General features: G+C 34.2%; 40 protein-coding genes, 1 other RNA gene and 1 riboswitch. Of the genes, 37 read left to right on the top strand and 4 right to left on the bottom strand.

The genetic code is table 11. The features are described 5' to 3' along the window. The first annotated feature begins 134 nt into the window (after window positions 1–134). From RWR88_RS05055 to tadA, 3 genes are read left to right on the top strand one after another with little or no spacing between them, the layout of a single operon-like run. Window positions 135–620 (top strand): low molecular weight protein-tyrosine-phosphatase, encoded by a 486-nt coding sequence (locus RWR88_RS05055; RefSeq protein WP_314450916.1) that lies wholly within the window; start codon window positions 135–137, stop codon window positions 618–620. Next, window positions 604–1,701: an AI-2E family transporter gene (locus RWR88_RS05050; protein WP_314348863.1), complete on the top strand. Its 1,098-nt coding sequence runs from the start codon at window positions 604–606 to the stop codon at window positions 1,699–1,701. The genes RWR88_RS05055 and RWR88_RS05050 overlap by 17 nt, the downstream gene beginning before the upstream one ends. Before the next feature lies 1 nt (window position 1,702). Further along, window positions 1,703–2,221, top strand: a complete 519-nt coding sequence (gene tadA, locus RWR88_RS05045; RefSeq protein ID WP_314450915.1) for a tRNA adenosine(34) deaminase TadA — start codon at window positions 1,703–1,705, stop codon at window positions 2,219–2,221. 47 nt (window positions 2,222–2,268) lie between these two features. On the opposite strand, the gene RWR88_RS05040 is transcribed toward tadA, so the two are convergent. After that, window positions 2,269–2,907: an SAP domain-containing protein gene (locus RWR88_RS05040; protein WP_314450914.1), complete on the bottom strand. Its 639-nt coding sequence runs from the start codon at window positions 2,905–2,907 to the stop codon at window positions 2,269–2,271. Between the two features lie 220 nt (window positions 2,908–3,127). After that, a riboswitch (TPP riboswitch) is annotated at window positions 3,128–3,218 on the top strand. Between the two features lie 146 nt (window positions 3,219–3,364). Here RWR88_RS05040 and RWR88_RS05035 point away from each other — a divergent pair. The 6 genes from RWR88_RS05035 (at window position 3,365) to recR (ending at window position 9,491) form a co-directional block, all read left to right on the top strand. Further along, window positions 3,365–4,027, top strand: a complete 663-nt coding sequence (locus RWR88_RS05035; RefSeq protein WP_314450913.1) for a TenA family protein — start codon at window positions 3,365–3,367, stop codon at window positions 4,025–4,027. A 383-nt stretch (window positions 4,028–4,410) separates the two neighbouring features. Next, window positions 4,411–4,510: signal recognition particle sRNA small type (gene ffs / locus RWR88_RS05030), an RNA gene on the top strand. Between the two features lie 73 nt (window positions 4,511–4,583). Beyond that, window positions 4,584–6,728 carry a UvrD-helicase domain-containing protein gene (locus RWR88_RS05025; RefSeq protein ID WP_314450912.1) on the top strand — a complete coding sequence of 715 codons (2,145 nt, stop codon included), beginning with the start codon at window positions 4,584–4,586 and terminating at the stop codon, window positions 6,726–6,728. Between the two features lie 100 nt (window positions 6,729–6,828). Continuing rightward, window positions 6,829–8,547: a DNA polymerase III subunit gamma/tau gene (gene dnaX / locus RWR88_RS05020; protein WP_314450911.1), complete on the top strand. Its 1,719-nt coding sequence runs from the start codon at window positions 6,829–6,831 to the stop codon at window positions 8,545–8,547. A gap of 12 nt (window positions 8,548–8,559) precedes the next feature. Beyond that, window positions 8,560–8,877, top strand: coding sequence for a YbaB/EbfC family nucleoid-associated protein (locus RWR88_RS05015; RefSeq protein WP_006703354.1), 318 nt, complete (start codon window positions 8,560–8,562; stop codon window positions 8,875–8,877). A gap of 17 nt (window positions 8,878–8,894) precedes the next feature. Further along, window positions 8,895–9,491, top strand: coding sequence for a recombination mediator RecR (gene recR / locus RWR88_RS05010; RefSeq protein WP_006703355.1), 597 nt, complete (start codon window positions 8,895–8,897; stop codon window positions 9,489–9,491). Between the two features lie 512 nt (window positions 9,492–10,003). Here recR and RWR88_RS05005 read toward each other — a convergent pair. Continuing rightward, entirely contained in the window at window positions 10,004–10,756 is a 753-nt protein-coding gene (locus tag RWR88_RS05005; protein ID WP_314450910.1) for a DeoR/GlpR family DNA-binding transcription regulator, read from the bottom strand. Window positions 10,757–11,180: 424 nt separating this feature from the next. Between RWR88_RS05005 and RWR88_RS05000 the strand changes: the two genes are divergently transcribed. The 20 genes from RWR88_RS05000 to RWR88_RS04905 all read left to right on the top strand — a co-directional run bounded on the left by RWR88_RS05000 (window position 11,181) and on the right by RWR88_RS04905 (window position 30,537). Beyond that, window positions 11,181–12,947 carry an L-fucose isomerase gene (locus RWR88_RS05000; protein ID WP_314450909.1) on the top strand — a complete coding sequence of 589 codons (1,767 nt, stop codon included), beginning with the start codon at window positions 11,181–11,183 and terminating at the stop codon, window positions 12,945–12,947. A 14-nt stretch (window positions 12,948–12,961) separates the two neighbouring features. Continuing rightward, entirely contained in the window at window positions 12,962–13,258 is a 297-nt protein-coding gene (locus tag RWR88_RS04995; RefSeq protein WP_314450908.1) for a PTS sugar transporter subunit IIB, read from the top strand. A 4-nt stretch (window positions 13,259–13,262) separates the two neighbouring features. Further along, window positions 13,263–13,634, top strand: a complete 372-nt coding sequence (locus tag RWR88_RS04990; protein WP_314450907.1) for a PTS lactose/cellobiose transporter subunit IIA — start codon at window positions 13,263–13,265, stop codon at window positions 13,632–13,634. Next, window positions 13,627–15,123 carry a sugar ABC transporter ATP-binding protein gene (locus tag RWR88_RS04985; RefSeq protein WP_314450906.1) on the top strand — a complete coding sequence of 499 codons (1,497 nt, stop codon included), beginning with the start codon at window positions 13,627–13,629 and terminating at the stop codon, window positions 15,121–15,123. The genes RWR88_RS04990 and RWR88_RS04985 overlap by 8 nt, the downstream gene beginning before the upstream one ends. Before the next feature lie 18 nt (window positions 15,124–15,141). Continuing rightward, window positions 15,142–16,125 (top strand): ABC transporter permease, encoded by a 984-nt coding sequence (locus RWR88_RS04980; protein ID WP_314112926.1) that lies wholly within the window; start codon window positions 15,142–15,144, stop codon window positions 16,123–16,125. A gap of 82 nt (window positions 16,126–16,207) precedes the next feature. Then, window positions 16,208–17,287 (top strand): ABC transporter substrate-binding protein, encoded by a 1,080-nt coding sequence (locus tag RWR88_RS04975; RefSeq protein WP_314348876.1) that lies wholly within the window; start codon window positions 16,208–16,210, stop codon window positions 17,285–17,287. Between the two features lie 28 nt (window positions 17,288–17,315). Further along, window positions 17,316–18,806 (top strand): rhamnulokinase family protein, encoded by a 1,491-nt coding sequence (locus RWR88_RS04970; RefSeq protein ID WP_314348877.1) that lies wholly within the window; start codon window positions 17,316–17,318, stop codon window positions 18,804–18,806. Continuing rightward, entirely contained in the window at window positions 18,800–19,222 is a 423-nt protein-coding gene (locus tag RWR88_RS04965) for an RbsD/FucU family protein (RefSeq protein ID WP_227932403.1), read from the top strand. The genes RWR88_RS04970 and RWR88_RS04965 overlap by 7 nt, the downstream gene beginning before the upstream one ends. A 53-nt stretch (window positions 19,223–19,275) precedes the next feature. After that, entirely contained in the window at window positions 19,276–20,427 is a 1,152-nt protein-coding gene (locus RWR88_RS04960; protein ID WP_314450905.1) for an iron-containing alcohol dehydrogenase, read from the top strand. A 331-nt stretch (window positions 20,428–20,758) separates the two neighbouring features. Beyond that, window positions 20,759–21,199, top strand: coding sequence for a PTS N-acetylgalactosamine IIA subunit (locus RWR88_RS04955; protein WP_314450904.1), 441 nt, complete (start codon window positions 20,759–20,761; stop codon window positions 21,197–21,199). Window positions 21,200–21,201: 2 nt separating this feature from the next. Further along, window positions 21,202–21,480, top strand: a complete 279-nt coding sequence (gene yajC, locus RWR88_RS04950; protein WP_314348880.1) for a preprotein translocase subunit YajC — start codon at window positions 21,202–21,204, stop codon at window positions 21,478–21,480. 11 nt (window positions 21,481–21,491) lie between these two features. Continuing rightward, window positions 21,492–21,974: a hypothetical protein gene (locus RWR88_RS04945; RefSeq protein WP_314348881.1), complete on the top strand. Its 483-nt coding sequence runs from the start codon at window positions 21,492–21,494 to the stop codon at window positions 21,972–21,974. A gap of 227 nt (window positions 21,975–22,201) precedes the next feature. Next, window positions 22,202–22,678, top strand: a complete 477-nt coding sequence (gene agaV / locus RWR88_RS04940; RefSeq protein WP_314450903.1) for a PTS N-acetylgalactosamine transporter subunit IIB — start codon at window positions 22,202–22,204, stop codon at window positions 22,676–22,678. 24 nt (window positions 22,679–22,702) lie between these two features. Next, the gene (locus tag RWR88_RS04935) at window positions 22,703–23,512 is read left to right on the top strand and encodes a PTS sugar transporter subunit IIC (RefSeq protein ID WP_314348883.1); all 810 of its coding nucleotides are present in this window, start codon (window positions 22,703–22,705) and stop codon (window positions 23,510–23,512) included. Then, window positions 23,502–24,347, top strand: a complete 846-nt coding sequence (locus RWR88_RS04930; RefSeq protein WP_314348884.1) for a PTS system mannose/fructose/sorbose family transporter subunit IID — start codon at window positions 23,502–23,504, stop codon at window positions 24,345–24,347. Before RWR88_RS04935 ends, RWR88_RS04930 begins: the two co-directional genes overlap by 11 nt. A 121-nt stretch (window positions 24,348–24,468) precedes the next feature. Further along, window positions 24,469–25,923, top strand: coding sequence for an amidase (locus tag RWR88_RS04925; protein WP_314450902.1), 1,455 nt, complete (start codon window positions 24,469–24,471; stop codon window positions 25,921–25,923). A gap of 12 nt (window positions 25,924–25,935) precedes the next feature. Beyond that, on the top strand, window positions 25,936–27,060 hold the full coding sequence (locus tag RWR88_RS04920; protein WP_314450901.1) for an FAD-binding oxidoreductase: 1,125 nt from the start codon (window positions 25,936–25,938) through the stop codon (window positions 27,058–27,060). 81 nt (window positions 27,061–27,141) lie between these two features. Next, window positions 27,142–27,525, top strand: coding sequence for a large conductance mechanosensitive channel protein MscL (mscL, locus tag RWR88_RS04915; protein WP_314348887.1), 384 nt, complete (start codon window positions 27,142–27,144; stop codon window positions 27,523–27,525). 593 nt (window positions 27,526–28,118) lie between these two features. Beyond that, on the top strand, window positions 28,119–29,279 hold the full coding sequence (locus RWR88_RS04910) for a glycerate kinase (protein WP_314450900.1): 1,161 nt from the start codon (window positions 28,119–28,121) through the stop codon (window positions 29,277–29,279). Between the two features lies 1 nt (window position 29,280). Further along, a complete protein-coding gene (locus tag RWR88_RS04905; protein WP_314450899.1) occupies window positions 29,281–30,537 on the top strand; it encodes a GntP family permease in 1,257 nt (418 codons plus the stop codon). Window positions 30,538–30,588: 51 nt separating this feature from the next. On the opposite strand, the gene manA is transcribed toward RWR88_RS04905, so the two are convergent. Together manA and RWR88_RS04895 are read right to left on the bottom strand one after the other, a co-directional pair. Continuing rightward, window positions 30,589–31,539 carry a mannose-6-phosphate isomerase, class I gene (gene manA, locus RWR88_RS04900; RefSeq protein ID WP_314450898.1) on the bottom strand — a complete coding sequence of 317 codons (951 nt, stop codon included), beginning with the start codon at window positions 31,537–31,539 and terminating at the stop codon, window positions 30,589–30,591. Window positions 31,540–31,551: 12 nt separating this feature from the next. Next, a complete protein-coding gene (locus tag RWR88_RS04895) occupies window positions 31,552–32,277 on the bottom strand; it encodes a GntR family transcriptional regulator (RefSeq protein WP_314450897.1) in 726 nt (241 codons plus the stop codon). 159 nt (window positions 32,278–32,436) lie between these two features. Between RWR88_RS04895 and RWR88_RS04890 the strand changes: the two genes are divergently transcribed. From RWR88_RS04890 to RWR88_RS04855, 8 genes are all read left to right on the top strand, one after another. Further along, a complete protein-coding gene (locus RWR88_RS04890) occupies window positions 32,437–33,852 on the top strand; it encodes a glycoside hydrolase family 1 protein (protein WP_314348896.1) in 1,416 nt (471 codons plus the stop codon). Window positions 33,853–33,865: 13 nt separating this feature from the next. Continuing rightward, a complete protein-coding gene (locus RWR88_RS04885) occupies window positions 33,866–35,164 on the top strand; it encodes a PTS sugar transporter subunit IIC (protein WP_314348897.1) in 1,299 nt (432 codons plus the stop codon). A gap of 8 nt (window positions 35,165–35,172) precedes the next feature. Further along, window positions 35,173–35,475 (top strand): PTS sugar transporter subunit IIB, encoded by a 303-nt coding sequence (locus RWR88_RS04880; protein WP_314348898.1) that lies wholly within the window; start codon window positions 35,173–35,175, stop codon window positions 35,473–35,475. Window position 35,476: 1 nt separating this feature from the next. Then, a complete protein-coding gene (locus tag RWR88_RS04875) occupies window positions 35,477–35,785 on the top strand; it encodes a PTS lactose/cellobiose transporter subunit IIA (RefSeq protein WP_314348899.1) in 309 nt (102 codons plus the stop codon). Between the two features lie 139 nt (window positions 35,786–35,924). Next, complete coding sequence (glmU, locus tag RWR88_RS04870; protein WP_314450896.1) at window positions 35,925–37,307, top strand: bifunctional UDP-N-acetylglucosamine diphosphorylase/glucosamine-1-phosphate N-acetyltransferase GlmU; 1,383 nt, start codon at window positions 35,925–35,927, stop codon at window positions 37,305–37,307. A gap of 89 nt (window positions 37,308–37,396) precedes the next feature. Next, the gene (locus RWR88_RS04865; RefSeq protein ID WP_314348904.1) at window positions 37,397–38,377 is read left to right on the top strand and encodes a ribose-phosphate diphosphokinase; all 981 of its coding nucleotides are present in this window, start codon (window positions 37,397–37,399) and stop codon (window positions 38,375–38,377) included. Between the two features lie 66 nt (window positions 38,378–38,443). Next, complete coding sequence (locus RWR88_RS04860; protein WP_314450895.1) at window positions 38,444–39,655, top strand: chloride channel protein; 1,212 nt, start codon at window positions 38,444–38,446, stop codon at window positions 39,653–39,655. A gap of 764 nt (window positions 39,656–40,419) precedes the next feature. Then, window positions 40,420–41,706 (top strand): solute carrier family 23 protein, encoded by a 1,287-nt coding sequence (locus RWR88_RS04855; protein ID WP_314348902.1) that lies wholly within the window; start codon window positions 40,420–40,422, stop codon window positions 41,704–41,706. Window positions 41,707–41,967 lie beyond the last annotated feature (261 nt).

Below are 41,967 nucleotides of genomic sequence, written 5' to 3'. Positions count from 1 at the left end.
TTAGTCAAAATCAGGACGTGCTTTCTTCTATTTTTGAGACTTTTTGCCCAGCCTCGTGCTTTTGTTATAGAATTGAAAAGGACGATTTTTGTAAAATATGATATACTGTCAGAAAGAGAAAAGGAGAGTTGCAGATGAAAGTTGTATTTGTATGTTTAGGCAATATTTGTCGTTCACCGATGGCAGAAGCAGTTTTTAGACAAATGGTGAAAGAGAAAGGTTTGGAACAACAAGTCATTATTGATTCTGCAGCAACAAGTTCTTGGGAACAAGGCAATCCTGTTCACTCTGGTACTAGAAAACAATTAGCCAAAGTAGGAATCTCTACTGAGGGGATGTATTCTAGACAATTATCTTCAGTAGATGCCGATGCAGATTATATTATTGGAATGGATTCGGAAAATATGATGAATATTAAACGAATGATGCAAGGAAAGACTGGTGCAAAAATTGCTTCTTTATTAAGTTTTGTAGGAAGCAATCGAGATATTGCAGATCCATGGTATACAGGAGATTTTGAACAAACGTATCAAGATGTTTGTTTAGGGTGTGAAGCTTTTATGAAAGAAATTCAAGAGAAATTACAGAAAAATGGAGAGAATAATGGAGAAAAATTTTAAACAACAATTAATATTAATTGCAGTTGCGGCGACGTGTTTATTTTTCGTATTAAATATTAGCCATTTATATACAGGAGTGAATGCTTTTTTACGAATGATGTCTCCTATTGTGTTAGGATTATTAATGGCATTCATCTTTAATGTTCCAATGAAACATATGGAAAAACAATTAAAGAAGATTAAAGTTCCTTCTTCTTTAAGACGGAGTATTGCTATTTTAGGAGTACTATTCATTTTTATTGCGATTGTGGTAGCTATTTCATGGATTATTGTTCCAACCTTAGCGAAAACAGTTGTTCAATTAGGAGAAAGTTTTAATTATTTAATGGATTTTGGTGTGAATTGGATACAAAATTCTGGATGGTTACAAGCAGCTGATGTAGAACGAATTACAGGATTTATTAATCAAAGTAATATTGTTTCTAGTGTTGTATCGCTCTTAGGTGGATTTACTTCTAATATTACAGGAATATTCTCTAATGTATTTACGATTTTAATGGCAGTATTTTTAATGTTAAATATTTTAGGAAGTAAAGAGCAATTACAATATTTAATCACTCGATTGTTAAAAGTATGTCTATCTGAAAAAAGGTTTAAACTGGTTCGATATATTGGGGAAATTACGTTAGAAACATATGATAAATTTTTAATGGGACAATTAATCGAATCGATGATTATTGGTTCATTAGTGTTCATTACTTACAGTATATTTCAATTACCTTATGCAGCAATAACAGGTGTATTGGCTGGTGTTTTATCGTTTATTCCATATATTGGTCCATTTTCAGCTTGTATGTTAGGAGCTATTTTCATTTTTACAGTAAGCCCAATTCAAGCGTTAATTTCGATTGGTGTCTTCTATGGATTACAATTAATTGAGGGAAATTTTATTTATCCTCGTGTGGTAGGAAATTCGATTGGATTACCAACTGTGTTAACATTAGCAGCGGCATTGATTGGTGGAAATTTATTTGGAATTCTAGGATTAATTTTCTTTACACCATTGTGTGCAGTCATCTATCATCTTGTAAAAGAATTAGTCATTAAACGAGAAGAAACGTTGAAACTTTTGGATAAATGAGGTGAGAATCATCGAACAAAAGGAAAAAGAAATGTTCATGAAGGAAGCTTTAAAGGAAGCGCAAAAAGCATACGATAAAGAAGAAGTTCCTATTGGTGCAGTTGTAGTGCTAAATGATGAAATTATTGGACGTGGACATAATTTACGAGAAAAAGAACAAGATGCAACTTTGCATGCTGAAATCAAAGCAATTCGGCAAGCGAATCAAGTTCTAGGAAGTTGGCGATTAGAAGATTGCGAATTATTTGTAACATTAGAACCATGCCCGATGTGTAGTGGAGCCATGATTTTGTCACGTTTGAAAAAAGTAACATTTGGAGCTTTTGATCCAAAGGCAGGAACAGCAGGAACATTTATGAATTTATTACAAGATGAACGATTTAATCATCAAGTAGAAGTGGAACATGGCGTGTTAGAAGAAGAGTGTCAGCAAATTTTAAAAGACTTCTTTAAAGGATTAAGAGAACGAAATAAAAGACGAAAAGAACAAAAGAAATTAGAAAACGATGAATGCCTTTAGGATATTCATCGTTTTTTGTTACCTCTCTCTTGTAATGAATGATTCTATTATAGTGAACTGGAATCTGTTTCTTTACGGTATTCCATTACTTTATGTTCATATTCGTTTAAAAGTTCTCTGGAATAAATTTTTTCATTTGTCGAATTTCTAACTTCTTTCCAAAGAATCGATGCAACTTTTAACTTATTTGAATAAAATTTGCTACATTCATCTGAGCAAAAGTCTTTTAGAAACTGATTCCATTGACAAGCTGAGTTATCATATTTTGCATAATCTGATTCACCATAATATATTTTAATCATATCTTGAATCGTGAATGATATGTCTTTATCTCTTTTTACTTTTCTCCATGCTGTTGCCATATTAGCACTAAATTTAAACGGACTAATACCTGTTACAGCTGAAAAATAATCACGAAATTTTTGGTTGAAAGAAAAACCACAATGAAGTAATGGAGTATTCAAAGTAATATCTTCGACTTGTTTTTTGTTTCTTTTGATCACCTTTTTTTCGATTTTATTTCCTAAAAAATATTGATGAATGATATTATTCAATTCTTTCTTCGTACCTCTATACTCTAATCCAAGGGATTTGCAAATTTGTGATAGTTCTTCTCGGTACCAATAATAGAGATTAAATTCTTCAAATGAATGGATATCTTTAAAATCAGGTCTTTTTTCTTCCATAATGGTCTCCTAAAATCATTTACTTATTCATTATTATAAATGTAATGAGTAAAATTGTATATTTTAGCTCATTGAACGATTTGACAAATGACAACTTTTTATTTGGAGAATTTCAAGTGGGAGTAGAATTATGAAGAAGTATTATAAAGGTTTTACAAATTCAAAAATCAAAAACTTTACATTAAATCTCTGTATTGTTATACTGTTTTCGAATGAAATCAGAGAACATTTGGGGTGCCTTTATGGCTGAGATGATACCCATTGAACCTGATGCAGTTCGTACTGTCGAAGGGAAATGATTCGCTAATTATGTCTAATCCATAGGATAGATTAAGGGAAAAGACTTATATTTGAATAATCATCTAATATCCTCTTTTGTTTGCCTTATCATTTAGCAAATGAAAGAGGATTTTTTGTCCTCTAGACAAAATATGGAATAGGAAAGGTATGGTCATATATGGAAACATATGCTTTTAAAACAGGAGATGCTGTGGGAGAATTACTTAAAAACAGTCAGCGAGATTGGAATGCGGCAGTCAATCATCGTTTTGTACAGGAGCTTTTTGAAGGAACAATGGATAATCAAGTCTTAATAAAATATCTGATTCAAGATTATCATTTTTTTGATGCTTTTTTATCGATGTTAGGAGCTTGTGTCGCTCATGCTGATACGCTAGAAGCAAAATTACGATTTGCAAAACAATTAGGCTTTTTAGAAGCAGATGAAGATGGCTATTTTCAAAAAGCATTTAAAGAATTAGGAGTGACAGAAAAAGAATATTTAGGAGTTACGTTACATCCTGTGACAAAAGAGTTTCAAAAGCTAATGTATTCAGCAGTAGATTCATCTGAGTATGCTCAGCTTTTAGTGATGTTAGTCATTGCAGAAGGTTTATATTTAGATTGGGGCTCTAAGGAATTACCTCTTCCAGATCGATATGTTCACCTGGAGTGGATTCATCTTCACCGAGGAGAATTTTTTAAAGAATGGGTTCAGTTTCTCGTTGATGAGTTAAATCGAGTTTGTAAGGATAAAGCAACGATTTCAGCACTTCAAGAACGTTGGAATCATGCGGTAGCTTTAGAATTAGCATTTTTTGAGATTGGGTATGAATGTTAGTTGTTTATAGTACATTAAATAGAATATTGATTTTAATGGGACATTTTTACTTGTGTTTAATAAGATAAAACTGCTAATTTTTCAAGAGTTAGACAGCTTAATTTTTACGTGATATAATATTTTACGAAAATGTAGTGCTCTAGCACAGCAAAGTCTCTAAGGAATGTCAGTTCCCTAGGGGCTTTTTTGTCGGAGTAGGGTTAGCTTTAACTTTTGTTCTTGGTATCTAACCACTTATAAATGTAATGTGTTGTTACTTCTATGATTGAAGTCATTTTTACTTGTGTTTAATTGAGACATTATCACTTACGTTTGATAGCATGGAAAACAAATTTTTTTGAACTATTGCAAAATACAGGGAAATAGAGTATAATAATATCTGCCGTTAGGCCATATGGCAATAGCGAACATATGAATCGAGTCAGGTCCGGAAGGAAGCAGCTATAAGTATCGTTCGTTATGTGCTGTATGTACATAGAAGTAATTACAGGCTGGGGCTAGCGTTCCAGCCTGTTTTTATAAGTAAGTATTTTGAGATAGATGGAGGAGCTCTCTAGTGAAAAATAAAGGGTTCAAAGAAGAAGAAAAGCACTTAGTAGAAGTTCAATCAAAATTTGAAGAAAAAATACAATCTGAAAAACTAAGATTAAAAGATGAAAATTTGGATCAACAACGTCAAGATTTTATTGATTTTTCAATTCACCAATTAGAAAATCAAAAAGAATCTCCTTATTTTGGAAGAATTGATGTTCAATTTGAAGGTGAACCGGAAGTTGAAAAAATGTATATTGGTTCATCAACATTTTTTGATGAAGAAAAGCAAGTGCTAGTATATGATTGGCGTGCGCCAATTGCCAGCTTATTTTATGAAGGAACATTAGGGGATTTAACGTACCAAACACCTTCAGGAATTCAACATGGGCAAGCCTCTTTAAAAAGAGATATTGTCATTAAAAAAGGTAAAATTCAATCGGTCTATGATGTAGAAAATGAAGAATCATTATTAATGGAAACATTAAGTGCACCTACGAATCGTGATGGACATTTAGAAGGAATTACAGCTACGATTCAAAAGGAACAAAATGAAATTATTCGTCATAAACAAAAAGATTGGTTAATTGTTAATGGTTGCGCAGGTAGTGGTAAAACAACCATTTTATTACAACGAATTGCGTATTTGATGTATCAATCAAAAGATCAAAGTCATAATGATATGTTGTTGTTATCACGAAATCAATTATTTGCCAAATATATTTCACACGTTATTCCTAATTTAACTGGTAGTGAATTATATCAACAAACATTAGCGCAACATACAGTAGAATTATTTAAGAAATTTTTCTTAAATAAAACAAGTATGTTAGTACCAACTAAAACGAGAAGAGCGTATTTAACAGATAGTGAGTGGGCAGCTCTTATTGCTGAACAATTGCCTGCTTTATCGGTAGCGAATTTGCATTTCCGTCCGATTTCAATTAAAGGATTTAGAATTTTTGGTGAAAAAGATTATCAAAAAATTATTGAACAAGTAAATCCTAAATTAACATTATATCAACAATTGGTACAAATTCAGGAAGTCTTAGAAAAGAACTTAAAACGTCGTTTGAATCGTTTCTATGTTTCTGAAGTTGCTAAACGTGTATATGAAGAAATGTCATCGATGCAAATTGAAGTATTGATGAAAAATGAAGAATTTAATAGTGAAACAGAATATTATCAAATGCTAGGACAACGAGTATTTGAAAAACAATCATTAGAAGCAGAGCAACAAGTAGAAATGTTTGCATTTGTAAATTTTGCAAAACATTTACAAGACTGGATGCCACTAGCTAAACAACGTAGAGAAGAATTAGGGAAAGTAGATAATGCTCAATTACCTTTAAAAGATACGGGTGAAGGACGTCTTCAAGTAACAGCAGAAGGAGTCAGAGTGTTACTTTACGTAGCAACAATGATTGCTCCAATTCGTGATTATCAAGGATATACTCACTTATTTATTGATGAAGTTCAAGATGTATCATTATTATTTATGGCAGCATTATCCAATTATTATTTCCGTGCGAAATTTACAGTAGTTGGAGATACATTCCAATCATTCTCAACAGCTACAACGATTTTCTCTTTAGAAGAACGTCATCCAGAATTAGTAGCAGCCTTTTTCAAAGAACGTGTATTAGAACATCGTTCATTAGAAATTAGTTACCGTTGTACTGCGCAAATTACTCGTTTTGCCAATGGTATTTTAGGGTGGGAATTAGATAAAAATGTATTCCCACGTACAGGTGAAGAAGTAGGAGTATTTGTTGATGAAGAACCTTCAATTGAACGATTGAAGAAATTAGTCGAAGATACACCTGAATGTTATCATACAAATGCTATTTTCTGCCGTACAATGGATGAAGCAAAAGCTTTACAAAAAGAGTTAGTGGAGTATGATGCTGAATTATTAGAAGATACAAGTGAATCATTAGGTAGTCGATTAGTAGTGACAACGATTGAAGTTGCTAAAGGGCTAGAATTTGACCAAGTCTTTATTTGGCAAGCAACAAAAGATCGCTATGCAACGATGAAAGAACGATTTATGTTCTATACAACTTGTACTCGTGCAAAACATCGCTTGAATATTTTTACGACTCCAGAGGTGACAAGTTTTATTGCAAACTCTAAAGCACCAATGTCTGTTTTTGGAACATTCCGGTAGTCAAATCTCATAAAAAAATGTAAAATAGTAAAGAATAGAAAACATAACCTACAATCGTAGCGTTGTGTTTTCTTAGTATAAAGTCAAAAGGAGAAGACCGATGGCTTATCAAGCGTTATACCGAAAATGGCGACCGCAAAAATTTGAAGATATGGTGGGGCAAACTGCAGTTACGAAAACATTGAAAAATGCGATTATCCATCACAAAACAAGTCACGCGTACTTATTTACAGGTCCAAGAGGAACTGGGAAGACAAGTGCTGCGAAAATTTTTGCTAAAGCAATTAACTGTTTAAATCCTCAAGATGGAGAACCTTGTAATGAATGTTTATTATGTAAAGGCATTACAGAAGGAACGATTGGGGACGTTATTGAAATTGATGCGGCGAGTAATAATGGGGTAGAAGAAATTCGTGATATTCGAGATAAAGCTCGTTATGCTCCAACTCAAGCAACGTATAAAGTTTATATTATCGATGAAGTACATATGTTATCGACAGGAGCATTCAATGCTTTATTAAAAACATTGGAAGAACCTCCCAAAAATGTCATCTTTATACTAGCAACGACTGAACCGCATAAAATTCCAGCAACGATTATTTCACGAACACAGCGATTTGATTTTAGGAGAATAACGAATGATGAAATTATTCAAAGACTTCGTTATATTTTAGAACAAGAAGAGATTGCGTATGAAGAAGAAGCGCTAAGTGTTATTGCTCGTTGTGCTAATGGTGGAATGCGTGATGCATTAAGTTTATTAGATCAAGTCATTTCATTTAGTGATGACAAAGTGAGTTTTGAACAAGCCATTCAAGTTTCTGGAAGTTTAACGGATGATTTAATGATTGAATTTGTTCGCTTATTGACTCAGCAACAAGCGCAAGCAGCATTATTACAATTGCAAGATTTATTATTGCTAGGAAAAGAAGCATCTCGTTTAATTGAAGAATGGCTAGAATTTTCTAGAGATTTATTAGTGGCAAAACAAACCGGAGATATGATTGGTAGAAGTGAAGCTTTTGTGGAGTTTGCAAAAGAAGTCGAAGAAGCCTTTTTATATCGCTTTATGGATGCTTTAAATCAAACGCAACAAGAAATGCGATTTACAACAAAACCAACTATTAGTTTGGAAGTCTTTACGATTAAAATGGCTCAACCAGTAGTAGCAGTAGCTCAGCAAGCAGTACCAGCGAATCAGGAATATGTCTCACAATTGGAACAACAGTTACAAAGTTTACAACAACAGATGTCTCAATTATTACAAGGACAAGGAGTAGAAGCTCCTAAAAGAGTATCAACTCCACAAGCAAAAGCAAGTACATATAAGCCAAATATTGGTGAAGTTTATAAAGTGCTAGATGCTGCAACTCGTAAAGATTTAATTTTTATTCGAGAATTGTGGGGCGATTTATTACAAATGCTTTCGACCACTCAAAGAGCTCTATTGAAAGCAAGCGAACCTGTAGCAGCTAGTCCAAATGGATTTGTGTTAAAATTCGATTATGAAATTTTATGCCAAAGAGCGCAGGAAAGTGTAGAACTTCATGAAGATATTGCTCGTCATTGTCAAACATTAGCGCAGTATCCAGGGAATTTTGTCAGCGTGACAGGAGAACAATGGGTACAAATTCGACAAGATTATTTACGAGATAAGAAAGAAAAACAAGAATCAGAAGGTGTGACTCATGCAACAGAAATGGAAGAGCAACCGACTGATGAAGAAGAAAAAAATGAAGTAGAACAATTAGTTCAAAATACGATTGATTTGTTTGGAGAAGAAATTGTTCATATTTCAGAAGAAACAGAAAACAATTAAGGAGGAATCAACATGCGTGGAATGGGAAATATGCAAGGCATGATGAAACAAATGCAAAAATTACAAAAACAAATGGCACAAGCTCAAGAGGAGTTAAATCAAACAGAATATGTGGGAAGCTCTCAAAGTGACTTAGTACAAGTGACAGTGAATGGAAAACGTCAAGTACTTTCTGTATCGATTAAACCAGAAGCGGTTGATGGAGATGATGTTGAATTATTACAAGACTTAGTATTAATGGCAACAAATCGTGCCTTAGAGCAAGCTGAAAAAGCAAATGAACAAACAATGGGACAATTTACTAGAGGATTAAATATCCCTGGATTTTAATGAGTTGAGGTGAGAGGATGCAATATCCAGAACCAATTGCTCGATTAATGGATAGTTATATGAAACTGCCTGGAATCGGGGCAAAAACAGCAGCTCGTCTTGCTTTTTTCAGTATGGAAATGCCGGAAGAAGAAGTGATGAATTTTGCCAATGCACTTATTAGTTGTAAACGAGATTTAACAATGTGTTCTGTTTGTGGAAATATTACGCAAGAAGATCCTTGTGAGATTTGCCAAGATGCTTCTAGAGATAGAACAAAAATACTAGTTGTTGAAGATAGTCGAGATGTGATGAGTTTAGAGAGAATGAAGGAATATAAAGGTTTGTACCATGTTCTTCATGGTGTTCTGTCTCCAATGGAAGGAACAGGACCTGATGATATTAATGTGGCTTCTCTCATTCAGCGTCTTCAGGATCCTACTGTAGAAGAAGTGATTATTGCTACTAATGCAACTGCAGAAGGTGAAGCAACTGCGATGTATTTATCTCGTTTAATTAAACCAGCTGGAATTAAAGTGACGCGTTTAGCTCATGGTCTTGCAGTTGGTAGTGATATTGAATATGCAGATGAAATGACTTTATTCAAAGCCATTGAAGGACGAAGAGAGCTGTAATTATAAATGAAACAAAATAATATTGTAAGATAGTGAGGACTTGAAACTCGCGTTTCCTCGGATATCTTCATAGTGACGACAATAGCTGTACCGGATTGAGCCAAGGTCTCAATCCTACCGAGCTTCAAAGAGGGCGCTGGGAATAAATTCCTGGCGCCCTCTAATTCACATCGGTTACTTTTCGCTATTGTTGTTATTATAGAATCCGAGGAGGCTTCATTTTCAACTGTGCAGTGTTAATCTGTTTTATTTATTGCGTTCATGAGAAAAAGAAATTGCATTTCGATGGGATGTGGAGCAAGAGATAGTCTTTTTTACTTGAATAGATATAATTTAGAGAACAAAAACGAATAGACTTCCCGTTATAGTAGCAGGTTGATGGCAGAAACTATCTTTGGTGTTTCATCCCTAAGCTACTGTGGGAAGTTTTTTTGTAACTAAAAAATCCTTTTTTGCATTGAAAAAATCAAATACAAAAAAGGTCTAAGAGTTTTAGAACTATTTATTAAATGTTACCAAAGAATTTCGCATTCCTTAGTAACAGTGTCTTGAAATGAATCAACAGGTGCTTCATTTGTAATAATATAGTCAATCACATTGTAATTAGCTAATTTAAAATAGTGACTCGTATTAAACTTTGAGGAATCTGCTAATAATACAGTAAGATCTGCATTCGCAATCATTTGCTGTTTTAGTAAAGCTTGATTATAGTTTGCTTCGTATGAACCAAAACGATCAAGTCCTCTACAACTCATAAAGCAAATATCTGCATGGAAATTATTGATAAAATGGATAGCAAAATCTCCCAGTGCCGAATTTGTTCCATAATCAATATGGCCCCCACAGAAAAATAAAGTAATATTATCATAATTATTTAGTTGCCGTGCTATTTCAAGACCATTTGTAATGACACGTAAATTTTGTAAATTTGCTAAATAAGGAATAAGCATAGCTGCTGTTGAAGAGCTATCAATAAAAATGGACTGATTATCTGTTAAAAAAGTTGAAGCTGTTTCAGCAATATGTTTTTTACCAGAAGTTTCTTCCTGTTTGCGACTTTCATATGTGTATTCCACATTATTGGTTGTAACTAGTCGTACTTCTCCATGAGTTCGAATAATTTTTCCATCTTTTTCTAATTGAATTAAATCTCTTCTTAATGTAGAAGTAGAACAATACATTAGAGCTTCTAATTGTACCGTAGATATCATTTTTCTTTTCGATAAAATATCTAAAATTTTGGTCATCCTTTCGTAAGAAACCATAATTCACCCTCCTGATATAATACACCTTGAACAATTATGAACAATTATGAACAAATTATAGCACAAAGTTTGGCGAAATTTCAATAGCGCTTTCATGTATTGTATACGCTTTCTATTATTGGTATGATGAAATCAAGAAATAGATGATACTATTATGACATTTGATGACCAAGTAGTTTTTAAACGAATGTGTGATATTTGAGATAAGGAGTATAACGAAAAAGAGTTGTACAACAGATTGGAAATATTCTATTCGATTTGATGAGAATACCATCATCGTAACGCCAACAGGTATCAATAAAAACAAAAAGGGGGAAATACTTGAAACAAATGTTTTAAATGATAGGAAGTTATTAAAGTCTGTACTTTTCTAAATTTTTCTAGAAAGGTACTGAGAAAAGGTAAAAACAAGGAGGAAGGAAAAATGATACAACATCCACGTATTGGGATTCGTCCTACGATCGATGGCCGTCGTCAAGGGGTACGCGAATCTTTAGAAGTTCAAACAATGAATATGGCCAAAAGTGTAGCAGCTTTGCTAGAGTCAACATTGAAATATCCAGACGGACAACCAGTTGAATGTGTGATTTCACCATCAACAATTGGACGTGTACCAGAAGCAGCAGCATCACACGAATTATTCAAAAAATCGAATGTATGCGCAACTATTACAGTAACTCCATGTTGGTGTTATGGTAGTGAAACAATGGATATGTCACCAGATATTCCACATGCTATTTGGGGATTCAATGGAACTGAAAGACCAGGAGCTGTATATTTAGCAGCAGTTCTTGCTTCTCATGCTCAAAAAGGAATTCCAGCATTTGGTATTTATGGTAAAGATGTTCAAGAAGCATCTTCTACAGAAATTCCAGAAGATGTAAAAGAAAAACTTTTACGTTATGCAAGAGCAGCATTAGCAACTGGATTAATGAGAGACACAGCTTACTTATCAATGGGTAGTGTTTCAATGGGTATTGGTGGTTCAATCGTAAATCCTGATTTCTTCCAAGAATATTTAGGAATGCGTAATGAATCAGTGGATATGACAGAATTTACTCGTCGTATCGACCGTGGTATTTATGACCATGAAGAATTTGAACGTGCTCTAGCTTGGGTAAAAGAAAATGTTAAAGAAGGTTTTGACCGTAACCGTGAAGATTTAGTATTAAGTCGTGAAGAAAAAGATAAACAATGGGAATTTGTTATCAAAATGTTCATGATTGGACGTGACTTAATGGTTGGTAACCCTCGCTTAGCTGAACTAGGTTTCGAGGAAGAAGCTGTTGGTCACTATGCTTTAGTTGGTGGATTCCAAGGTCAACGTCAATGGACAGACCACTTCCCTAATGGGGACTTTATGGAAACATTCTTAAATACTCAATTTGACTGGAATGGTATCCGTCGTCCTTACATTTTCGCTACAGAAAATGACGCTTTAAATGGTGTATCAATGTTATTCAACTACTTATTAACAAATACACCACAAATTTTTGCAGACGTTCGTACTTACTGGAGTCCAGATGCAGTTGAACGTGTAACAGGACATAAATTAGAAGGTCATGCAGAAAATGGATTCTTACACTTAATTAACTCAGGTTCTTGTACTTTAGATGGAACAGGACAAGCTACTCGTGATGGAGAAGCTGTTATGAAACCATTCTGGGAATTAACACAAGATGAAGTAGATGCAATGCTTGAAAATACTGATTTCCCAGCAGCAAACAGAGAATACTTCCGTGGTGGTGGGTACTCAACTCGCTTCTTAACAAAAGGAAATATGCCTGTAACAATGGTTCGCTTAAACTTACTAAAAGGTGTAGGGCCAGTATTACAAATTGCTGAAGGTTACACATTAGAATTACCAGAAGAAGTTCACCATACATTAGACAATCGTACAGATCCAGGTTGGCCAACAACATGGTTTGCTCCTCGCTTAACAGGAAAAGGCGCATTCAAGTCTGTATACGATGTAATGAACAACTGGGGTGCAAACCACGGTGCAATTTCTTACGGACATATCGGAGCAGATTTAATTACATTAGCTTCTATGTTACGTATTCCAGTAAATATGCACAATGTGGATGAAGAAGATATTTTCAGACCGAAAAATTGGTCACTATTCGGAACAGAAGATTTAGAATCAGCTGATTACCGTGCTTGTCAATTATTAGGTCCAATTCATAAATAAAAGAGGTAACTAGAATGGCAAAGACAATTATTTTAGCCTGCGTTGGCGGATTAACAACAAGTATGTTAGTAGAAAGAATTAATGAAGTAATTTATCGTGACAAATTAGATTATTCATTCTACTCTGTAGGAATTACAGGGGTTGATAATTTAAAAAATGTAGATGTTTTACTATTATCACCACAATTAGCGTATCTTGAAAAAAAAGCTAAAGCTAATCTTGATATTCCAGTTGCAGTTATTTCAGATGAAGATTTTGAAAATATGCGCGGAGAAGAAGTTCTTAAACAAGGTATTGAATTATTAGGATAAGCTTATGAGTGATACTAAAAAAGCAGATACACAACGGTTGATGCAACTCATAGTAAAAAGTAGTAAAGTAACATCTTTAGCGATGCAATCAATGAAGAGTGCTCTTGCAGGTGATTTATCATCTGCAAGAGAATTACTCGATGAAGCAAAAACTAAAGGAGTAGAAGCTCACAATATTCAAACTGAAATGATTCAATTAGAAATTAAAGGAGAAGCAAGTTCTCCAACATTGCTTGCAGTGCATGCACAAGATCATTTTATGAATAGTCACTTACTCTTAGAAATGGTAGGCATCGTCGTTGAACAACAAACACAAATGAAAGCGCTCCAAGAGCGCGTTATAAAACTGGAACAGGTAGGTGAAACGCATGAGTAATCCAGTTATTCTTGAAATGAAGGGAATCGTTAAAAGTTTCGGACCCGTAAAAGCCTTAAAAGGTGTAGACTTTGATTTAAGAGCTGGAGAAGTACACGCCCTAATGGGTGAAAACGGTGCAGGGAAATCCACATTAATGAAAGTACTAACAGGGATTCATAAACCAAACGAAGGTACGATTCACTATAATGGAAAACAAGTGGAATATTCAAAACCAAAAGAAGCGATGGATGATGGTATTGTTATCGTTCACCAAGAATTAAATATGATGAATGACTTAACGGTAGCACAAAATATTTTCATTGGTCGTGAAGAAATTAGTCAAGGTTTATTTATTGATGATAATGCTGCGAATAAAAAGGCAAAAGAATTATTCAACTTGTTAAAACTGGATATTAATCCACAAGAAAAAGTGGGTCATTTAACAGTTGGGAAACAACAAATGGTTGAAATTGCAAAAGCGTTATCGATGGATGCTAAAGTTATCGTATTCGATGAACCAACAGCAGCTTTAACAGAATCAGAAATCAATGAATTATTCGTAATTATTGATGATTTACGTCAAAAAGGTGTTGGAATCACTTATATTTCTCACCGTATGGATGAAATCGCTCGTATTACTGACCGCGTAACGGTTATGCGTGACGGTGAATATGTTGGTACAGTAAATACAAAAGAAACAACTAAAGACGAAATTATTGCGATGATGGTAGGACGTACAATTTATGAAGATCCAAAAGCAGCATCAGCAGTGCCAGAAGATGCACCAGTAGTCTTAGAAGTTGAACATTTAAATGCAGGAAGCACAGTAAAAGATGTAAGTTTTGTATTGAAAAAAGGCGAAATCTTAGGCTTCTCTGGTTTAATGGGGGCTGGTCGTACAGAAGTAGCTCGTTTATTATTCGGTGCGGATAAAAAAGATAGCGGTACCATTAAAATTAATGGTAAAGAGGTTGATATTAAATCTCCTCAAGATGCTATCCGAGAAGGAATTGGATACTTATCAGAAGACCGTAAACGTTATGGATGTGTTGTTGATATGACAATTGCAAACAATACAGTAATGACAAACTTAGATAAGTATATACATGGTGGTTTAATTAATGATGCGGAAATTGTTTCAGCAAGTGATGTATTTGTAAAATCACTAAGAACAAAAACACCATCCTCAAAACAACTAGTTCGTAACTTGTCAGGTGGTAACCAACAAAAAGTGGTTATTGCAAAATGGTTAGAACAAAATAGTGATATTTTAATCTTTGATGAACCAACTCGAGGAATCGACGTAGGTGCGAAAAGTGAAATTTATACATTAATGAATGAGCTAGTTGCTCAAGGAAAATCAATCATTATGATTTCTTCAGAATTAACAGAAATACTACGTATGAGTGACCGTATTGTTGTTATGTGTGAAGGACGTAAAACAGGAGAACTTGACATTAGTCAAGCAACACAAGAACGTATCTTAGCATTAGCTACAGATCGATAATTGAAGAGGGGTATAAATATGGAAGAGAGAAACTCCATCTGGACTAAACTAGTAAAAACAGTTGGGCTACAAAAATTAATCGCAATAATCGCATTGATTGTTATTTTCGCATTTTTTGCAATCTCAAGTGAATCATTCCGTTCATTTGATACAGCAGTGAGCATCTTAGATGCATCTTATTACATTGGGTTTTTAGCTATTGGGGTAACATTCGTTATTATTACTGGTGGTATTGACTTATCTATCGGTACTGTAATGATGTGTGCTGCTATTACTGGTGGTGTGCTCCATACAAAAATGGGTTGGCCTTTATGGTTAGCACTTTTAGCAATTTTAGTGATTGGAGGTGTATTCGGATTATTCAACGGAGTATTAATTGCGAAATTTGGTTTACCACCATTCATTGCAACACTTGGTACAATGATGATTTCACGTGGTTTAAGTTCAATCGTATCTAATGTACAAAGTATTACTTTCCCATTACGTGGAACAGGTGAAGGTTGGTATAAAGATTTATTCAGAACGCAAGATAATCTTCCAACAGGGTTGATTGTACTGATTGTTGTAGCACTTTTAGCAGCAGTTGTATTAAATAAAACAAAAGTTGGTCGTTATATTTTCGCAATTGGTTCTAACAAAGAAGCAACAAGACTTTCTGGTGTTAATGTTATCAAATGGGAAGGAACAGCTTATGTTATCAGTGGATTATTAGCAGGTTTAGCTGGTATCGCATATGCAGCAACATACTCAACAATTCTTCCTGGTACTGGTAACGGTATGGAACTTGATGCAATCGCAGGGGTAGTAGTTGGTGGTACTTCATTAGCCGGTGGTGTTGGTTCAGTAATTGGTACAATTATTGGGGTATTCATCATGTCAGTATTGAAGATTGGTTTACCATATATCGACTTACAACCACACTATCAATTATTCATCACAGGATTTGTAGTAATTGTTGCGGTTTACTCTGATATCTTAATCCGTCAAAACAAAAAGAAATAAGTTTTAAAGAGTCAAATGTAGTGAATGTTTTAAAATTTTAGTAATAATCCAAAATTAGGATAATTAAAAGGAGAGAAATCTTATGAAAAAATCATTGAAATTTGCAATTGCCACTTTTGCTTGTGCATCTGCAATCTTAGCAGGCTGTTCATCAAAATCAAGTGATGGAGGTAGCGGAGGCTCTAAAGGTGGAGATTTTAAAGTAGAAGTAATTGCGAAAGGTTTCCAACATGACTTTTGGAAAGCAGTTAATAAAGGTGCTTCAAAAGCAGCAGATGAATTAGGTGCTAAAATTACATTCGTAGGACCTCAAAACGAAACAGCGATTGCTGAACAATTAGAACAATTAAACAACGCAATCAACAAAAATCCAAAAGCTATTGCATTAGCAGCTTTAGATACAGAAGCAGAATTAGATGCAATTAAACAAGCTCAAAGCAAAAATATTCCAATTATCGGGTTTGACTCAGGGGTACCTGGTGCACCAGAAGGAGCTATTAAAGCAACAGCTTCAACTGACAACCACGCTGCTGGGGGAAATGCTGCAGAAAACTTATTCAAATTATTAGAAAGCAAAGTTGGAGATAAAAAAGCTCGTATTGGGGTTGTATCTCAAGAAGTAAACTCTCTATCAATCACTCAAAGAACAAGTGGTTTCATTGATAAAATGGTTGAATTATTAGAGAAAAAAGGTATTAAAACAGCTGTAGTTGGACATGACAAATTCAAAAACAATGTTGCAGAAGCAGACGCTAAAGTAGTTATTGAAGTTCGTGTTCCTGCACAAGTAGACGATGCTGCTGGTAAAACAGAAGCTTCAACAGTATTAGAAAAAGAAGATACTATTGCAATTTATGGTTCAAATGAATTTGCTGCTAAAGCAATCATCAACGCAAACGGTGGTTTCAAAGAATCTAAATTAGGTAAAGATAAAATCTTAGCTGTTGGTTTTGACTCAGGTGCTTTACAACAAGATGCTATCCGTAAAGGTGTCTTTGTAGGTTCAGTTACTCAAGACCCAGTTCAAATTGGTTACCAAGCTGTTAAATTAGCAATTGCTTCAGCTAAAGGTGAAACAGTTAAAGACGTAGATACAGGTTCTAAATGGTATGATGCTTCAAATATCGATAAAGAAGATATCAAAGCATTATTATATGAATAAAATTTAAAAAGAGTATGGAGGAAAAAGCATGAGCTTAATGAAAGTGTTAGCCATTGATTTAGGTGCAAGTTCAGGGCGTGTCATGCAAGCCGTTTATAATGGTAGCTCCCTCCAGTTATCAGAGGTTCATCGGTTCAAAAATGAGCCGGTGAATCTTAACGATGGATTGTATTGGAATTTGTTACACTTATTTGGTGAAATCAAACAAGGAATTAAAAAAGCTTCAAATGATTCTATTCCGATTCGTTCCATTTCTGTTGATACATGGGGAGTGGACTATGCATATTTAGATCACAATGGAGATTTGCTCTATCAACCACATTGTTACAGAGATAATCGAATGGGGCGCTATGAGGAATCGTTTTATCAATTAATTTCTAAAAATGAATTGTTTAAGAAAACAGGTGTTCAACCTGCAACGTATAATACAATCTTGCAAATTTATTCAGATTTACAAGAAAAACCACAGCTAAAAGAAGTCGTACAAAGAGTTTTGTTTATCCCAGATTTAATTAATTACTTATTAGCGGGTGTTCTTGCAAATGAATATACAATTGCAAGTACGAGTGGGTTGTTAGATGTATTCACACAAGAATTTTCAGAAGAAATTTTTGAAAAGCTAGGAATTCCAACCAAATGGTTCTCATCACCAGTTAAAAATGGATCTGTATTAAGAGATTTATCGCCAAGAATTGTTCAAGAGTTAAAAGTTGAACCATTTAAAGTAATTGCAGGAGCTGGACATGATACAGCAGCAGCAGTTTTAGCAATTCCTTATGAAAACGAAAAAGGTACTGTATTTATTTCATGTGGTACTTGGTCTTTAGTAGGAATTGAATCTGATAAACCTGTTATTACAGATGAAGCATTTGAATCAGGTTTAACAAATGAAGGATGCTTTGATGGTAAATATAGATTACTTCAAAATACAACTGGCATGTGGATTATCCAAGAATTACAACGTGACTGGAGAAGTCAAGGTGAAGAAGTAAGCTTTGCGGAAATGGTACAATTAGCTGAAAAAGTAACGGATAATCAAACATGGATTTATCCAAACGATCCAGTATTTGCTTCACCAGGAGATATGGAAAGTAAAATTAAAGAGTTTTGTAAAGTAACAGGACAAGCTGTTCCTAAAACAAAAGGACATATTGTAAGAATTGTAATTGAAAGTTTAGCATTAACTTATCTAGAAACAATTGAACAATTAGAAGACTTAACAAAACAAAAAATGACAACCGTACAAATGGTAGGTGGAGGAATCCAAAATAAACTATTGTGTCAAATTACTGCTAACTTCACAAATCGTCTTGTTATTACAGGACCGGTAGAAGCTAGTGCGTTAGGAAATATCCTTTCACAATTATTGACACTAGAAGTGATTCATTCACGTCAAGAAGCACAAAATCTTATTAAAGCTTCAGAAGTTGTGACTCGATATGAGCCACAACCGGTTGAACAGTTTGTTAACATTCAACAAAAATTCAAACAAATTAAGAAAGGAATTTCATCATGTTAAAACAAATTCCTAAAATTTTGAGTCCTGATTTAGTGGCATATTTAATGGAAATGGGTCATGGTGATGAGCTGGTAATCGCGGATGCGAATTTTCCAGCTCACCGCATTGGACAACGTGTTGTGCGCATGGACGGACATGGAGTTCCAGTAGCATTAGAAGCAATTCTAAAATTATTACCATTAGACACATATAGTTCATACCAAGCAGGACTTATGCAAGTAGTACCGGGAGATACAACAGTTCCAGTAATTTGGGACGAATATAAAAAAATATTAGAAGAAAGTCATCCAGGTGCAGCAATTAAAGAATTTGAACGTTTTGAATTTTATGATCAAGCTGAAAAAGCTTATCTAGTCATTCAAACGGGAGAAAGTGCCTTATATGGCAATATCATTCTTAAAAAAGGTGTTTTATAAACACTAAATAAACTACAAAAAATTAATGAAACAAATTTAAGGGGAGAAACATTATGTCAACATTTTATGTACCAGCAATTAACTTAATCGGAAGAGGAGTAGTAAACGAAATTGGTTCTTATGTAAAAGATCTAGGGTATAATAAAGCTTTATTAGTAACGGATAAATTTATCGAATCAAGTGAAATTCTTCCTAAAGTTACAAAACCTTTAGATGAAGCAGGAATTGAATATGTTGTATTCTCAGATGTAGAACCTAACCCAACTTGTAAAAACGTAACAGATGGTGTTAGCGCATTAAAAGAAAACAACTGTGACTTCATTATTAGTTTAGGTGGTGGATCTCCACAAGATGCTGCAAGCTGTATTTCAGTTATCGCAACAAATGGTGGAAAACCTCAAGATTATGAAGGATTACACAAATCAGCTAAAAAAGGTTTACCAGTAGTAGCTATTAACACTACAGCAGGTACTTCAGCAGAAATTACAATTAACTACGTTATCACTGACGAAGAACGTAAAGTTAAAATGGTAATGGTTGATAAAAATAGTTTAGCATTAATCTCAGTTAACGACCCAGAATTAATGGTTTCTAAACCAGCTCCATTAACTGCAGCAACAGGTATGGATGCTTTAACTCACGCTGTTGAAGCATTAGTAACACCAGGTGCTTATGGAGTAACTAAAAAATTATCAATTGGTGCAATTGAATTAATTAAAGAATACTTACCACGTGCTGTAAAAGATGGTCACGATATCGAAGCTCGTGAAGGAATGGTAAATGCTATCTTCTTAGGTGGTATGTCATTCAACAACGCAGGTTTAGGTTATGTTCACTCAATGGCTCACCAATTAGGAGCTGTTTACAAATTACCACATGGTGTATGTTGTGCAATGTTATTACCAGTTATTGAACGTGAAAATGCAAAACGTGTTCCTGCAGCATTCCGTGATGTAGCTAAAGCTTTAGGATTAGATCCAGCAGGTAAATCAGATGAAGAATGTGCAGCTTATGCTATTAAAGAAATTGAAACATTATCTGAAACTGTAGGTATTCCTAAGAAATTAACTGAATTAGGAATTGAAGAAAAAGACTTTGATTTCGAATATCTATCTAAGAATGCGTTAATCGATGCTTGTGCACCTGGTAACCCATTCATGCCAACATTAGAAGAAACAATTGCTTTCTATAAAGAATTATTCTAATGATTAATAAGTTTTAAATTTTAATGTCCCTTTATAGGGGCATTTTTTAGTACACAAAAATCCCGTCAGATTTTGAGTCTGACGGGATTTTATCATGTGTTTGTAGTTATTCATCAATTTTGTAGTAGAAAGGTTCAACTTGTTCAGTAAATTGATGGCCCCCCATAAACAATCTCTTTCAATTTGAGAAGGATCCTTAAAGTTTTGATATTGTGGAGAATCAGGAACAAAAGAAAGTTTAGAATAGATTTTGAAAACGGTTAAACTTTCTCTTGTATTTTCTTAAAACCTAGACTAGTATATAAGTATACAAATATTAGGAGGTAAAATTATGATAGGATTAATTTTAACAGGACATGGGGAGTATGCAGTTGGTGTAGGTCACGCATTAGAAATGATTGCAGGAAAGCAAGAAGCATTTAAAGTAGTACCATTTCGTGAAAGTGAACCAATGGAAACATTGGAAAATAACTTAAGATTAGCTATGGAAGAATTGCAAGGAAGTACAGAAGGAATTGTTGTGTATGCAGATTTATTGGGAGGTAGTCCGTTTAAAGCAGCAATGGTAGCCTCAGTAGATTTTAAAGATGTTGAAGTAGTTGTAGGAACTAATTTACCAATGTTAATTGAAATTGCGATGTTCCGTGAATTTGCAAGTGATGCAAAAGCGGTTGTAACACAAAGTTTAAATGCGGGTAAAGAAGGCATTCAACATGTGGTATTTCCAGCAAAAGTAGAACAAATAATTGAAGATGATGAGGATGGAATTTAAGAATGGAAACAGGTCAAATTATTTTAGGAAGTTCAATTACATTTATTGTTTTTATAGGGGCTATTTTAGGAATCTATTATTTCTTTTCAAGAAAAAATATGAAACATCAGCAACAGTATTTTGAAAGATTGCACGCTGAATTGCAAGTGGGAAAACGTGTACTGGCAGCAAATGGAATTTATGGAACAGTGAAAAAGATTGAGAACGATCAAATTGAACTAGAAATTGCTAAAGGATTAGTGATTACGGTTTCTCGATATAGTATTTCTGAGATTTTATAAGTGGTGAAAAAATGAAGAAAATATTTGGAGAGTTTTATCAAGATTCAGATCATAAAGAATATTTTTATCTACCAATGTTAAAGTCTATTTATCATATTCCAAAAGAAGATTTGGCCCGTTTTAATGCATTTAGACAACGGTTAGTAATCGCTATTGCTTTGGGAGCTATCGTATATAGTTTTTTTCCTGAAAATGTTATATTAAGTTGTTTTTCAGCAGTATTATTTTATGGATTATCTACGATTGCTTATTTTAAAAGTGTTTTACCAAAATATTTCGTAAGAAAACAAATATCAATCGAGGAAATTGAATCGAAAGTTTCTGTTAGAGAAGTTTCTTCAAGTATGAAATTTTTATGGATTAGTACGATTGGGATTGGAATTATTATTTGTAGTTTTTTCATTGGAAATGATCTTTTGAATAGGGTAATTGTTATCTTGTTTGGGATTGTTGTAACAATCAGTGGTACGTATTCCGTATTTGCTAGGAAGTAAATAGGTTATAAATTCAGTAAAAAGCAAGAACATTTCTATAAGACTATTATAGTTTTATAGAAGTGTTTTTTTATGTATTAAATGATATAGGCAAAAAAGAAATATAAAACTATTATATTATTTTTGGACAGAACAAAAAAATGACAAAAATAAGCAAGAAAACCTTTTCAATTTGAAGGGTAATGAGTTATAATGATGCTGACATCTTATAGAAAGGGGAAAAAAGGATGCCAAATATTTTGTTAACTAGAATTGACAATCGATTGATCCATGGACAAGTGGCAACACAGTGGACATCTTTTATTGGGGCAAATTTATTATTAGTTGCTAATGATAAAGTTGCAGGAGATCCGATGCGTCAAGGCCTAATGGACATGGCTGCTCCATCTGGTGCTCAAACTCGTTATTTCACGATTGAAAAAACGATTAATATCATCGGTAAAGCAGCTGACCGTCAGTTGATTTTCATTATTTGTGAAAATCCTCAAGACGTTTTAAGACTAGTGGAAGGAGGAGTACCAATTAAGAAAGTTAACATCGGTAACATGCATATGGCGGAAGGTAAACGTCAAGTTGCTGGTGTGATTGCAGTGGATGATGCAGATGTAGCTGCATTTAAGAAATTGCAAGAGCTAGGAGTTGAACTTGAAATTCAAAAAGTTCCAACTGAAGGCAAAGAAGATATTTCGAAATTATTTAATTAATTTATTATAAAGGAGTCAATGAAAATGCAAGCAAGTTTTATTCAAATTTTATTAGTATTCCTAGTAACGTTTGTAGCTGCGATTGACCAATTTAGCTTCTTAGAATCTCTTTACCAACCAATCGTAATGGGACCTGTTATCGGAGCTATTTTAGGTGATTTGCAAACTGGTTTGATCGTTGGGGGTACTTATCAATTAATGACAATCGGTAACATGCCAGTTGGGGGAGCTCAACCACCTAATGCAGTTATCGGAGGAATTATGGCTACTGTATTAGCAGTAAGCTTGAAATTAGAACCAACAGCTGCAGTTGCTGCTGCTGTACCATTCGCTTTATTAGGTCAATATGGAGTAACATTAATATTTGCATTAATGTCACCAATGATGGCTGTTGCAGATGGATATGCACATGATGCAAATCCAAAAGGTATTGAACGATTAAACTATTTAGCAATGGCAGCTTTAGGGGCTGTATTCGGTCTTGTAGTAGTATTATTCTTTATCGGTGGACAAAGTATCGGGGATGCAGTTACAAAATCAATTCCTGAATGGTTCATGGGTGGTTTAAGTGCTGCTGGTGGAATGATGCGTTTTGTAGGGTTTGCAATCTTACTTAAAGTAATGGTTTCTAAAGAACTATGGGGATTCTATTTCTTAGGTTTTGCATTAGCTAACATCGTTTCTGCAAGTGCAAGCTTAGCAGGTTCTGCATTAGTATTATTAGCATTCATCGGTTTTGCAATTGCGTACTGGGATTTCCAAATCCAAACAAAATTCAAATCTGCTGGTGCAACAGTTGTAAATTATGATGGAGGTGAAGAAGATGGCATATAATATTCCAGATTCTTATAAAGTGCAAACACCTGCTCCTAAGTTAGATGAAGCAACACTAAACAAAATGGCATGGCGTTCAATCTTTTTACAATCTTCTTTCAACTATGAACGTATGCAAGCAGCGGGTTGGTTATATGGTATTTTACCAGGTTTAGAAAAAATCCATACTGATAAAGATGACTTAGCAGCATCTATGTCACATAACTTAGAATTCTTTAATACTCACCCATTTTTAGTAACATTTGTTATGGGGATTGTATTATCACTAGAACAAAATAAAGCAGATATCCAAACAATTCGTGCAGTACGTGTTGCTGCGATGGGACCTTTAGGTGGTATCGGGGATGCATTATTCTGGTTCACTTTAGTACCAATCGTTGCTGGTATTTCTTCTGACTTTGCGTTAAAAGGTAGTATTGCAGGTCCATTATTATTCCTAGCAGTATTTAATGCAGCTCAATTTGCGATTCGTTATTGGTTAATGCACTGGTCTTATAATTTAGGAACTGATGCGATTGGAATTTTTACAGCAAATGCTAAAGAATTCACTCGTGCAGCCTCTATTTTAGGAGTATTTGTTGTAGGGGCATTAACAAGCTTATACGGTGGAACTAAATTAGGTATTGAAATTGCAAATGGTGAAAAACCAATCGTGATTCAAACAATCTTAGATGGTGTATTACCAAAATTAATTCCATTAGCAATTACTTTATTCTTATACTATTTATTAGCTAAGAAAAAACGTACTCCATTATTCTGTATCGGACTATTATTAGTTTTAGGTATTGGATTAGCATTTGTAGGACATGTTTTAGGAGTTAAATTCTGGGGCTAATTATTGAAATGAAAAAAGCTAGGCGAAAGCCTAGCTTTTTTTAGGTTGTTCGAGAAATAGTTTACGAATAGAAAACAGGCGTGTACAATAAAGTAGAGTGAATGGAAGGAGAGGAATAAATTTGCAAGAGTTTAAAGATGCAACAGCGATGGCACAAGCAGTTCGAAAAGGCGAAGTTTCTTCTGTTGAATTAGTTCAGGATGCTCTGTTTAAAGTAAAGCAATTGAATCCAACTTTAAATGCAGTTGTTCATTTGCAAGAAGAAAGAGCAATAAAAGAAGCGCAGTCAAGCAACTTTAGTGATAAGCCATTTGCAGGTGTTCCTTTGTTGTTGAAGGATTTAGGACAATGTCAAAAGGGAGAACCTTCTACTGCTGGTTCACGTTTGTTCAAAAATCTCCTTCAACAGCGTCAAGATACATTAGTCACTAAATTAGAAGAAGCAGGATTTGTCATTATTGGACGAACCAACACACCTGAATTTGGATTTAAAAATATGACAGAACCAAGTTTATGGGGAGTCACTTCGAATCCATATGACCTCAGTCGTAATGCAGGGGGATCGAGCGGTGGCGCTGCAAGTGCAGTGGCGAGTGGAATGGTTCCAATTGCGATGGCAAGTGATGGTGGAGGATCGATTCGTATTCCGGCTAGTTTTACAGGATTAATTGGATTAAAACCAAGTCGAGGTAGAATACCTGTTGGTCCAAATGGCTATCGTGGTTGGCAAGGAGCATCAGTAAATTTTGCATTAACAAAAACCGTACGTGATACAAGAAGCTTATTAGAAGTGCTGCAAGTGGAACAAATGGAAAGTCCGTTTATACTGCCAAAATTATCCAAACAGCAACTTTATGCATCTATTGAACGACCACTAAAAATTGCCGTCATAGAAGATTCACCGATTGGAAACAAGGTCGAAGATTCCGCAAAAAAAGCTTTGAAACGAGCTGTAAGATTTTTACAAGAAAAAGGATATTCTATTGAAAAAATTCAATGGCCAGTTGATGGCATCGAAGTGATGAAAAATTACTATATAATGAATAGTGTGGAAACAGCTGCGATGATGGATGGAATTGAAAAAATGATACAACGTCCACTTACAAAAGAAGATATGGAATTAATGACATGGGGTATTTATCAATCGGGACAACAGATTTTAGCGAAAGATTACAGTGCAGCATTGAACCAGTGGGATTATTGGACAAAACAAATGCAAGAGTGTCATGAAGACTATGATGTGATTTTAACTCCATGTGTGAATGATGTCGCTCCAAAACATGATCAGTATCCAATGAAAGAATCCATTCGAGTTGCACTAGAATCCATCGAACAATATTCAGTAAATGAACAGCAAGAAATTATTTGGAAAATGTTTGAAAAAACATTGGAGTTAACTCCATTTACTCAATTAGCCAACATTACTGGACAACCAGCGATTAGTCTTCCAATTTATTGTACACAAGAAGGACTACCAGTTGGGGTGCAACTGATGGCTGCAAAAGGGCGAGAAGATTTATTATTACAAATTGCAGAAATTTTTGAACAAGAACATCAATGGAATCGAAAAGATTAAGGAGGAGTTAGGATGAAAATTGCAATTATCGGAGCAGGAATTGTGGGAGCAACGGCTGCTTATCAATTATCAAAAAATAAAGAAGTAGAATTAGTTGTCTATGATGATGGAGTTGGGCAAGCTACGAAAGCTGCAGCAGGAATTATTTGCCCATGGTTGTCTCAAAGAAGAAATAAAGAATGGTATCGATTGACTGCAAGAGGAGCTTCTTATTATCCAGAATTAATGGCTGAATTACAAGAAGATGGTGTGACTCAATTACCTTATGAGCAAGTAGGAGCTCTAGTATTTAAAAAGACTCCTGAATTATTAGAAAAGTTAGAAAAAATTGCTACTGAACGAAGAAAAGAAGAAGAGAGAATTGGAACTTTAACCAAAATCGAAGCCGAGAACATCTCGTCTTATGTTCCGGGATGGGATGGAACGCATGGAGCGATCCATTGTTCAGGTGGAGGAAGAGTTGATGGGAAACAATTAGTTGAACAGCAATTGTTTTTAGCCAAACAAAATGGGACTAGTGTTCAACAAGAAAAAGTGAGTTTAACACGAGATGAAGAAGGAAAAGTAGTCGTTCAGACAAATAGCGGATCAGAACAGTTCGACAAAATTATCGTAGCAAGTGGAGCGTGGGTGAAAGAATTAATTGAACCACTAGGATATTATGTAGACGTTCGCCCACAAAAGGGACAATTAATTGAATTAGAATTAGAGACAACTGAAGAAACAGGAAAATGGCCCGTTTGTATGTTACATGGGGAGATTGATATATTACCATTTGCAGATGGGAAAATTATTGTAGGTGCAACTCATGAGAATGATCAAGGATTTGATTTAAAAGATAGCCAAGAATTACAACAAAAAATGTATGAAGAAGTATGTGAAGTATTCCCAGCATTAAAACAAGCAAAATGGCTTGGTAGTCGAATTGGAACAAGAGCATATACTTCTGACTTCTTACCATTTTTCGGTAGTATTCCAGAAGAAAACTCGATATTTGTTGCTAGTGGTCTAGGATCTTCAGGTTTAACTTCAGGAGTATGGATTGGTGCATTATTAGCACAGTTGTCAGTTGGTGATACACCTTTATTTGATGTTGATTCTTATCATCCTAAAAATTATATCCAAAAATTAATATAACAGAAATCATATTTATTGAATTAAAAGAAAAAATCTTATAAAATATTTACGGTAAATATTATAAATTTAGGAGGAATCATAATGTTAAAAGAGTTTAAAGAGTTCTTAATGCGTGGGAATGTTGTTGATTTAGCTGTTGCGGTAATCATCGGGGCAGCTTTCAAAGCTATCGTTGATTCATTAGTAAAAGACATTTTCGAACCAATTATTGCAATGGTATTTAAAGCAGATTCAATCGCTGGCGTATCAGTTCAAATCGGTTCAGCTACATTAGGTGTAGGTGCTTTTGCTGCTGCAATTATTAACTTTGTAATTGTAGGTTTCGTACTTTTCATGGTAGTTAAAGGTATGAACGCTGTTCAAGATTTAGCTAAAGGTGGAAAAGAAGAAGTTAAAGAAGTAGCTCCAGAACCAAAAGCTGAAGATTACTTACGTGAAATCCGTGATTTATTAGCAAACAAATAATAAAATGAAATTTGATGAAGGATGAGGGTTCTCATCCTTTTTTTGTTGAAATTTATGGTAATCTATGTTATTATTCCAATGTGATAAGTTTTTTTCATTTTCTTATCACTTTTTTTCTTTTTTTTATTTTTTTATTTGGCTGTCCGTTCAGGGGATAGTTTTGAAAACCACCTAATCTCCTGGTGTTTTTTTTGTGCTTGAAATTAATAGAACTTAGTGATATCATACAAGCATAAGATTTTTTCATAGAACTATCTCCGGAAAAGATAGGTATGAAAAAGAAAAAACCACCTATGTATTAGGTGGTTTTTTGTGCTTGAAATTGATAGAACTTAATGATATCATACAAGTGTGATAAGTTTTTTACTTTTCCTTTCAAGTTTATTTTCTTATCACTATCTTTTTAATCTTTTTTTTCAGCATTTTTTTCTGTGTTTTGCTGAATTTTTTTAATTTTTAGACGACTTCGGTCGTCTTTTTTGTTTTAAAAAAGAAATTTAGGAGAATTTTTAAGAAATATTCTAAAAGTACTATGAAAATATGTAAGCGTTTGCTATAATAGTGTATCAAACTATGAAAAGGGAGGTTTAAATATGAAAGTTGTTGTTGCCATTGACTCGTTCAAAGGAAGTTTATCGTCTATGGAAGCTGGTCAAGCGATAGAAGAAGGCGTGAAATGTGTTTATCAAAATGCAGAGGTAGTGGTTCGGCCATTAGCAGATGGTGGGGAAGGAACGGTTGAAGCATTAGTCGAAGGAATGGGAGGAATCTTTGTTACTAAAGAAGTAACAGGACCATTAGGAAAAAAAGTGGAAGCAACCTACGGAATTATTGAATTGAAGGATGATTTGAGTAAGACAGCCATTATTGAAATGTCAGCTGCAGCAGCAATTACATTAGTGCCTGAAGAAAGCCGCAATCCGATGAATACGACTACTTTTGGAGTTGGTGAATTAATTCTGGATGCCATCGAAAGAGGTTGTCGACATTTTATTGTTGGAATTGGTGGAAGTGCGACAAATGATGGTGGAGTTGGGATGTTACAAGCATTAGGATATGATTTCGTAACACGAGAAGGAAAGCCTATCTCTTATGGAGGAAATGGACTTAGAGAATTAGCGAGTATTAAAGAGACCAATGTACATCCAAAATTAAAAGAATGTACCTTCAAAGTAGCTTGTGATGTAACGAATCCATTATGCGGAGAAAATGGCTCTAGTGCTATTTTTGGTCCACAAAAAGGAGCAACTCCTGAAATGGTTCAAGAATTGGATCAATTATTATTACACTATGCTGAATTGTCTAAGAGCATTAATTCTTATGCAGATCGATTTTATCCTGGAACAGGGGCAGCTGGTGGTATGGGATTTGCATTTTTAACTTATACTAATGCCACATTAGAGTCTGGTATTCAAATTGTAATAACAGAAACGAAATTAGAAGAATTAATCGCAACTGCTGATGTTGTTGTAACAGGTGAGGGAAGACTTGACGGTCAAACGGCATTAGGCAAAGCTCCAATAGGAGTAGCAGCCTTAGCTAAAAAGTATCAAAAGAAAGTGTTAGCTTTTGCAGGAGCTGTTACACCAGATGCAAAAGAATGTAATCAACATGGAATTGATGCATTTTTCCCAATTTTAAGAGGAGTTGTAACACTTAAAGAAGCGATGAATAAAGAAGTTGCTCATCAAAATATGGTGGATACAGTAGAACAAGTTTTTAGAGTAGTAGAAATGATGAAAGAAGGGAAATAAAATGGTTAGTCAAATTAGTACATTAGGAGCTTTAGTTGGATTAATTCTCGCAATTATACTGATTATTAAAAAAGTTCATCCAGCTTATAGTTTAATTTTAGGAGCTTTAGTAGGGGGAGTAATTGGCGGAGCAGGGTTAGCAGGTTCTGTTAGTGCGATGGTGACTGGAGCACAAGGAATGATGTCTCCAGTATTAAGAATTATGACTTCAGGTATTTTAGCAGGCGCTTTAATTAAAACAGGTTCTGCTGAAACGATTGCTGAAACAATTGTGAAGAAGTTAGGGGAGAAAAGAGCTGTTGCAGCAATTGCGATTGCTACAATGATTATTTGTGCAGTTGGAGTATTTATTGATATTGCTGTTATTACAGTAGCACCGATTGCTATTGCGATTGCAAAAAAAGCAAATTTATCAAAAGCAGGTATTTTATTAGCGATGATTGGTGGAGGAAAAGCAGGAAATATTATTTCTCCAAATCCAAATACGATTGCTGCTTCAGAAGCATTTCAATTAGATTTAACAGCATTAATGGCTAAAAATATTATTCCAGCATTAGTAGCATTAGTTGTTAGCATTTTATTAGCAGGATTTTTAGCAAAAAAAGTCGATCATGCGTTTGACGATATGGAAGAAGATGCTGAACATCACACTTCTGTACCATTTTTCCAAGCGATTCTTGGACCGGTTGTGGTCATTGCGCTATTAGCTTTACGTTCATTAGTCGGAGTAAGCGTGGATCCTTTAATTGCATTACCAATTGGTGGATTAGTAACCATTTTAGTAACAGGGCATTCAAAACATACCGTAGAATATACTGAATTTGGATTGAGTAAAGTAATCGGTGTATCGATTTTATTAATTGGAACAGGAACGATTGCGGGAATTATTAAAGCTTCTTCTCTACAAGTAGATATGATTCATGTGTTGGAAGCTTTGAATATGCCATCCTTTGTTTTAGCACCATTATCAGGTATTTTAATGGGAGCAGCTACAGCTTCTACAACAGCTGGGTCTACGATAGCTTCTCAAACGTTTGCAGCTCCTTTAGTTTCTTCTGGAGTTCCTGCAGTGGCAGCTGCAGCAATGATTCATGCTGGGGCAACAGTGTTAGATTCTCTTCCTCATGGTTCATTCTTCCATGCTACAGGAGGCTCAGTCTTTATGAGTATTGAAGATCGTATGAAATTAATTCCTTACGAAGCATTAGTAGGTTTAACAAGTACTATTGTTGCAGTGATTTTGTATTTATTAGGGTAAAGTAAAAAAGAGTGAAATCGATGAAAGTTGATTTTACTCTTTTGTTTTGTCTTATTCTTCAGAACGAGAAACGATTAGTGTTAGATTTCCTTTTACAGTTACATCATGAATCGGTGTTGGTAAAATAAAGGAATCTGCCTTTTTAAGAGCGAATGATTCGCCATTTACTTCTAGTGTTCCTTCACCTTCGATAACAGTTGCTAAGTAGTAGTTGTCATCTAGTGTAGTAGCGTAAGTACCATCAATTTCCCACTTCCAAACAGAAAAATAATGATTTGTAATGAAATGAGTAATCGTTGCATCATCCAAATTTTCAACTATTTGTTCAAAACTTGGTAACTGATGCGGAATTGTAGTGACATCAATCGTTTGTGGAATATGTAATGGACGAGGATTTCCTGCATCATCTTTTCGGTCATAATCATAGACACGGTAAGTAGTGTCAGAGTTTTGCTGTGTTTCTAAAATGACAATCCCTTTCCCGATAGCGTGAATGGTTCCACTTGGAACATTGAAGAAATCTCCTGCTTTAACAGGAACTTCGGTAAATAATTCATTCCATTTTTCTTCTTGAATTAATTGAACAAATTCTTCTTTTGTTTGTGCGGTATGTCCGTAAATAATTTTTGCACCTGGTTCAGCAGAAATAACATACCAACATTCGTTTTTCCCTAATTCGTGTTCATGTTCTAATCCATAAGCATCATCTGGGTGAACTTGAATAGATAAGTCGTCGCTTGCGTCTAAAATTTTGATTAATAGAGGAAAAGTTGGCAATGTTTGTTGATGAAATAAATCTGCGTGCCCAGCATATAGTTCTGCTAATGTCATTCCTTGATATTCAGAAGGAGAAATAATAGTTGAATGTCCATTTGGATGAGCGCTAATTGACCAAGATTCACCAACTTTATCACTTGGCAATGTTAAGTTAAATTCTGTTTGTAATTTTTTTCCACCCCAAATTTTTTCTTGTAGGACTGGCTTTAAAAAGATAGGTTGCATGTTGTGGCTCCTTTATGATTTTTTTAATCCATATGAACTAAATTCAAATAAATCGTATCTATGTCTTGAGATAGAATACTCAAAAGGTGTTCCATTATCTAAATAGGCGATTTGTTCTACTTCAAAAATAGGTTCAGTAGGGGATAAGTGTAAATATTTTTGATCTGTTTCCGTACTAATGGAGGCTCTTAAAATTTTCATAGCACTTGCGATACGTAGCTTTAAAGTACCTTCGATATAAGAATAAATAGAATGGTGAAGAATTTCTTCAGTAATACCACTTATCAAAGCAGTACTCATATAAGTTTGTTCTAAAACGTACGGCTTATCATCAATAATTCTTAATCGAAATATATTGTATATAGGAGAAGATACAGAAATCTGTAATTTTTCAGCGATGCTTTTTGTAGCGAATTCTAATTTAAAATGAATAATTTCTGAATGCACTTGTGCATGCGATTGTTTAGAAATTTTTGTTAAACCTTGAATATCTCTTTCAGGGACAATAATTTTATGTTTTTGTTCAACTTGAGGCATGATAAAAGTGCCCTGCCCACGTTTTCGATAAATTAAACCTTCATCCACTAACATGTCTAAAGCTTTTTTTACAGTCATACGACTACAATGAAATTTTTTTGTTAATGAAATTTCATCAGGCAATTGCGTATTAGAAGAAGTATCTTGATGTAATATCTCTTCACGTAGTTGTTGATATATTTTTAAATATTTTGTACTCATGTTCATTTTCCTTCATTCTTAATAAGAAAATTATAACAAACAGATACACAACAATCAACAAACAAAAGAATTTGACTATAACTTTTGTAAAATATGTCTAGACAAATAAAAATAAAGTGATATACTAATGGTGTAAATATTTGAGGAAGGAGGATAAATATGGATAAAAATATTGTATTTCCAGAAAATTTTTGGTGGGGAGCTGCTACTAGTGGACCTCAAACAGAAGGTAGTACAGATAAAATTAATGAAAATGTAATGGATTATTGGTATAGAAAATCTCCAGAAGTATTTTTTAATCAAGTTGGTCCAGGAGTAGCAAGTGACTTTTATCATCACTATCAAGAAGATTTTGAGAGAATGACGCAAATAGGATTTAATTCTTTTAGAACTTCAATTCAATGGAGTCGATTGATTAAAGACTTCGAAACGGGAGAAGCGGATGGAAGAGCAGTAGAGTTTTATCGTAATGTAATCCAAGAAGCTAAGGAGCGTGGAATTACATTGGTACTAAACTTACATCATTTTGATATGCCAATTGATTTATTGAAAAAATATGGCGGTTGGGAAAGTAAGCATGTAGTCAATTTGTTTGTAAAATTTGCTCGAACTTGTTTTGAACAATTCGGAGATGTAGTAGAGTATTGGACTACTTTTAATGAACCGATGGTAATCCCAGAAGCAGGATATTTATATGCATTTCATTATCCAAATAAAAAATATTATGGAAAAGAAGCAGTGCAAATTATTTATAATTTAAATTTAGCTAGTGCGAAAGTGATTCAATTATATCGTAGCTTAAATTTAAATGGAAAAATTGGAATTATTTTAAATTTAACGCCTGCTTATCCAAGAAGCTCATCAAAAGAGGATGTTGAAGCAGGTTATTTTGCTGATGATTTTTTCAACCGTTCATTTTTAGAACCAGCTGTGAATGGAGTATTTCCAGAAAGTTTAGTAGAAATATTAGAACAGGATGGAGTACTTTGGGAACATACAGAAGATGAACTCAATATTTTAAAAGAGAATACGGTAGATTTTCTAGGAGTGAATTACTATCATCCAAAAAGAGTTCAAGCTCCTGAATCTTCTGAAGCCTTTAATGGAAAATGGATGCCAGATAAATATTTCTCAGACTATGAGTGGAAAGAACGTAGAGTAAATCCTTATCGAGGATGGGAAATTTATCCTAAAGCTATCTATGATATTGCTAAAAATATTCAAAATAATTATCACAATATTCCATGGTTTATTAGTGAAAATGGAATGGGTGTTGAAGGTGAAGAACGTTTTATTGATAGTCAAGGAATGATTCAAGATGATTATCGTATTGAGTTCTATGAAGAGCATTTATTGTGGTTGCATAAAGCAATCGAAGAAGGAAGTAACTGTTTTGGTTATCATACATGGACAGCTTTTGATTGTTGGTCTTGGAATAATGCTTACAAAAATCGTTATGGATTTATTTCGGTAGATTTAGCAACACAAAAAAGAACAATAAAAAAATCGGGATATTGGTATAAAGAAGTAAGTGATAAAAATGGATTTACGATTGACGTAGATAAATATTTATAATGGAGGAATAAACATGGAAAATTCAAAATTTGTAGATAAATTTGTTGTGTTTGCTGGGAAACTAGGAAACCAAATTCATCTAAAAACATTAAGAGATGCATTTGCAACAGTAATGCCACTTTATATTCTTGCAGGGTTGGTTGTTTTATTAAATAATACTGTATTTAAATGGATTATTACAGATCCAGCTACACTATCAAATGTTCAATATTGGGGAATTACTGTAGCAAATGGAACATTGAATATTTCAAGTCTTTTAATTGCAGTAATGGTTGGTTATTATTTAGCACAAAACCGTGAATATGAAAATCCTTTAGCAGCATCTATGATTTCAGCAGTTTCATTAATTGCAATGATGCCAAATGCCGTTCAAGTAGTGGCAAACGGAGCAAAAGACCCTGTTTCAGTATCTGGAGTATTAACATTTTCTAACTTAGGTACAGGGGCAATGTTTGCTGGGGTTATTGTTGCTTTATTAGCTTCAGAATTATTTATTAAAATCACACGTGTTAAAGCATTAAAAATTCATTTAGGGGATAATGTTCCACCTGCAGTTGAAAAATCATTTAACGTTTTAGTACCAGTTATTTTAGTAGTTGCAGTCTTTGGTTTAGTATCAACATTATTATTCAATATTTGGGGAACTAACTTAATTACATTGATTACTACATTTATTCAAGAGCCATTACGTCACGTAAGTACAGGTCTTTGGGGAGCAATCATTCTTTACTCATTAGGAAATATGTTATGGTTATTTGGTGTTCACCAAGCCGTTATTTATAGTTCTATTTTAGAGCCATTATTAATTATCAACATTCTTGAAAATACAGCAGCTTATAACGCTGGAGAAGCAATTCCACATATTATTAATGTATCACAAGTACAAACATATGCATTAATGGGTGGTAGTGGTTCAACAATCTGTTTATTAATTGCTACATTCTTAGTAAGTAAAAATGCTGCAAGTAGAAATGTTGCAAAATTAGCATTTGCTCCAGGATTATTTAACATTAATGAACCAGTATTATTTGGTTATCCAATCGTTTATAACGTATCTATGGCAATTCCATTTATCGGAGTTCCTGCTCTAGGTATTTTAATTAGTTATATTGCTACAAGCCTTGGATTAATGAGCCCTAGTGTGGTACAAGTTCCATGGACTACACCAATTTTTGCTAGTTCATTCTTATCAACTGGTGGTGACTGGAGAGCAGTAGTTGTTCAAGCGATTATCCTAGTTTTAGGAGTTCTAATTTATATTCCATTTATCAAAGTTCATGATCGTGTCATGGAAAATCAATACGAAGGTTAGTGATTAATATGAAAAAGATATTATTAGTTTGTAATGCAGGAATGTCTACAAGTATGTTAGTAAAAAAAATGCAATCAAGTGCCGAGGAACGTTCTATTGAAGCACATATTGAAGCCAAGTCACTAACAGAAGCTAAGAAAAATTTACAAGAGGCGGATGTTATTTTAATTGGTCCTCAAATTCGATATGAACTTGAAAATGTAAAATCATTGGCAGGAGATGTTCCAGTTGCTGCAATTGATATGAGAGATTATGGCATGATGAATGGACCAAAAGTTTTAGATCAAGCTTTGGCATTAGTGGAGGGATAATATGTCTGAAGATATGGAATTAGTATGTTTTCAGTTGATTGCGAATAGTGGAGCAGCAAAATCTTCTTATATGGAAGCAGTTGAATTGGCGAAAAAAGGAGATTTCAAAGCCGCTGATGAAAAAGTAACTGAAGCAGAAGAATGCTTTGTTCAAGCGCATAAAATTCATGCAGATTTAATTCAAAAAGAAGCTGCTGGAGAAAAGACTGAACTGTCTCTACTCTTTATTCATGCTGAAGACCAAATGGCTATGACTGAAATGGTTCAATTATTTTCCAAAGAATTAATTCAGTTGTATAAACAACGATAAAATATTAAAGGTTCGAATGATAGAAATATGTCATTCGAACCTTTTTTTATAAATTCACCCATATTCAAGACACTTTCTTGCAAAAAACATCATAGTTTACTATTATAAAGAAGTAAAAATAGAACTTGCGAGGGATAATATGAATCAAAAATACGGAATTATTTTAGCAGCTGGAAAAGGCACACGAATGAAATCGGAACTTTATAAAGTGATGCATCCAGTTTGTGGAAAACCAATGGTAGAGCATGTGGTAGATCAAGTAGAACGTGCAGGAGCAGAAACGATTGTAGCTATTGTTGGACATGGTGCAGAAATGGTACAACAACAATTAGGAGAACGTGTTTCTTATGCTCTACAAGCAGAACAATTAGGAACAGGTCATGCTGTTTTACAAGCAGAAGAATTATTAAAAGATAAAGAAGGAACAACTTTAGTTGTTTGTGGAGATACTCCGCTATTAACAGCTGAAACTTTTGAACAATTAATGAAAGTTCATGAAGATACAAAAGCAAAAGCGACTATTCTAACAGCTTGGGTAGACGACCCGACTGGATATGGACATGTAGTTCGTGAGGAAGATGGAACAGTTTTAAAAAATGTAGAACATAAAGATGCTACACCTGAAGAAGCAACCATTCAAGAAATTAATACAGGAACTTATTGCTTTGATAATCAATCTCTATTCAGCGCATTAAGCGAAGTGGGAAATGATAATGCCCAAGGGGAATATTACTTACCGGACGTATTAGAAATTTTGAAAAAACGTGGAGAAATTATTTCTGCGTATCAAATGCCAAATGTGGATGAAGGAATGGGCGTTAATGACCGAGTTGCTTTATCAAAAGCAGAAAAAGCAATGCGTCAACGTATTAATGAACAACATATGAGAAATGGTGTCACATTAATCGACCCTGAACAAACATACATTGACTCAGAAGTAGTCATTGGTTCAGATACGGTGATTGAACCAGGGGTTTATTTAAAAGGGAATACAATGATTGGTCAACACTGCCATATTACTTCAGGAAGTGTGATTCGTGATTCTGTATTAGAAGACTATGTAACAGTGACAAGTTCAAATATTGAAGAATCATTAATGAAGGCTTATAGTAATGCTGGTCCATTTGCGCATCTTCGTCCAAAATCTGTCATTGGAAATTCTGTTCATATTGGAAACTTCGTAGAAGTGAAAAATGCAACCTTAGGATCTGGAACAAAAGTCGGTCACTTAACATATGTAGGAGACGCTGATTTAGGAAAAGAAATCAATGTTGGTTGTGGAACAATTTTCGTAAACTATGACGGTAAAAATAAACATAGAGCCACTGTAGGTGATCGTGTATTTGTGGGTTGTAATGCGAATTTAGTAGCACCTGTTACAATTGGAGATGATGTCTTTATTGCTGCAGGTTCTACAATCACAAGAGACGTTCCAAATGGAGCGTTAGCCATTGCTCGTTCTCGTCAAGAAAATAAAGAAAACTATGCTGAAAAATTACCTTCAGCTCAAAAAAATTCATAGAAAAATGTATTTAGTTCTTTAAAAACGAACGAAAAACGTTTATTATTATAGTAGTGTAAAAACAAAAATAAAATTCTTCGGGGGTTATCATTGTGGAACATTATTCCGATCCAAATTTAAAGATTTTTGCATTAAGCTCAAATCGTCCATTAGCTCAAAAAATTGCAGATCAAGTCGGGGTAGAATTAGGAAAAGTATCCGTTACTCAATTTAGTGATGGAGAGATTAAAATTAACATTGATGAAAGTATTCGTGGAGACCATGTTTATATTGTTCAATCAACATCGTATCCAGTAAATGATAACTTAATGGAGTTATTAATTATGATTGATGCATTACGTCGTGCAAGTGCAAAAACAATTAATATTGTATTACCATACTATGGATACGCACGCCAAGATCGTAAAGCTCAATCACGTGAACCAATTACAGCAAAATTAGTGGCAAATATGATTACACAAGCAGGTGCAGACCGTGTGTTAACATTAGACTTACATGCTGCTCAAATTCAAGGATTCTTTGATATTCCAGTGGATCACTTATTAGGAGCTCCATTATTAGCCAATTATTTCTTAGAAAATAATTTCAAAGATAAAGATATCGTAGTTGTATCACCAGACCATGGTGGAGTAACTCGTGCACGTAAATTAGCAGAATTCTTACATGCTCCAATTGCAATTATTGACAAACGTCGTCCAAAAGCAAATGTTGCAGAAGTGATGAATATTATTGGAGATGTCAAAGGAAAAGTTGCTGTATTAATCGACGATATGATTGATACTGCTGGAACTATTACATTAGCAGCTCAAGCTTTACAAGATGCGGGTGCATTGGAAGTTTATGCTTGTTGTACTCACCCTGTATTATCAGGTCCAGCATTAGATCGTTTAAATGCGTCTGTTATTAAAGAAGTTGTAGTAACTGACTCCATTCAAGTTCCTGAAGAAAAAACAGGTGGAAAAATTGTTCAAGTTAGTGTGGATCAATTAATGGCTGAAGCGATTAAACGTATTCATGAAAACCGTTCAGTAAGTCCATTGTTTATTGAAAAGTTCACAATTTTAGATTAAAATTTGAAGCATAATTCGGAGGCTGTAGAAATTTCTCCAGTCTTTTTTATTTGAGGAGGTTATTTGGTGAATTCGTGTAAAATCAAGGAAAAAGTTTTACTAGGAATAGTTAGTATCATCGTCGGACTAATTACTGGAGTTTTAACGTCCTTCTTTGGACAAGTATTATTAAAAGTATCCGAATTGCGAGTAGAGTATTTTTGGTATTTCATTCCGTTTTTAGCAGTAGTAGGATTTTTATTTCATACAGTTTATTTAAAATACGGGAAAAATGCGGTTGAAGGAATGAATATTGTCTTTCGAATTGGACAAGGAGAGGACAATCGCATTTCAAAATGGTTAATTCCTTTTATGATGATTGGAACATGGCTAGCTCATTTATTTGGAGCAAGTGTGGGTCGTGAAGGAGTTGCGGTGCAATTAGGTGCAACGGTTGCGAATCAGTTTCAACAATGGTTTTCTTCTAAGAGAAATCGTCAAATTTTATTAATGATTGGGATGGCGAGCGGTTTTGCTGGATTATTTGGAACTCCTCTAGCAGCGACGTTCTTTGCGATTGAAGTAATGATTGTCGGGCAATTACAAATTGACGCATTATTTTATGCATTGTTGTCCAGTTTTATTTCGATGAATGTAGCCCAAAGTTTAGGATTAGAGAAATTTATGGTGGGCATTCCTGTAGAAATTCAGTTCGATGAAACTTTATTTAAGATGGTAAGTTTAGGAATTGCTTTTGGATTAACAGGAAGACTATTTAGTGTGAGTTTAGCGTGTTTGAAAAAATATTGGAGTAGTAAAATTCCAAGTCCAACTTTAAGAATATTTTTATTAGGAATGGTTGTCAGTATTTTAATTGCAGCTTTTGGCAGTGGTCGTTATGCAGGATTAGGGACGAATTTAATTCATGCTAGTTTTTATAGTGAGACGATTTATGTACAAGATTGGTTGTTAAAATTAGGATTAACAGTATTTTCCCTTAGTGCAGGATTTTTAGGTGGGGAAGTAACGCCTCTCTTTTCAATTGGTTCTTCTTTGGGAATTGTGATGAGTTCGTGGTTAGGAATTTCTCCATTGGTAGCAGCGGCATTAGGTTACGGAGCTGTATTTGGTAGTGCCACAAATACTTGGCTAGCCCCTATTTTTATTATCGGTGAAGTTTTTGGATATAGTATGATGCCATATGCAGCAATTGTATGTATTGTCGCATTTGTCGTGAATGGAAATAATAGCATTTATGGACAACAGAAAATTTTTGAATTAGAAGGTATAGAAAGATAAACAATAGGGACAAGTATTTTGTCCCTGTTGTTATATACACACTTTAAGCAGCAAAAAATTACTGATAACTTTCTTGATTTAAGAGCCAAGAGAGGATCACTATATAACTTTCTCATTTTACGATGAGATACACGTTTTTTCAGAATTATTTATTACATCGAAATTCTATCATAAATACACCTAAAACTATAAAAATACAGGAAATTACTGCGCTCATTACTAGTGATACATTCATATAATTTTTTAGAAAAGAAAATAAGGCTATTCCTAAAAACGTTATTAAGCTAGTCAATAATCTCTTTTTCATATATTCACCCCCTAATTCAATATGTTTATCTTTAACACTTACTATTATATTTCTGTGATTAGAAAAGTTTGCAGAATATAACTTATACAGTTATACATAAAAGAGCTGACAAGAAATCGCTTTTTTTATACTTGTATTATAATTAATTTTTAAGCAAAATACAATGAATATTAAACCTAAGAGACAGATATACTCGTGGTATAAAATTTGACAAATTTTCAAACAAACGAAAAAAATCACTTGTTATTTCATGAAAAGTCTAGTATACTTTCGCATAGCGAGGGCTTTTAAATTCATCCCGTGAGGTGAAAAAGGCGATCATAGTTCAAGTTTATATTTCTAGGAGAATTTTTTATGCATAGGGAGAATTCTTCTGTATGAAAGCAGCCCTTTTGCAAACAAATTTTGATAGGGTTGCTTTTTTGTATGCACAAAAAGGCCCGGAAAAGAGGGAATGATGGAGTTACAAACTTCAAAAGTCAACTTATTACTTGATGTGGATCAAAATCCACCTTTAGCCAAAGGCTTATTACTAAGCTTGCAACATGTATTTGCAATGTTTGGGGCAACAATTTTAGTGCCATTAATTTTAGGAATGCCTGTTTCTGTAGCATTATTTGCTTCAGGTTTAGGAACTTTAATTTATATGGTAGCAACTCAATTTAAAGTGCCAGTGTACTTAGGTTCTTCATTTGCCTTTATTTCAGCAATGGCATTTGCAATGAAACAAATGAATGGAGATGTTTCAGCAGCACAGTCAGGGGTTGTTCTTGTAGGTCTTGTTTATGTAGTAGTAGCATTAGCGGTTAAATTAATTGGAACAAAATGGATTGATCGTTTATTACCACCGATTGTTATTGGACCGATGATTATGGTAATTGGTTTAGGATTAGCAAATTCTGCAGTGACAAATGCAGGATTTATTAAAGATGGTACAGTTCAACAAATAACAGTAGCGATTGTAACTTTCTTGATTACAGCATTTATTAATACAAAAGCTAAAGGATTTTTTAAAATTATTCCATTCTTATTCGGAATTATTGGAGGATATATTGTAGCTGTACTGTTTGGATTAGTTGATTTCACTCCAGTATTAGAAGCAGATTGGATTGCGATTCCGCAATTATATTTACCATTTTCAACAAATGGATTTTTCAAAGAATATCATTGGTATTTTGGACCTGAAACTTGGGCAATTTTACCAGTAGCCGTTGTAACAATTGCAGAACATATTGGTGACCATACAGTTTTAAGTCAAATTTGTGGAAGACAATTTTTGAAAACTCCAGGCTTACATCGTACATTAATTGGAGATGGTGTTGCGACTGCAGTTTCAGCGTTTATGGGTGGGCCTGCGAATACAACTTATGGTGAGAATACTGGGGTTGTAGGGATGACAAGAATTGCAAGTGTTTCAGTAATTCGTAATGCAGCATTATTTGCGATTGGGTTGAGTTTCCTTGGAAAATTCACAGCGTTAATTTCAACTATTCCAAATGCAGTACTTGGTGGGATGGCTATCTTACTATATGGAGTTATTGCAAGTAATGGTTTGAAAGTGTTAATTGAAAAGCAAGTAGATTTTAGAGAAGTGCGTAATTTGATTATTGCGAGTTCGATGTTAGTGTTAGGATTAGGTGGAGCAATTTTAGAATTAGGTCCTGTGACATTATCAGGTACAGCATTATGTGCATTAGCAGGGGTTATTTTGAACCTAGTGTTGCCGTATGAAAACAGAAAATAATTTTTCTGTTTTCTACTTTTTTGATGAGGGATGTATACAAGGATGATTTCCGTAATATAGCGAAGGACGCCAGCGGCTTCGCAAAAGCGAATCTCATGTACGCTACATTAAAAAATTTATTTTAATCAGTCTATTTGTATAACCGTTAGTCTATGAGAGAGTAAAAAGACTTTTCTTCATTGTGTACTGCACCCCAAAAGTTAGATATGAAAAATCTAACTTTTGGGGTGTTTTTTAATGAAATTAACTTATGAAGATAAA

The sequence above is a fragment of the uncultured Granulicatella sp. genome (assembly GCF_963528195.1).
In the GTDB taxonomy this organism is placed as follows: Bacteria; Bacillota; Bacilli; order Lactobacillales; family Aerococcaceae; genus Granulicatella.
This window is presented reverse-complemented; position numbering and strand designations above follow the sequence as displayed.

Coding starts and splice junctions, on each gene's coding strand:
- RWR88_RS05055 (WP_314450916.1), top strand. CDS start 135: ATGAAAGTTGTATTTGTATGTTTAGGCAATATTTGTCGTTCACCGATG.
- RWR88_RS05050 (WP_314348863.1), top strand. CDS start 604: ATGGAGAAAAATTTTAAACAACAATTAATATTAATTGCAGTTGCGGCG.
- RWR88_RS05040 (WP_314450914.1), bottom strand. CDS start 2,907: ATGGAAGAAAAAAGACCTGATTTTAAAGATATCCATTCATTTGAAGAA.
- RWR88_RS05035 (WP_314450913.1), top strand. CDS start 3,365: ATGGAAACATATGCTTTTAAAACAGGAGATGCTGTGGGAGAATTACTT.
- dnaX (WP_314450911.1), top strand. CDS start 6,829: ATGGCTTATCAAGCGTTATACCGAAAATGGCGACCGCAAAAATTTGAA.
- RWR88_RS05015 (WP_006703354.1), top strand. CDS start 8,560: ATGCGTGGAATGGGAAATATGCAAGGCATGATGAAACAAATGCAAAAA.
- recR (WP_006703355.1), top strand. CDS start 8,895: ATGCAATATCCAGAACCAATTGCTCGATTAATGGATAGTTATATGAAA.
- RWR88_RS05005 (WP_314450910.1), bottom strand. CDS start 10,756: ATGGTTTCTTACGAAAGGATGACCAAAATTTTAGATATTTTATCGAAA.
- RWR88_RS05000 (WP_314450909.1), top strand. CDS start 11,181: ATGATACAACATCCACGTATTGGGATTCGTCCTACGATCGATGGCCGT.
- RWR88_RS04995 (WP_314450908.1), top strand. CDS start 12,962: ATGGCAAAGACAATTATTTTAGCCTGCGTTGGCGGATTAACAACAAGT.
- RWR88_RS04990 (WP_314450907.1), top strand. CDS start 13,263: ATGAGTGATACTAAAAAAGCAGATACACAACGGTTGATGCAACTCATA.
- RWR88_RS04985 (WP_314450906.1), top strand. CDS start 13,627: ATGAGTAATCCAGTTATTCTTGAAATGAAGGGAATCGTTAAAAGTTTC.
- RWR88_RS04980 (WP_314112926.1), top strand. CDS start 15,142: ATGGAAGAGAGAAACTCCATCTGGACTAAACTAGTAAAAACAGTTGGG.
- RWR88_RS04975 (WP_314348876.1), top strand. CDS start 16,208: ATGAAAAAATCATTGAAATTTGCAATTGCCACTTTTGCTTGTGCATCT.
- RWR88_RS04970 (WP_314348877.1), top strand. CDS start 17,316: ATGAGCTTAATGAAAGTGTTAGCCATTGATTTAGGTGCAAGTTCAGGG.
- RWR88_RS04965 (WP_227932403.1), top strand. CDS start 18,800: ATGTTAAAACAAATTCCTAAAATTTTGAGTCCTGATTTAGTGGCATAT.
- RWR88_RS04960 (WP_314450905.1), top strand. CDS start 19,276: ATGTCAACATTTTATGTACCAGCAATTAACTTAATCGGAAGAGGAGTA.
- RWR88_RS04955 (WP_314450904.1), top strand. CDS start 20,759: ATGATAGGATTAATTTTAACAGGACATGGGGAGTATGCAGTTGGTGTA.
- yajC (WP_314348880.1), top strand. CDS start 21,202: ATGGAAACAGGTCAAATTATTTTAGGAAGTTCAATTACATTTATTGTT.
- RWR88_RS04945 (WP_314348881.1), top strand. CDS start 21,492: ATGAAGAAAATATTTGGAGAGTTTTATCAAGATTCAGATCATAAAGAA.
- agaV (WP_314450903.1), top strand. CDS start 22,202: ATGCCAAATATTTTGTTAACTAGAATTGACAATCGATTGATCCATGGA.
- RWR88_RS04935 (WP_314348883.1), top strand. CDS start 22,703: ATGCAAGCAAGTTTTATTCAAATTTTATTAGTATTCCTAGTAACGTTT.
- RWR88_RS04930 (WP_314348884.1), top strand. CDS start 23,502: ATGGCATATAATATTCCAGATTCTTATAAAGTGCAAACACCTGCTCCT.
- RWR88_RS04920 (WP_314450901.1), top strand. CDS start 25,936: ATGAAAATTGCAATTATCGGAGCAGGAATTGTGGGAGCAACGGCTGCT.
- mscL (WP_314348887.1), top strand. CDS start 27,142: ATGTTAAAAGAGTTTAAAGAGTTCTTAATGCGTGGGAATGTTGTTGAT.
- RWR88_RS04910 (WP_314450900.1), top strand. CDS start 28,119: ATGAAAGTTGTTGTTGCCATTGACTCGTTCAAAGGAAGTTTATCGTCT.
- RWR88_RS04905 (WP_314450899.1), top strand. CDS start 29,281: ATGGTTAGTCAAATTAGTACATTAGGAGCTTTAGTTGGATTAATTCTC.
- manA (WP_314450898.1), bottom strand. CDS start 31,539: ATGCAACCTATCTTTTTAAAGCCAGTCCTACAAGAAAAAATTTGGGGT.
- RWR88_RS04895 (WP_314450897.1), bottom strand. CDS start 32,277: ATGAGTACAAAATATTTAAAAATATATCAACAACTACGTGAAGAGATA.
- RWR88_RS04890 (WP_314348896.1), top strand. CDS start 32,437: ATGGATAAAAATATTGTATTTCCAGAAAATTTTTGGTGGGGAGCTGCT.
- RWR88_RS04885 (WP_314348897.1), top strand. CDS start 33,866: ATGGAAAATTCAAAATTTGTAGATAAATTTGTTGTGTTTGCTGGGAAA.
- RWR88_RS04880 (WP_314348898.1), top strand. CDS start 35,173: ATGAAAAAGATATTATTAGTTTGTAATGCAGGAATGTCTACAAGTATG.
- RWR88_RS04875 (WP_314348899.1), top strand. CDS start 35,477: ATGTCTGAAGATATGGAATTAGTATGTTTTCAGTTGATTGCGAATAGT.
- glmU (WP_314450896.1), top strand. CDS start 35,925: ATGAATCAAAAATACGGAATTATTTTAGCAGCTGGAAAAGGCACACGA.
- RWR88_RS04855 (WP_314348902.1), top strand. CDS start 40,420: ATGGAGTTACAAACTTCAAAAGTCAACTTATTACTTGATGTGGATCAA.